Annotated in this window: 52 protein-coding genes and 1 pseudogene (2 of these 53 cut by a window edge); 37 read left to right on the plus strand and 16 right to left on the minus strand. The window is 63.3% G+C overall.

All coding sequences use genetic code 11. The features are described 5' to 3' along the window. The 11 genes from ffh to H7993_RS16835 form a co-directional block, all read left to right on the plus strand. Window positions 1–520 carry the 3' portion of a signal recognition particle protein gene (gene ffh / locus H7993_RS16785; protein WP_185795055.1) on the plus strand. The gene continues 863 nt to the left of window position 1, outside the view, so only the last 520 of its 1,383 coding nucleotides appear in the window; the start codon falls outside the window, past its left edge; the stop codon is at window positions 518–520. Window positions 521–777: 257 nt separating this feature from the next. Next, window positions 778–1,029 (plus strand): 30S ribosomal protein S16, encoded by a 252-nt coding sequence (gene rpsP / locus H7993_RS16790; protein WP_043193034.1) that lies wholly within the window; start codon window positions 778–780, stop codon window positions 1,027–1,029. A gap of 5 nt (window positions 1,030–1,034) precedes the next feature. After that, a complete protein-coding gene (rimM, locus tag H7993_RS16795; protein WP_185795056.1) occupies window positions 1,035–1,571 on the plus strand; it encodes a ribosome maturation factor RimM in 537 nt (178 codons plus the stop codon). A gap of 3 nt (window positions 1,572–1,574) precedes the next feature. After that, window positions 1,575–2,327 (plus strand): tRNA (guanosine(37)-N1)-methyltransferase TrmD, encoded by a 753-nt coding sequence (trmD, locus tag H7993_RS16800; RefSeq protein WP_185795057.1) that lies wholly within the window; start codon window positions 1,575–1,577, stop codon window positions 2,325–2,327. A gap of 42 nt (window positions 2,328–2,369) precedes the next feature. Next, window positions 2,370–2,720, plus strand: a complete 351-nt coding sequence (rplS, locus tag H7993_RS16805; RefSeq protein ID WP_043193039.1) for a 50S ribosomal protein L19 — start codon at window positions 2,370–2,372, stop codon at window positions 2,718–2,720. A gap of 197 nt (window positions 2,721–2,917) precedes the next feature. Further along, window positions 2,918–3,814 (plus strand): site-specific tyrosine recombinase XerD, encoded by an 897-nt coding sequence (gene xerD, locus H7993_RS16810; RefSeq protein ID WP_122475089.1) that lies wholly within the window; start codon window positions 2,918–2,920, stop codon window positions 3,812–3,814. 142 nt (window positions 3,815–3,956) lie between these two features. Further along, window positions 3,957–4,691, plus strand: coding sequence for a DsbC family protein (locus tag H7993_RS16815; RefSeq protein ID WP_122475087.1), 735 nt, complete (start codon window positions 3,957–3,959; stop codon window positions 4,689–4,691). Between the two features lie 93 nt (window positions 4,692–4,784). Next, window positions 4,785–6,089 carry a homoserine dehydrogenase gene (locus H7993_RS16820; protein WP_122475085.1) on the plus strand — a complete coding sequence of 435 codons (1,305 nt, stop codon included), beginning with the start codon at window positions 4,785–4,787 and terminating at the stop codon, window positions 6,087–6,089. Window positions 6,090–6,114: 25 nt separating this feature from the next. Next, window positions 6,115–7,524, plus strand: a complete 1,410-nt coding sequence (gene thrC / locus H7993_RS16825; RefSeq protein ID WP_185795058.1) for a threonine synthase — start codon at window positions 6,115–6,117, stop codon at window positions 7,522–7,524. A 134-nt stretch (window positions 7,525–7,658) separates the two neighbouring features. Then, the gene (locus H7993_RS16830) at window positions 7,659–11,258 is read left to right on the plus strand and encodes an ATP-binding protein (protein ID WP_244647075.1); all 3,600 of its coding nucleotides are present in this window, start codon (window positions 7,659–7,661) and stop codon (window positions 11,256–11,258) included. 105 nt (window positions 11,259–11,363) lie between these two features. Next, complete coding sequence (locus H7993_RS16835; protein WP_185795059.1) at window positions 11,364–11,831, plus strand: response regulator; 468 nt, start codon at window positions 11,364–11,366, stop codon at window positions 11,829–11,831. Between the two features lie 40 nt (window positions 11,832–11,871). Here the strand turns inward: H7993_RS16835 and H7993_RS16840 are convergent, their stop codons facing one another. Further along, a complete protein-coding gene (locus H7993_RS16840) occupies window positions 11,872–12,510 on the minus strand; it encodes a response regulator (protein ID WP_244647082.1) in 639 nt (212 codons plus the stop codon). Between the two features lie 275 nt (window positions 12,511–12,785). Here H7993_RS16840 and H7993_RS16845 point away from each other — a divergent pair, with 275 nt between their 5' ends. Beyond that, window positions 12,786–13,076, plus strand: a complete 291-nt coding sequence (locus H7993_RS16845; protein ID WP_122475077.1) for a DUF3509 domain-containing protein — start codon at window positions 12,786–12,788, stop codon at window positions 13,074–13,076. Window positions 13,077–13,108: 32 nt separating this feature from the next. Here the strand turns inward: H7993_RS16845 and H7993_RS16850 are convergent, their stop codons facing one another. Further along, window positions 13,109–14,020, minus strand: coding sequence for a TIGR02285 family protein (locus H7993_RS16850; RefSeq protein ID WP_244647076.1), 912 nt, complete (start codon window positions 14,018–14,020; stop codon window positions 13,109–13,111). A 180-nt stretch (window positions 14,021–14,200) separates the two neighbouring features. On the opposite strand from H7993_RS16850, the gene H7993_RS16855 reads away from it, so the two are divergent. The 3 genes from H7993_RS16855 to H7993_RS16865 all read left to right on the plus strand — a co-directional run bounded on the left by H7993_RS16855 (window position 14,201) and on the right by H7993_RS16865 (window position 17,754). Beyond that, a complete protein-coding gene (locus H7993_RS16855; protein ID WP_122475075.1) occupies window positions 14,201–14,740 on the plus strand; it encodes a YaeQ family protein in 540 nt (179 codons plus the stop codon). 57 nt (window positions 14,741–14,797) lie between these two features. Next, window positions 14,798–16,507 carry a single-stranded-DNA-specific exonuclease RecJ gene (gene recJ / locus H7993_RS16860; RefSeq protein ID WP_185795061.1) on the plus strand — a complete coding sequence of 570 codons (1,710 nt, stop codon included), beginning with the start codon at window positions 14,798–14,800 and terminating at the stop codon, window positions 16,505–16,507. 140 nt (window positions 16,508–16,647) lie between these two features. Beyond that, window positions 16,648–17,754 (plus strand): NADH:flavin oxidoreductase/NADH oxidase, encoded by a 1,107-nt coding sequence (locus H7993_RS16865; protein WP_185795062.1) that lies wholly within the window; start codon window positions 16,648–16,650, stop codon window positions 17,752–17,754. A 77-nt stretch (window positions 17,755–17,831) separates the two neighbouring features. Here the strand turns inward: H7993_RS16865 and H7993_RS16870 are convergent, their stop codons facing one another. After that, window positions 17,832–19,445, minus strand: a complete 1,614-nt coding sequence (locus H7993_RS16870) for a glucan biosynthesis protein D (protein WP_185795063.1) — start codon at window positions 19,443–19,445, stop codon at window positions 17,832–17,834. 303 nt (window positions 19,446–19,748) lie between these two features. Here H7993_RS16870 and H7993_RS16875 point away from each other — a divergent pair, with 303 nt between their 5' ends. The 13 genes from H7993_RS16875 to H7993_RS16935 all read left to right on the plus strand — a co-directional run bounded on the left by H7993_RS16875 (window position 19,749) and on the right by H7993_RS16935 (window position 35,315). Continuing rightward, window positions 19,749–20,501, plus strand: coding sequence for a tellurite resistance TerB family protein (locus H7993_RS16875; RefSeq protein WP_185795064.1), 753 nt, complete (start codon window positions 19,749–19,751; stop codon window positions 20,499–20,501). A gap of 205 nt (window positions 20,502–20,706) precedes the next feature. Next, window positions 20,707–22,329, plus strand: a complete 1,623-nt coding sequence (locus H7993_RS16880; protein WP_185795065.1) for a methyl-accepting chemotaxis protein — start codon at window positions 20,707–20,709, stop codon at window positions 22,327–22,329. Further along, on the plus strand, window positions 22,329–22,844 hold the full coding sequence (locus H7993_RS16885) for a chemotaxis protein CheW (RefSeq protein WP_185795066.1): 516 nt from the start codon (window positions 22,329–22,331) through the stop codon (window positions 22,842–22,844). Before H7993_RS16880 ends, H7993_RS16885 begins: the two co-directional genes overlap by 1 nt. A gap of 16 nt (window positions 22,845–22,860) precedes the next feature. Next, window positions 22,861–24,129, plus strand: a complete 1,269-nt coding sequence (locus H7993_RS16890) for a CheR family methyltransferase (RefSeq protein ID WP_122475064.1) — start codon at window positions 22,861–22,863, stop codon at window positions 24,127–24,129. After that, window positions 24,126–24,803, plus strand: coding sequence for a chemotaxis protein CheW (locus tag H7993_RS16895; protein WP_122795255.1), 678 nt, complete (start codon window positions 24,126–24,128; stop codon window positions 24,801–24,803). The genes H7993_RS16890 and H7993_RS16895 overlap by 4 nt, the downstream gene beginning before the upstream one ends. Further along, window positions 24,800–27,124, plus strand: coding sequence for a hybrid sensor histidine kinase/response regulator (locus H7993_RS16900; RefSeq protein WP_185795067.1), 2,325 nt, complete (start codon window positions 24,800–24,802; stop codon window positions 27,122–27,124). The genes H7993_RS16895 and H7993_RS16900 overlap by 4 nt, the downstream gene beginning before the upstream one ends. Beyond that, window positions 27,121–28,131 (plus strand): chemotaxis response regulator protein-glutamate methylesterase, encoded by a 1,011-nt coding sequence (gene cheB, locus H7993_RS16905; RefSeq protein WP_185795068.1) that lies wholly within the window; start codon window positions 27,121–27,123, stop codon window positions 28,129–28,131. The genes H7993_RS16900 and cheB overlap by 4 nt, the downstream gene beginning before the upstream one ends. Window positions 28,132–28,170: 39 nt before the next feature. Further along, on the plus strand, window positions 28,171–29,184 hold the full coding sequence (locus H7993_RS16910) for a diguanylate cyclase (protein WP_122475057.1): 1,014 nt from the start codon (window positions 28,171–28,173) through the stop codon (window positions 29,182–29,184). A gap of 113 nt (window positions 29,185–29,297) precedes the next feature. After that, window positions 29,298–30,393 (plus strand): peptide chain release factor 2 gene (gene prfB / locus H7993_RS16915; protein WP_122475055.1). Its coding sequence is split into 2 segments (ribosomal slippage): window positions 29,298–29,369 and window positions 29,371–30,393, totalling 1,095 coding nucleotides; the frame shifts between segments, so codons are not numbered across the junction. 110 nt (window positions 30,394–30,503) lie between these two features. Next, window positions 30,504–32,006 carry a lysine--tRNA ligase gene (gene lysS, locus H7993_RS16920; protein ID WP_185795069.1) on the plus strand — a complete coding sequence of 501 codons (1,503 nt, stop codon included), beginning with the start codon at window positions 30,504–30,506 and terminating at the stop codon, window positions 32,004–32,006. A gap of 204 nt (window positions 32,007–32,210) precedes the next feature. Further along, on the plus strand, window positions 32,211–32,921 hold the full coding sequence (locus H7993_RS16925) for a TetR/AcrR family transcriptional regulator (protein ID WP_185795070.1): 711 nt from the start codon (window positions 32,211–32,213) through the stop codon (window positions 32,919–32,921). Between the two features lie 58 nt (window positions 32,922–32,979). Then, entirely contained in the window at window positions 32,980–34,257 is a 1,278-nt protein-coding gene (locus tag H7993_RS16930) for a flavohemoglobin expression-modulating QEGLA motif protein (protein ID WP_122475052.1), read from the plus strand. Window positions 34,258–34,406: 149 nt separating this feature from the next. Next, window positions 34,407–35,315: an alpha/beta hydrolase gene (locus H7993_RS16935; RefSeq protein WP_185795071.1), complete on the plus strand. Its 909-nt coding sequence runs from the start codon at window positions 34,407–34,409 to the stop codon at window positions 35,313–35,315. Window positions 35,316–35,363: 48 nt separating this feature from the next. On the opposite strand, the gene lptF is transcribed toward H7993_RS16935, so the two are convergent. The 7 genes and pseudogenes from lptF to H7993_RS16965 all read right to left on the minus strand — a co-directional run bounded on the left by lptF (window position 35,364) and on the right by H7993_RS16965 (window position 40,175). Beyond that, window positions 35,364–36,146, minus strand: coding sequence for a lipotoxin F family OmpA-related lipoprotein LptF (gene lptF, locus H7993_RS16940; RefSeq protein ID WP_122475048.1), 783 nt, complete (start codon window positions 36,144–36,146; stop codon window positions 35,364–35,366). A gap of 41 nt (window positions 36,147–36,187) precedes the next feature. Then, the gene (locus H7993_RS16945) at window positions 36,188–36,601 is read right to left on the minus strand and encodes a DUF4398 domain-containing protein (protein ID WP_185795072.1); all 414 of its coding nucleotides are present in this window, start codon (window positions 36,599–36,601) and stop codon (window positions 36,188–36,190) included. Window positions 36,602–36,847: 246 nt separating this feature from the next. After that, complete coding sequence (locus H7993_RS21005; protein ID WP_425312026.1) at window positions 36,848–37,402, minus strand: methyl-accepting chemotaxis protein; 555 nt, start codon at window positions 37,400–37,402, stop codon at window positions 36,848–36,850. Continuing rightward, window positions 37,400–38,173, minus strand: a pseudogene (locus H7993_RS21010) (PAS domain-containing protein); the annotation flags it as partial. The pseudogene H7993_RS21010 and the gene H7993_RS21005, both read right to left, overlap by 3 nt. A gap of 157 nt (window positions 38,174–38,330) precedes the next feature. After that, window positions 38,331–39,143 carry an OmpA family protein gene (locus tag H7993_RS16955; RefSeq protein WP_185795074.1) on the minus strand — a complete coding sequence of 271 codons (813 nt, stop codon included), beginning with the start codon at window positions 39,141–39,143 and terminating at the stop codon, window positions 38,331–38,333. A 42-nt stretch (window positions 39,144–39,185) separates the two neighbouring features. Then, a complete protein-coding gene (locus tag H7993_RS16960) occupies window positions 39,186–39,590 on the minus strand; it encodes a DUF4398 domain-containing protein (protein ID WP_185795075.1) in 405 nt (134 codons plus the stop codon). A 240-nt stretch (window positions 39,591–39,830) separates the two neighbouring features. Continuing rightward, complete coding sequence (locus tag H7993_RS16965) at window positions 39,831–40,175, minus strand: pilin assembly protein (RefSeq protein ID WP_185795076.1); 345 nt, start codon at window positions 40,173–40,175, stop codon at window positions 39,831–39,833. Window positions 40,176–40,407: 232 nt separating this feature from the next. Between H7993_RS16965 and ppc the strand changes: the two genes are divergently transcribed. The 6 genes from ppc to H7993_RS16995 all read left to right on the plus strand — a co-directional run bounded on the left by ppc (window position 40,408) and on the right by H7993_RS16995 (window position 46,823). Further along, window positions 40,408–43,053: a phosphoenolpyruvate carboxylase gene (gene ppc, locus H7993_RS16970; protein ID WP_185795077.1), complete on the plus strand. Its 2,646-nt coding sequence runs from the start codon at window positions 40,408–40,410 to the stop codon at window positions 43,051–43,053. A 265-nt stretch (window positions 43,054–43,318) separates the two neighbouring features. Continuing rightward, a complete protein-coding gene (gene adk, locus H7993_RS16975; RefSeq protein WP_122475034.1) occupies window positions 43,319–43,966 on the plus strand; it encodes an adenylate kinase in 648 nt (215 codons plus the stop codon). 123 nt (window positions 43,967–44,089) lie between these two features. Then, complete coding sequence (gene tsaB, locus H7993_RS16980; RefSeq protein WP_185795078.1) at window positions 44,090–44,770, plus strand: tRNA (adenosine(37)-N6)-threonylcarbamoyltransferase complex dimerization subunit type 1 TsaB; 681 nt, start codon at window positions 44,090–44,092, stop codon at window positions 44,768–44,770. 155 nt (window positions 44,771–44,925) lie between these two features. After that, window positions 44,926–45,219, plus strand: coding sequence for a hypothetical protein (locus H7993_RS16985; protein ID WP_122475684.1), 294 nt, complete (start codon window positions 44,926–44,928; stop codon window positions 45,217–45,219). Continuing rightward, on the plus strand, window positions 45,216–46,085 hold the full coding sequence (locus tag H7993_RS16990; protein WP_122475030.1) for a DUF72 domain-containing protein: 870 nt from the start codon (window positions 45,216–45,218) through the stop codon (window positions 46,083–46,085). The genes H7993_RS16985 and H7993_RS16990 overlap by 4 nt, the downstream gene beginning before the upstream one ends. A gap of 48 nt (window positions 46,086–46,133) precedes the next feature. Further along, window positions 46,134–46,823 carry an extensin family protein gene (locus H7993_RS16995; protein ID WP_185795079.1) on the plus strand — a complete coding sequence of 230 codons (690 nt, stop codon included), beginning with the start codon at window positions 46,134–46,136 and terminating at the stop codon, window positions 46,821–46,823. Between the two features lie 465 nt (window positions 46,824–47,288). Here the strand turns inward: H7993_RS16995 and H7993_RS17000 are convergent, their stop codons facing one another. Beyond that, window positions 47,289–47,903 (minus strand): energy transducer TonB, encoded by a 615-nt coding sequence (locus H7993_RS17000; RefSeq protein WP_185795080.1) that lies wholly within the window; start codon window positions 47,901–47,903, stop codon window positions 47,289–47,291. Between the two features lie 95 nt (window positions 47,904–47,998). On the opposite strand from H7993_RS17000, the gene H7993_RS17005 reads away from it, so the two are divergent. Together H7993_RS17005 and H7993_RS17010 are read left to right on the plus strand one after the other, a co-directional pair. Further along, on the plus strand, window positions 47,999–48,781 hold the full coding sequence (locus H7993_RS17005) for a class I SAM-dependent methyltransferase (protein ID WP_342345055.1): 783 nt from the start codon (window positions 47,999–48,001) through the stop codon (window positions 48,779–48,781). A 137-nt stretch (window positions 48,782–48,918) separates the two neighbouring features. Beyond that, window positions 48,919–51,108: a TonB-dependent receptor gene (locus H7993_RS17010; protein ID WP_185795082.1), complete on the plus strand. Its 2,190-nt coding sequence runs from the start codon at window positions 48,919–48,921 to the stop codon at window positions 51,106–51,108. A gap of 18 nt (window positions 51,109–51,126) precedes the next feature. Here the strand turns inward: H7993_RS17010 and H7993_RS17015 are convergent, their stop codons facing one another. From H7993_RS17015 to dapE, 5 genes are all read right to left on the minus strand, one after another. Then, window positions 51,127–51,528 carry a YbaY family lipoprotein gene (locus H7993_RS17015; RefSeq protein WP_122475020.1) on the minus strand — a complete coding sequence of 134 codons (402 nt, stop codon included), beginning with the start codon at window positions 51,526–51,528 and terminating at the stop codon, window positions 51,127–51,129. Between the two features lie 60 nt (window positions 51,529–51,588). Further along, complete coding sequence (gene plsB / locus H7993_RS17020; protein WP_122475018.1) at window positions 51,589–54,072, minus strand: glycerol-3-phosphate 1-O-acyltransferase PlsB; 2,484 nt, start codon at window positions 54,070–54,072, stop codon at window positions 51,589–51,591. A 205-nt stretch (window positions 54,073–54,277) separates the two neighbouring features. Continuing rightward, complete coding sequence (locus tag H7993_RS17025) at window positions 54,278–54,655, minus strand: hypothetical protein (protein ID WP_122475016.1); 378 nt, start codon at window positions 54,653–54,655, stop codon at window positions 54,278–54,280. 12 nt (window positions 54,656–54,667) lie between these two features. Continuing rightward, entirely contained in the window at window positions 54,668–55,480 is an 813-nt protein-coding gene (locus H7993_RS17030; protein ID WP_122475015.1) for a putative RNA methyltransferase, read from the minus strand. Further along, window positions 55,480–56,631 (minus strand): succinyl-diaminopimelate desuccinylase, encoded by a 1,152-nt coding sequence (dapE, locus tag H7993_RS17035; protein ID WP_185795083.1) that lies wholly within the window; start codon window positions 56,629–56,631, stop codon window positions 55,480–55,482. Before dapE ends, H7993_RS17030 begins: the two co-directional genes overlap by 1 nt. Before the next feature lie 205 nt (window positions 56,632–56,836). On the opposite strand from dapE, the gene H7993_RS17040 reads away from it, so the two are divergent. Continuing rightward, window positions 56,837–57,197: the 5' portion of a DUF1120 domain-containing protein gene (locus H7993_RS17040; protein ID WP_185795084.1), read on the plus strand. It continues 290 nt past the right edge of the window; 361 of the gene's 651 nt are visible here — the first part of the coding sequence; its start codon is at window positions 56,837–56,839; its stop codon lies beyond the right edge, outside the window.

Here is a 57,197-nt window from a genome sequence, read left to right on the forward strand (position 1 = left end):
CCGCATCGCCTCGCGCATCCTGGGCATGGGCGACGTGCTCAGCCTGATCGAGCAGGCCGAGCAGTCGCTGGACAAGGACAAGGCCGACAAGCTGGCCAAGAAGCTGAAGAAGGGCAAGGGCTTCGACCTCGAAGACTTCCGCGACCAGCTCGTACAGATGAAGACCATGGGCGGCCTGGGCGGCCTGATGGACAAGCTGCCGAGCATCGGCGGTGTGAACCTCTCGCAGATGGGCAACGCTCAGAACGTTGCCGAGAAGCAGTTCAAGCAGATGGAAGCCATCATCAACTCCATGACCCCGGCCGAGCGCCGCGACCCTGACGTGATCAGCGGCTCGCGCAAGCGTCGCATCGCCATGGGCTCGGGTACCCAGGTGCAGGACATCGGTCGCTTGATCAAGCAGCACAAGCAGATGCAGAAGATGATGAAGAAGTTCTCGACCAAGGGCGGCATGGCCAAGATGATGCGCGGTATGGGCGGCATGCTGCCCGGCGGCGGTGGCGGCATGCCCAAGATGTAACCCATTGCGTCGGCACGAGAACCCCGTGGGAGCCCGCTCCTACAAACACATCCCTCTTGCCGATGAATACCCTGGCCATGTGGCCAAACTCCGTTGCTTGCAACGGCTCATAGGCAAATCCTCGCTGCAAGCCTCGACCTATCGGAAAAAGGCATTTGCAAATGTCCGTGTATTCCTTGAGAATATGCGGCCTTTCGGGCACCCGTGTGCCCGCTGTGCATTATGATTTGCAGCACCGACTACAGGAACGATGTTCAATGCTAACCATCCGTCTTGCCCGTGGCGGCTCCAAAAAGCGCCCGTTTTACCAACTGACCGTAACCGACTCGCGCAACCCGCGTGACGGTTCCCACAAAGAGCACGTGGGTTTCTTTAACCCTGTTGCCCGTGGTCAGGAAATCCGTCTGTCCGTGAACCAAGAGCGCGTCAACCACTGGTTGAGCGTTGGTGCACAGCCTTCTGAGCGCGTTGCTCAGTTGCTGAAGGAAAATGCCAAGGCCGCGGCCTGAGCAATATGAACGCGACGCCAGATTCCGCTGATGACTTGATCGTCGTCGGCAAGATTTTCTCGGTACACGGCGTTCGCGGCGAGGTGAAGGTCTTTTCCTTTACCGATCCGATTGAAAACCTGCTGCAGTACACCTCCTGGACGCTCCGGCGCGAAGGCGTGACCAGGCAGGTAGAGCTGGTCAGCGGCCGATCCACGCAAAAGGATCTGGTTGCCAAGTTGAAAGGCCTGGACGATCGCGACGAAGCACGTCTTCTGTCCGGTTACGAGATTTGCATCTCGCGCAGCCTTTTGCCCGACCTGGCCGAAGATGACTACTACTGGTATCAGCTTCAGGGCCTGAAAGTCATCGACCTGCAAGAGCAATTGCTCGGCACCGTCGATCACCTGTTGGAGACCGGCGCCAACGATGTAATGGTGGTGAAGCCCTGCGCGGGCAGCCTGGATGATCGTGAACGCCTGTTGCCCTATACGGCGCAATGCGTGTTGAAGGTCGACCTGGCCGCTGGCGAGATGAGGGTGGATTGGGACGCGGACTTCTAGGCGATGGCAACCTTTCGCGTGGAAGTGATCACCCTGTTCCCCGAGATGTTCTCGGCCATCAGCGAGTACGGCATTACCAGCCGCGCGGTGAAACAGGGGTTGTTGCAATTGACCTGCTGGAATCCGCGGGACTACACCACGGACCGTCACCACACAGTGGATGACCGGCCCTTCGGCGGTGGTCCGGGAATGGTGATGAAGATCAAGCCCCTGGAAGACGCTCTGGTTCAGGCCAAGGCTGCGGCAGGGGAAGCGGCGAAGGTGATCTACCTTTCGCCCCAGGGCCGGCCGCTGGTACAGGGTGCGGTGAAACAACTGGCGACGTCCGAATCCTTGATTCTGATCGCCGGGCGGTACGAAGGCATCGACGAGCGTTTCATTGAAGCTCATGTCGATGAAGAGTGGTCTGTTGGCGACTATGTGCTGTCGGGCGGTGAATTGCCTGCCATGGTCCTGATCGATGCGGTTACACGGCTGCTGCCCGGAGCTTTGGGGCATGCGGACTCCGCGGAGGAAGATTCCTTCACCGACGGTCTGCTGGATTGCCCGCACTACACCCGACCGGAGGTGTATGCGGATCAGCGTGTTCCCGACATATTGCTTAGCGGCAATCATGCACACATCCGGCGCTGGCGTTTGCAGCAGTCCCTTGGGCGGACCTACGAACGACGTGCCGATCTTCTGGAAAGACGCTCGCTTTCTGGAGAAGAGAACAAGCTGCTGGCGGAGTACCTCCGCGAGCGGGACGATAGTTAACGTATCGATGGTAAGTCAGACGATTTACCTTAGGAGCACAGCATGACCAACAAAATCATCCTTGCACTCGAAGCAGAGCAGATGACCAAAGAAATCCCTCCCTTTGCCCCGGGCGACACCATTGTCGTTCAGGTGAAAGTGAAGGAAGGCGATCGCTCGCGCCTGCAGGCGTTCGAAGGCGTTGTTATCGCCAAGCGCAACCGCGGCGTGAACAGTGCTTTCACCGTTCGTAAAATCTCCAACGGTGTAGGTGTAGAGCGTACTTTCCAGACCTACAGCCCGCAGATCGACAGCATGGCCGTGAAACGTCGTGGTGACGTGCGCAAAGCCAAGCTGTACTACCTGCGCGACCTGTCTGGTAAAGCAGCACGTATCAAGGAAAAACTGTCCTGAGTACAGTTTGTTTCTGATGCAGGAAAAGGCAGCCTTCGGGCTGCCTTTTTTGTGGGCGAAAGTGTGTAGGCGAGCGTGAACGGGTGGGTAAGGTTCATGTGGGAGGGGGGCGGGCGGCGAGCCCTCTGCCCGCGAAGGCGTCGCCCTGACGCTGCGCCCTGTTATCATCCCCGCACCCCCACAGCCCTGCGATTGCGATGCCTGCCCTCGACCACCCCCTGATCGACCAATTTCTCGATGCCTTGTGGCTGGAAAAAGGCCTATCGGAAAACAGCCGCAACAGTTACCGCAGCGACCTTGCATTGTTCAATGGTTGGTTGCACGAGCGCGGCATCGCGCTGGAGGCGGCGGGCCGCGATGTACTGCTCGATCACCTGGCCTGGCGGGTCGAGCAGGGTTACAAGGCGCGCTCCACGGCACGCCTGCTGTCGGGCGCGCGCGGCTTCTATCGCTACCTGCTGCGCGAAAAGCTGATCGGTGCCGACCCGACGCTGCAGATCGACATGCCGCAACTGGGCAAACCGTTGCCGAAATCGTTGTCCGAAGCCGACGTCGAAGCGTTATTGCAGGCGCCCGATCTGAGCGAGCCGATCGGCCAGCGGGATCGCGCCATGCTCGAGGTGCTGTATGCCTGCGGCCTGCGCGTGACCGAGTTGATCAGCCTGACCCTGGACCAGGTCAATCTGCGCCAGGGTGTATTGCGCGTGGTGGGCAAGGGCAACAAGGAGCGCCTGGTGCCGATGGGTGAGGAAGCGGTGGTCTGGGTCGAGCGGTACCTGCGCGACGGACGTCACGAACTGCTCGGCGGCAGGCCCAGCGACGTGGTCTTCCCCAGCCAGCGCGGCGAGCAGATGACGCGACAGACCTTCTGGCATCGGATCAAGCATCAGGCCCAGGTCGCCGGCATCGCCAAGTCGCTGTCGCCGCACACGCTGCGCCACGCCTTCGCGACGCATCTGCTCAATCACGGTGCGGATCTGCGCGTGGTGCAGATGCTGCTCGGCCACAGCGATCTGTCGACCACGCAGATCTACACCCACGTGGCACGCGCGCGTCTGCAGGAGCTTCATGCCAGGCATCATCCGCGCGGATGAAACAACGTGCTCCAAGGCTGTGTCGAGGGTTGTCCAGAGTCGGTCTTGGCCAATGAATGTGGTAGGCTTGCCCGGTTTATGCAGCGGGCTGTGACGAGCTGATCGTCCACCGCCCCTCAAGTCCGTCGCTCCAGGAGTTCCCATGCGCGTGACCCGCCTTTTCGCCGCCGCAGCCCTTGCGCTGGCCAGCACCTTTGCCGTTGCCGACCCGGCTGCGGAACAAGCGATTCGCAAGACCCTGCAGACCCTGCAACTGGAAGTGCCGATCGAAAGCGTCGCCGCCAGTCCGCTCAACGGCTTGTACGAGGTCAAGCTCAAGGGCGGTCGCGTGCTTTACGCCAGCGCCGACGGTCAGTTCGTCATGCAGGGCTACCTGTTCCAGATCCAGGACGGCAAGCCGGTCAACCTCACCGAGAAAACCGAGCGACTGGCCATTGCCAAGACCGTCAACGCGATCCCGGTAGCCGATACCGTTGTGTACCCCGCGGTGGGCGAAACCAAGTCGCACATCACGGTCTTCACCGATACCACCTGTCCGTACTGCCACAAGCTGCACGCCGAAGTCCCCGAGCTGAACCGCATGGGTGTCGAGGTCCGCTACGTGGCGTTCCCGCGCCAGGGCTTGAAGTCGGCCGGTGACGAACAGCTGCAGGCTGTCTGGTGCTCCAAGGACCGCAAGGCAGCGATGGACAAGATGGTATCGGGCGACACCATCAAGGCGCCTTCATGCGCCAACCCGGTGGCCAGGCAGTTCGAGCTGGGCCAGTCGATCGGCGTCACCGGCACGCCAGCCATCGTGCTGGAGAACGGTCAGGTCATTCCGGGTTACCAGCCGGCCGCCAACGTCGCCAAGCTGGCCCTCGACGCGAAAGGCTGAGTGGCACTCGCACGTCATCAATAGCCGAAGGCTCACGGCCTGCGGCCAGTATCACGACCGTCATCGAGGCGGTCGTTTCATGGGGAGTTCAGAGTGAAACCGGTCAAAGTAGGCATCTGTGGGTTAGGTACCGTCGGTGGCGGCACCTTCAACGTACTTCAGCGCAACGCCGAGGAGATTGCCCGCCGTGCCGGGCGCGGTATTGAAGTGGCGCAGATTGCGATGCGCTCGCAGAACCCCAATTGCCAGATCGCCGGTACCCCCATTACCAACGATGTCTTCGCCGTGGCCTGCAACCCGGATATCGATGTCGTCATCGAACTGATCGGTGGCTACGGCATCGCGCGCGAGCTGGTACTCAAGGCCATCGAAAACGGCAAGCACGTGGTCACCGCCAACAAGGCGCTGATTGCAGTGCACGGCAACGAGATCTTCGCCAAGGCACGCGAGAAGGGCGTGATCGTTGCGTTCGAAGCCGCCGTGGCGGGTGGCATCCCGGTGATCAAGGCCATTCGCGAAGGCCTGTCGGCCAACCGCATCAACTGGGTCGCGGGCATCATCAACGGTACTGGCAACTTCATCCTGACCGAAATGCGCGAGAAGGGTCGTACCTTCGAGGACGTCCTGGCCGAAGCGCAGGCCCTGGGTTATGCCGAGGCCGACCCCACCTTCGACGTCGAAGGTATCGACGCGGCGCACAAATTGACCATCCTGGCGTCCATCGCCTTCGGCATTCCGCTGCAGTTCGACAAGGCCTACACCGAAGGCATCACCCGCCTGACCACGGCCGACGTCAACTACGCCGAAGCCCTGGGCTACCGCATCAAGCATCTGGGTGTGGCGCGCAGCACCGAGCGTGGTATCGAGCTGCGGGTGCACCCGACGCTGATCCCGGCCGACCGTCTGATCGCCAACGTCAATGGCGTGATGAACGCAGTGATGGTGAACGGCGACGCGGCCGGTTCAACCCTGTTCTACGGTGCCGGTGCGGGCATGGAGCCGACTGCCTCGAGCGTGGTCGCCGACCTGGTCGACGTGGTCCGCGCCATGACCTCGGACCCGGAGAATCGCGTGCCTCACCTGGCCTTCCAGCCGGATTCGCTTTCCGCTCACCCGATCCTGCCCATCGAGGCCTGCGAAAGCGCCTACTACCTGCGCATTCAGGCCAAGGATCATCCGGGCGTGCTGGCGCAGGTGGCGAGCATCCTCTCCGAGCGTGGCATCAACATCGAGTCGATCATGCAGAAAGAGGTCGAGGAACACGATGGCCTGGTGCCGATGATCCTGCTGACCCACCGCGTCGTCGAACAGCACATCAATGATGCCATCAAGGCGCTGGAAGCCTTGCAGGGCGTGGTTGGCCCGGTCGTGCGCATCCGTGTCGAGCACTTGAACTAAGCGGCAGCTGCCAGAGGAATTCGCAATGCGTTATATCAGTACTCGCGGTCAGGCCCCGGCCCTGAACTTCGAAGAGGTTCTGCTCGCCGGTCTGGCCAGTGACGGTGGCCTCTATGTCCCGGAAAACCTGCCGCGCTTCACCCAGGAAGAAATCGCCTCGTGGGCGGGGCTGCCTTATCACGAGCTGGCATTTCGGGTCATGCGCCCGTTCGTCACCGGCAGCATTCCGGATGCCGATTTCAAGAAGATTCTCGAAGAAACCTACGCGGTATTCGCCCATGCATCCGTCGCACCTTTGCGCCAGCTGGGTGGTAACGAGTGGGTGATGGAGCTGTTCCACGGGCCAACGCTGGCGTTCAAGGACTTTGCCCTGCAGCTGCTGGGGCGGCTGCTCGACTACGTACTGGCCAAACGCAGCCAGCGTGTGGTGATCGTCGGCGCCACCAGTGGCGATACCGGTTCGGCCGCAATCGAAGGCTGCAAGCACTGCGAGAACGTCGATATTTTCATCCTGCATCCGCATGAGCGCGTGTCTGCGGTTCAGCGTCGGCAAATGACCACGATTACCGGCGACAACGTGCACAACATCGCCATCGAAGGCAATTTCGACGACTGCCAGGAAATGGTCAAGAACAGCTTCGCCGACCAGAGTTTCCTCAAGGGCACGCCGTTGGTTGCAGTGAACTCGATCAACTGGGCGCGGATCATGGCCCAGATCGTCTACTACTTCCACGCGGCCCTGCAACTGGGCGGCCCGGCACGTTCGGTGGCGTTCTCGGTGCCCACCGGCAACTTTGGCGATATCTTCGCCGGCTATCTGGCGCGCAACATGGGCCTGCCGATCAACCAGTTGGTGGTGGCCACCAACCGCAACGACATCCTCCACCGCTTCATGAGCGGCAATCAGTACGTCAAGCAAACCCTGCACGCGACGTTGTCGCCGTCGATGGACATCATGGTGTCGTCGAACTTCGAACGCCTGCTGTTCGACCTGCACGGTCGCAACGGCGCGGCCATTGCAGGCCTGATGGACAACTTCCGCCAGGGCGGCGGTTTCAGCGTCGATGAGGAACGCTGGACCGAGGCGCGCAAGCTGTTCGACTCGCTGGCGGTCTCCGACGAGCAAACCTGCGAGACCATCGCCCAGGTGTTCGCCGAGTGCGGCGAGGTCCTCGATCCACACACGGCCATTGGCGTACGCGCGGCGCGCGAGTGTCGTCGCAGCCTCGACACGCCAATGGTGGTGCTGGGAACGGCGCACCCGGTCAAGTTCCCCGAAGCCGTGCAAAAGGCCGGCGTAGGCAAGGCCCTGGAGTTGCCTGCGCACCTGGTCGATCTGTTCGAGCGCGAAGAGAAGTGCACCGTGTTGCCCAACGACCTGTCGGCCGTACAAGCCTTCGTCAGCCAACATGGCAATCGCGGCAAACCGCTGTGATGGCATGCAGCCTCGCGTCTGACGCGATCTGAAACACATAAAGCCCGCCCGATGCGGGCTTTATGCTTTTTACAGTGCCAAGCTTATGCAACTTTTTCCTGGGCCCCTTTGGCCCGCAGGCAAGGATGCATGGCATGAAACCCACACTGACCTCGTTTCTCACGCTCGCAGGGGTGACGGCGTGGATGGCGGGGTTGTTCATGGCGGTTGCCATCCTTTCGCCCGGCCTGGCGTTCGCTGCCCAAAGCCTGCCCTTCGCCTTGGTTGCACCGTTCGCGCAGCTTTCTCCACTGCCTCTTTCCAGCACCGAACAGCAGTGGCTGCAACGCCACGGCACGCTCAGGGTGGGTGTTTCCCTGGCCGATCACGAACCCATCGACATCACCAGCGATCGCAACCGCTATCAAGGTGTGAGTGCCGACTACCTGAGCCTGATCGGCAGCCGCCTGGGGGTCGATCTGCGGGTGTCGGGGTTTGCCCAGCGCAGCGAGGCGGTGCAGGCGCTCAAGGATGGCGAAATCGATCTGCTGACCAGCGCCAATGCCTTCGAACAGGCCATCGATGGCCTGGCCTTTTCCAAGGAGTACATGCCTGACCGCGGCGTCATCGTACGGCGCGCGGGCAGCAAGCACAGCAGCGGCCTGGCCGGGGAGAAGGTCGCGCTGGTGGATGGCTATGCCGACGATGCCACGGTGCAACGCGTGTATCCCGACAGCCGCATCGTGGTCGCACCCAGCCTGAGCAGTGGCTTGCAGGCGCTGCACCAGGGCGATGTCGACGCCATGATCAGCAACGAGGTGATCGTGCGCGCCTACAACGCACTGCGACCCTACCTGGCTCTGGATATCGTCGGCCCCAGCGGTCTGCCACCCGTGGGTTACACCATCGCCAGTCGCCAGGCCGATCCGATATTGGGGCAGATGGTCGAGCGGGCCCTGGCCAGCCTCGACGATGGTTTGCGCCGCGAGATCCTGACCCGCTGGACCACCGGGCTGGGGTCGGAAATCGGCCACCATCGGGTACCGCTGGAGCCTGCCGAACAAGCCTGGATCGCCCGGCACCGCCAGGTGCGTGTGGTCGCGACGCAGTATCCTCCCTACCTGTACCGGGACCGCCAGGGAAACTGGGTAGGGCTCAACAGTGAAGTGCTGGCAACGCTGTCGCACATGACGGGACTGCAGTTCGTCTACCTGCCTTCCAACTCGATGGCCCAGAGCCTGGAAATGCTGAAGCTTGGCAAGGCCGATATGAATACCACTCTCTCGGAAACGCCGGACCGCAAGGCCTTCCTGAGTTTCAGCCACTCGTTCGGTGGCCAGGGCTGGGTGTTCATCGTGCGCGCCGAGGACCTGCCCATCGGTCATCTGGACGAGCTGGCCGGCAAGGTCCTGGCGATTCCGGCCGAGCACGCCCTGGAAAGCGCGATCCGCAGCCAGTACCCGCACATCAAGCTGCGCCTGGTCAGCACCTACGACAAGGCACGCGAGATGGTGGCGAGCGGCGAAGCGGATGCCACCATCGACAGTGAAGTCGGCGCCTATCGTGCGGTCGGCCGTTATCCGCCCGGCGTGCTCAAGGTCGGACGCAACGTCGCCGGCGAATGGTCGCCCGACCGTTTTGCCATTCGTGCCTCGGAACCCGAGCTCACGTCCATCATCAACAAGGCGCTGGAGGCCTATCCGGTCGCGGAACTGCGTGCAGCGCGCCTGAAGTGGCTGGGTGCGGTAGTGCCTCCAGAGCCCATGTGGCAACGCATTGCCACCTGGGTCTATTGGCTGCTGGCAGCAGCGCTGGTGCTGGGCGCGGTGTCGCTGTTGTGGAGTGGTCGACTCAAGGCGCAGATTCGTCAGCGGCTCAAGGCCGAGCAGGCACTCAACGATCAGCTGGCATTCCAGCACGCGCTGCTCGATGGCATTCCCGGGCCCATCTATGTCCGCGACCTGCAGGCGCGGCTGTTGTCCTGCAACAAGAGTTACGAGCAGAGCTTTGCCACCCGTCTGCAGGACATCAAGGGTCGTACATTGCTGGAAGTCGCCGTGGTCAATGCCGACGAAGCGCAGCAGATGCACCGTGACTACCTCAGGCTGCTGGACGATCAGCAGCCGGTGTCGACCGATCGGCAGATCCAGATGCGCGGCCGCAAGGTTCACGCCTGGCAATGGATCGTGCCGTTCTATAACGCCGAGGGGCAGTTGCAGGGCCTGCTCGGTGGTTGGATCGACATTTCCGAACGCAAGCGCCTGGAAGACCAACTGGTCGAAGCGCGGCACATTGCCGAACAGGCCAACCAGGCCAAAAGCGCTTTTCTGGCGACCATGAGCCATGAGATCCGTACGCCCATGGCAGCCATCATCGGTCTGCTCGAGCTCGAGCGTGAACGCCGCAAGCGTGACGACCAGCCAGTGTCGCAGGCGCTGGAAGTGGCCTGGCGTTCGGCGCGGGACCTCATCGCCCTGATCGGCGACAGCCTGGACCTGGCGAAGATCGAATCGGGCAGCATGTTGCTGGCCGAGCAGCTAACCGAAGTGAGGCCGTTCTTCGAGGGCATGCTCAGCCTGTTCTCGGCCCAGGCTCAGCGCAAAGGCGTAGCGCTGCACCTCGATATTGCGCCGGGCGTGGCCAGCGCGTTCTGGTTCGATCCGCTGCGATTGCGGCAAGTGGTGCACAACCTGCTCGGCAACGCCTTGAAGTTCACCCGCCAGGGCAGCGTCAACCTGGCGGTCGCGGCGCAGCCACTCAGTTCAGGCCAGTGGCACATGACCATTACCGTCAGCGACACAGGTGCGGGCATCACGCCCGCTCAACAGGCCAGACTGTTCAGGCCGTTCGTCCAGGGTAACGTGGATGTGCAACAGGAATCGGTCGGCACCGGCCTGGGCCTGAGCATCTGCAAGCAGCTGGTCCAACTGATGGGTGGCACGATCAGCCTGCACAGCACCGAAGGCGAGGGGACACGGGTGGAAGTGCAGATCGAGGTGCGGCATCAGGCTGAACAGGACGCGATGCCGACCGTGCACGCTCGGCCCGACAGCGCCGCACTGGACATACTGGTCGTGGACGATCTGTCGGCTAACCGGATGGTACTGACCCAGCAGTTGCAGTTCCTCGGGCACCGGGTGCAGGACGCCAGCGACGGTGTGAGTGCGCTGGCGGCCTGGCAGGCCGGGCATTTCGATCTGGTGCTGACCGACTGCAATATGCCGGGCATGAACGGCCATGCCTTGTGCAAAGCCATCCGCCTGCAGGAGGCCGCGTCCGCCGCGCCTCCGGTCAGGCTCATCGGTTGCACCGCCAATGCCATGCAGGACGAGCGGTTGCGCTGCGCCGAAGCGGGCATGGACGAACTGCTGGTCAAGCCGATAGCGTTGGACAAGCTGGCGCAGATCATCGCCGACATGCAGCAAGGCCCGGCATTCTCCATGCAGACGCTGCATCACCTGACCCAGGCGGATAACGCGGTCATCAAGCGAATGCTCGATGAGCTCTCGCGCAACCTTGAGGCTGAAAGCCAGACGTTGGCGGAAAGCGTCGAGACGCTCGATCGTGTGCGGCTGCACGAAGTGCTTCATCGGCTCCACGGCATCGCTTGTTTGATCGATGCCGCACCTCTGGCACGCGTGCTGGCCAAGGTGAACGCATGCTGCCGGTCGGGCAGCGATGAACAGTTGACCGTTCACGCTGCCGAGCTGAATCGCGAGATCGCCAGGCTGGCGACGGCGATAGCACGCTGCTAGGAAAATTCTCGGAAACTTTCGGACTTGTCCTATCCCAAGCGTGCCGCTTGCCCTTTAGAGTGCCCGTCAATGCGCAGCTCGATGCGCTCACTCGAGGTTTCATTCATGCGTTCGCTCAGAGTTCTGGTGCTTGAAGACATTCCGTACCAGCTGATCGCCATGCATCAGGTGCTCAATGCGTGTGGCGTGTTCGATGTCCTGACCGCGCAAAGTTTCAACGCGGCATGCCTCTCGCTGGAGAAGCGCCAGGGCGTTGACATTGTCATCTGCGAAATGACCGTGGCCGGCCTGGACATGGGCGAGCTGATCGGCCATCTGGCCGCAACCGGGTTGGCACGGGCGCTGGTCATCTACAGCAATGGGTCACAGCCGGTGGAACCGTTCACGGCATTGGCGCGGCAGCATCGGCTACCGCTGCTGGGCGTACTGCACACACCGGTGTCGGCCGCAGCAGTGCATGGCCTGTTGCAGGATTACCAGCGAAGCATGAGCGCACGGGCCTTGTTGCCCCTGCCGGAAGTGCACGAAATCAGTCACTTCGAGGGCGCCTGGTCATTGCCTTTGGGTCGTTAGAACGGCCCGCCTACCCTGCGCACACCTGCCGCGGCCAGGTTCATTTCAGCCCGTGAGCCTGCAGGTAGATATACAGCGCAGCATCGTTGCCGATGCCCAGCTTGCGCATGGCGCTCACTTTCTGTGCACTGATAGTCTGCTTGCTGCGGTTGAGCTGCGCGGCGATTTCGTTGACCGAGAGCCCCTGCGCCAGCAGTCGCGTTATCTCGAGCTCGCGAGGCGACAGGTCGACATGGCCGGTGATCCGTCTTGCGGGGGTATCGCTGGGCAGTGCCAGGATGCTCTTCACCGATTGCGCCACGTAGGGTTTGTTGCGCTTGAGGCTGGCAATCGCCGTGGGCAGCTCGTTCACCAGGCTCGCCTTGCCCAGCAAACCAGCTACCCCCAGGTTGAGGATCGAACGCAACAGACCCGGATTGGTCAGCATGGTCACCACCAGCACGGGCAGCTTTGGCCAATGCCGGCGAACGTAGGCGATCAGCCGCAGGCCATCGCCCTGTTCCGTGGAGGGCATCATGAAGTCGGTGATCAACAGGCCACATTCGGTTTCGCCCAGGCAGCGTGTCAGCTCCTCCGGCGAGGAGGCTTCGGCCACCACGCGCAAACCGGGGTCTCGTTCCAGTACGGCGCGCAGGCCAACGCGAAAGATCGGATGGTCATCGGCCAGCACGATCCGCAGCGGGGCGATCAGTGGGTCGGTCAAGGCAGGCTCCGGTGACGGGCAAATCAGGCGATGAATTCTGGCACACCTGTGGTCCATTCCTGATCTGTTTTGTAGTCCATTTCTAAGCATGCAGGCGCCAAATCTAATAATCAGAAATGTCCTACATTCGCGCTGTCATATTCTATCGGCAACCTCGGTAATAGTCTGACACGGCTTGCTCAGAACTTTTTTCGCAGGGCAGGGGTCAGTGTCATGCACCTTAAGAATTCGAACAGACGAGTGGTGATGCGATGAAGAATATCAGCCTGTTGCTCAATGAAGCCCTGACGCCGTATCGCGTGACGCTCGAAGGGCAGGATAGCCTTGGCAATTGCCAGGTAGTGGTGATGAGCGCGGCTGGGAGCGTGGTGACCAAGCGTTTGGTCAACCGCAGTCAGTTCGAGGATCTACGTTCGTTTACCGACGTGGTCGATGGTCTGCACCGCGATCTTCTGGTGGCAGAAGGGCGGCTGGAGCCGTCGATGATCGCGGCGCTGCGCAACGTTTCGCAAAATGCCGCTTTCAGCCACGCGCTGGTCTGACATTCATTGATGGCCGCCTGTGTAATTCTCACTCAGCGCTGGCTGCTCATGGCCTCTTTGCGCTGGGCATCGAACAGCGCGGCGGTTTCCCGCAAGTACGCCGGCCGTTCGGCGGGCGCCAGCCATTGGGCGTAGAAATCTGCCAACTGACCGTTCCTGAGTTCCAGCAACACCGAATTCAGTGCTGTCAGTACGCGCCGGCTTGCAGGGCTGTCGGAGCAGCCGACATGAATGAACTGCGAGCGCGCTGAGCCCTCGATGGGGACTTGCACCAACTGTTCCGGATCCAGACCTTCCTGACGTGCCTGGTAGCGCGCTTCGTGCCAGTAGCCGAGCAGCGCCTTGATCCGGCCGAGTCTTTCCATGCGCAGCAGGCTGCCCATGGCGTCGTTGCCATGATGGGCCAGAAGCTGATAGCTGTCGGTGTCGGCGAGAATCCGGTCCACCACAGGGCCATAGCTGCGCTCGGCAATGATGCCCAGGGCCAGGGTTCTGCTGCTTAGAAGCGCGCCCAGGTCGACCTTGCCGTCTTGCATGAACTCGGCAATCAGCGGCAGGTCGCCGCGCTGCATGATCAGCACATTGCTCAGCACATTCATGCTGGGCACGGAATAAAGAATGCTGCGCGCCCGCTGTGCGGTCCAGAGCAGCGCAGGGTCGCAGTTGAGGCCGGGTTCGCCAAGCATCTGCGAGGCACGCGCCCGATTGACCCTGAGGACATTGTGGTCGTACTCGGGCAAGGCTGCGCGCAACAACGGCAGGGCCAGGTCGACGGCGCCCAGATTACGCGCCGGGCCGCTGGCGATGGTCAGCGGCGCCAGGTCGCGTAGCAGCCATGTAATGGTCTCGCGACCATGGGCGAGCGGTGAAGTGAGCAGGCACGAGCACACCGCCAGTGCCAGGAGAAGGCTGCTGGGCGGCAGAGTTCTGGAACACGAGTCCATGGCATTCCTTGCGCGGGGTGTGGGGCGTGGGTGTCCGTTTTTGAAACACTGCGCCATCTTTACCACACCCGGACCCATGATCAAAACGTGCCGCAGGGTCGCACTGTCCCGTGGTGGTCGTTGATCGGGCACGCATCGGGTAGACTGTCGGCCTTTTCCTGTCCCCAAGAAGCCTGCCTAATGGCCCAGCCGTCGACCACCTACAAATTCGAACTCAACCTCACCGATCTTGACCGCAGCGTTTACCAGACCGTCAAGCAGACCATCGCGCGTCACCCCTCGGAAACCGAAGAGCGGATGACCGTGCGCTTGCTTGCCTACGCGCTGTGGTACAACGAGCAGGTGTCTTTCGGCCGTGGTCTGTCGGATGTCGACGAGGCTGCCTTGTGGGAAAAGAGCCTGGATGGCCGGATCCTGCATTGGATCGAAGTTGGCCTGCCCGATGCCGATCGCCTGACCTGGTGTTCGCGGCGTACCGAACGCACCAGCCTGTTGGCCTACGGCAGTTTGCGCGTATGGCAGACCAAGGTGGTCGATGCGGTGAAGAACCTGAAAAACGTCAACATCGCCGCGGTGCCCCAGGAGGTGCTCGAGACCCTGGCCAAGGACATGCCGCGGGTCATCAAATGGGACGTCATGATCAGCGAGGGCACGGTGTTCGTCACCGATGACCGCGGTCAGCACGAAGTCCAGCTCGAGTGGCTGCTGGGCGAGCGCTAGGCCGCCCAGGTTTCAACCTTCTTCCTTTGTCTTGCAGTGAGAACCGCCCCAGGCCCCATGCGCATCGAACCCCGTCAGCTGCCCCAGACCCTGCCTTTCCTCGGCGACATGCCGCCCTTGCTGAATCGTCTTTATGCGGCGCGTGGCGTGTCGAGCGCAGAGGAGCTGGACAAGAGCCTGGCGCGCCTGATTCCCTTTCAGCGGCTCAAGGGCATCGAGGCCGCCGTCGAGCTGCTGGTGACGGCGATCGACCTGCGCCAGCGCATCCTGATCGTCGGTGATTTCGATGCCGACGGTGCCACGGCCAGCGCGGTCGGTGTGCTCGGCCTGCGCCTGCTGGGCGCCGCTCACGTCGACTACCTGGTGCCCAATCGCTTCGAGTACGGCTATGGCCTGACCCCGGAAATCGTCGCAGTCGCCCTGCAGCGCGAGCCGCAATTGCTGGTTACGGTCGACAACGGCATTTCCAGCGTCGAAGGTGTGGCTGCGGCCAAGGCTGCCGGGCTGCAGGTGCTGGTCACCGACCACCACTTGCCGGGGCACGAGTTGCCGGCTGCAGATGCCATCGTCAACCCCAACCAGCCAGGCTGCGAGTTCCCCAGCAAGAATCTGGCGGGCGTCGGGGTGATTTTCTACGTGCTGATGGCACTGCGGGCGCGGCTGCGCCAGCTGGGCCGCTATGCACAGGTGCCGCAGCCCAATATCGGCGAGCTGCTGGACCTGGTGGCACTGGGCAGCGTGGCGGACGTCGTGCCGCTGGACGCCAACAACCGCATCTTGGTGCACCAGGGCCTGGAGCGCATTCGTGCGGGCCGTGCGCGACCAGGCATCACGGCAATCCTTGAAGTGGCACGCCGTGAGCATGCGCGTATCACCTCGACCGACCTGGGGTTCATTCTCGGGCCGCGACTCAACGCAGCCGGCCGCCTGGACGATATGAGCCTGGGCATCGAGTGCCTGCTGAGCACCGATCTGCCCAGCGCCCAGACCATCGCGGCGCAGCTCGATGGCTTGAATCAGGACCGCAAGTCGATCGAGCAAGGCATGCAGCGCGAGGCCCTGGCTCAGCTCAAGGACCTGGCGCTGGAGTCGATGCCGTTTGGCCTGTGCCTGTTCGATGCGCAATGGCATCAGGGTGTGATCGGCATCCTCGCTTCGCGTCTCAAGGAGCGCTACCACCGTCCAACGATTGCCTTCGCCGACGCCGGTGACGGGCTGCTCAAAGGCTCGGCACGCTCGGTCCAGGGCTTCCATATCCGTGACGCGCTGGATGCGGTGGCGGCCAGGCATCCGCAATTGATCAGCAAGTTCGGTGGGCATGCGATGGCCGCCGGGCTGACCCTGCCGCAGGAGAATTTCCCGGCGTTCTGCGAGGCATTCGACGCGCAGGTGCGCACCCAGCTGTGCGAGGAAGACCTGACCGGACGCCTGCTGTCGGACGGTACCCTGGGCGTCGAGGAATTCCATCTGGAGCTGGCGCGCGCCCTGCGCAATGCCGGCCCGTGGGGGCAACATTTCCCGGAGCCGATGTTCCATGGGGTGTTCCAGTTGGTGGAGCAGCGGGTGGTTGGCGAGCGACACCTGAAGGTGACGCTCAAGACCGAGTGCGGCAGCGTCAGCCTGGACGGCATCGCGTTCGGCGTCGACCGCGAGGTGTGGCCCGATCCATCGGTACGCTGGGTGCAGTTGGCCTACAAGCTGGATCTCAACGAGTTCCGCGGGCGGGAAACGGTGCAGTTGCTGATTACCCACATCGAGCCGCGCTGAGCCGTACGACCCTGCTCGGCCGCGGAACCACGCTCGCGGCTCGGTTGTCGACTAGTCTTCGAGAACGAGACAGGTACGTCCGCAGTCGTGTTCGAGCGGATGCTTCTCGTCCCATCTGAAACTGCCAACCGAGGTGCCCGATGAGCATGTTGCTCGAACCCTATACCCTGCGCCAGTTGACCCTGCGCAACCGCATCGCCGTATCGCCGATGTGCCAGTACTCCAGTGTCGATGGCCTTGCCAACGACTGGCACCTGGTGCATCTGGGCAGTCGCGCCAGTGGCGGTGCCGGTCTGGTCTTCACCGAGGCCACTGCAGTGACGGCAGAGGGTCGCATCACGCCTGAAGACCTGGGCCTGTGGAACGACGAGCAGATCGAACCGCTGCAGCGCATCACCCGCTTCATTACCTCGCAAGGCGCGGTGCCGGCCATCCAACTGGCCCACGCCGGGCGCAAGGCCAGCACTTGGCGGCCTTGGCTGGGCAAGCATGGCAGCGTGCCTGTCAATGAAGGCGGCTGGGTGCCGGTGGGCCCGTCGCGTATCGCCTTCGACCCGCAGCACACCGCGCCGACCGCACTGGATGAAGCAGCGATCAAGGACATCGTCCAGGCGTTCGTCGACGCGACCCGTCGCGCGCTGACCGCCAACTTCAAGGTAGTCGAGGTGCATGCGGCGCACGGCTATCTGCTGCACCAGTTCCTGTCGCCGATCAGTAACCAGCGTCAGGACAGTTACGGCGGCAGCTTTGAAAATCGCATCCGTCTGACTCTGGAAGTCACCCAGGCGATTCGCGACATCTGGCCTGAAGAATTGCCCGTGTTCGTGCGTGTGTCGGCCACCGACTGGGTCGAAGACGGCTGGAACCCGGACGAGACCGTCGAGCTGGCCAAGCGCCTGAAAGCGCTGGGCGTGGATCTGATCGACGTGTCGTCGGGCGGTACCTCGGCCAATGCCGAGATCCCGACCGGGCCTGGTTATCAGACGCGCTTTGCCGAGCGAGTCCGCAAAGAGGCGGATCTTGCCACGGGCACCGTCGGGATGATCACCGACCCGGCGCAGGCCGAACACATCCTGCGCACTGGCCAGGCTGACGTCATCCTGCTGGCGCGTGAGCTGTTGCGTGATCCGTACTGGCCGCTGCACGCCGACGAAGACCTGGGCGGTCGTCTGGCCACATGGCCAGCCCAGTACCAGCGCGCCACCCACCGCGACCAGCCGATTGTGGAATCGGACCTTCGCGACTGAGTGGCGCTGCGGCGTTTCGGTGATGTCATCCTCGCCCGCAGAAAGGGCGGGCGAGGATGCTGGCTGAGGTCAGCGCATCACACGTACTTGCGTTTCTCCGCCGCGGGCGGCAGGTACTGATAAAGCCAGGTTTCGCTGAGGGTGCGCCCCTGGGTCTTGATGAACAGACGCATGTCCACCGGATCGACGCTGTCGCTGGTCGGGTACCAGTCGAACAGCACGCGGAAGCCCTTGATGTCGGGCAGCTCGAGTACCTGAACGTCCTGCACCTTGCCACCCGAAGCCGTGATGATGGGCTCGATCGGCGTTTTCAGCGATTCGAGCCCGCCGCCGGCGAAGTCCACGGCAAAACGCCGCGCCCAGACATTCGGATAGTGTTCACCCGGTGCCCAGCCTTCGGTGAAACCGCCCATCCCCGAGCGCGTCGCCGCGACGCGGGCCAGCGGTGTACCGATCGGCGCCAGGGCGCTCCAGTACAGTTTGTAACCGAAATTCAGGACCTCGCCGGCCTTGACCGGTGACTTGGGTGTCCAGAAGGCAACGATGTTGTCCATGGTTTCACCGGTGGTCGGCAGTTCCACCAGGTCGATGGAGCCTTCGCCCCAGGCGGTGGTGGGCTCGACCCACAGGCTGGGGCGCTTGTGGTACCAGTCGACCGTGTCTTGGTAGTTGCTGAAGTCGTGGTCGGTCTGGATCAGGCCGAAGCCTTTTGGATCGACATCGGCGAAGGCGTTGAAGCGCACCCGGTCCGGGTTGTTCAACGGCCGGCAGATCCATTCGCCGTTGCCGCGCCACATGGCCAGCCGGTCGGAGTCGTGGATTTGCGGGTGGATGGTGTCGCACATGCGCCGCTCGTGGTTGCCGCAGCTGAACATGCTGGTCATCGGCGCCACGCCCAGTTGCTCGATGTCCTGGCGCGCATGGATGTGCGCGTCGATGTCCATCACCACGCGCTCGGCCTGGCAGTCAATGTCGAAACGGTAGGCGCCGGTGGCACTGGGCGAGTCGAGCAGGGCGTAGACCACGAAGCGGGTACTGTCCTTGCCAGGCGTCTCGAACCAGAACTTGGTGAAATCGGGGAATTCTTCCTGCTTCTTGGCATAGGTGTCGATGGCCAGGCCGCGCGCAGACAGACCGTACTGCCCGGTGGCATCGACGGCGCGGAAGTAGCTGGCGCCGAGGAAGGACACCACGTCATGGCGGTCGAGCTTGGGTGCCTTGAACAGCTTGAAGCCGGCAAAGCCCAGGTCGCCCTTGAGCTGCGAGGTATCCACCGTGGTGTTCTTGTAGTCGAACAGCGGCGGATGGAAATGCACTTCACGCGCTTGTTTGCGCCCGGCGTCGACGCTGTACATGCGCACCGGCGTGCGGAAGCCCATGCCCACATGGAAGAACTGCACGTCCAGTTGGCCCTTGAGGTCATTCCACAACGAATGATTGGCGTCGTAGGCAATCGCATTGAATTGCTGCGGGGTCATGTTTGCAAGGGTCGGCGGCAAGGTCTGCTTGTTGCTGACATAAGCCTGCGCGGCGAGACTCTTGGCCTGGGCCTTGAGCATGTCGAAAGTGAACGGTTCGGCTTCGCCGTCGGCGGTGGCGGCCAGGGCCTGGGCAGCGAACAATCCGGTGCCGGACAGTCCGGTATAGGCCGCGAGGGCCATCGACGCTTTCAGAAGGTGCCTGCGGTGCATAGATAACCTGTTCTGAATCAACCTCGGTCGCTCCAAGCGACCGGCGAGGCTCAAGTAGGAAGGTTTGGGCCTGCCTTGTCCAAACGCAGAGAACTGTACACAGATACCGTAATGACCGATGTGTTCGCAAACTCCTGTAAAAATTTTTTCCCGTGCACTTTGTATCGACAGCGAGATCGGTGGTCGAGGCGCAGTGTTGAGAGCAAGCATTTGCGCAACATCCCGAAGCAAATCACCGTTCGAGCCAGGCAACGGAATGCCCTTACTCTCGTCAAACGTATCTCCCATTGACGAGACCAAAAAATGAACACGCGTGGCTTGCTCGACCAGTTGTTCAAATCCGGCCAGGAACTGCTCAAGAACAAGGGCGGCGGTTCTTCCCCCCTGGGTGGTGCCGGTAGCACCGGTGGTGTTGCCGGCGCGCTCGGCGGCCTGCTCTCGGGCAAGGGCGGTGCGGGCGGCGCGCTGGGTGGCCTGCTGTCCGGCGGCAAGGGCGCACTGACCGGCGGCGCCATGGGCTTGCTGCTCGGCAACAAGAGCGCACGCAAGTACGGTGGCAAGGCCTTGGCCTACGGTGGGTTGGCGGCACTGGGCGTGATTGCCTACAAGGCCTACGGCAATTGGCAGGCCCAGCAGCAGAACGCCCCTAGAGGCGAACCGCAGACGGTCGACCGAGTGCCACCCCAGCAGGTAGAGGAACACAGCCAGGCTATCCTCAAGGCGCTGGTAGCAGCAGCCAAGTCCGATGGCCATGTGGATGATCGCGAGCGCGAGCTCATCGAAGGCGAATTCACCCGCCTGGATTCGGACAACGAACTGCAGCAGTGGCTGCACGCCGAACTGAACAAGCCGCTGGACCCGGCAGACGTGGCGCGGGCAGCCAAGACTCCGGAGATCGCTGCCGAAATGTACATTGCCAGCGTCATGATGGTGGATCAGGAACACTTCATGGAGCGCGCCTATCTGGACGAGCTGGCCAAGCAGTTGGCCCTCGACCCTGCGCTCAAGCTCGAACTGGAGAAGCAGGTGCGTCAGGCCGAGGTCGAAGCCGTCTGACCCCGGACGTCAGGTCCGAAGGCTGACGCCGCCACTCATCTGCCGGAACTTACGTTGGTCGGCAATAGTGGCGCATTGATCTGCCAGTAACTGGCAATACCCTCGCGGATGAAGGAAAGTCAGGTACCAGCGCGAAATCGTCTGAGGTAGGGCTATACTCAGGCGATTTTTCGTTTGTAGCTGCAGGAATTTTCGAGGGTTGACTGTGAAGAACTGGTCCTTGCGCCACCGCATTCTGGCGAGTTTCGCCGTTGTCATTGCAATCATGCTGTTGATGGTCGTGGTCTCCTATTCACGTCTGCAGACCATCGAGACGAACGAAACCAAGGTACGCACCGACAGCGTTCCGGGCGTGGTCTTCAGTTCCATGATCCGCAGCGCCTGGGTAGACAGCTACGTGTACACCCAACAACTGGTGGGCTTGAGCTATCAGCGCGAGCTGCTCACGGCCGACGTGGACCAGTACAAGAGCTTCGCCGAGCGCCTGACCCAGCAGATGGCCAACTACCGCAGCACCGTCCAGGACAGCGACGACCAGGCGGCCTTCGAAGAATTCGCGCGGATGCGCGTGACCTATGAAAAGACCTTGGCCGATGTGCTGGAGGCCTATCGACTGCGCAAGTTCAGCGAAGCCCAGCAGATGGCCATCGACGACCTCACGCCCGCCTGGGTGGCAGGTCGCAAGCAGCTCAATACCTTGATCGACCGTAATCGTGAAGCGGCCGAGAAGGCCACCAGCGCCATTGACGCTTCGGTCGCGGCGGCCAAGGTCAGCCTGGTGATTTCCCTGTTGGTGGCAATCATCGTTGCCGGTATCTGCGGGCTCTGGCTGCTGCGCACCATCATGGCGCCCATGCAGAAGATCGTGCGGATTCTCGAAGTGATGCGCACCGGGGACCTGAGCACGCGCCTGAGCCTTGCGCGCAAGGACGAGTTCAACGAGGTCGAACTGGGCTTCAACGACATGATGACCGAGCTCACCGCGCTGGTCGCCCAGGCGCAACGCTCCTCGGTGCAGGTCACCACCTCGGTGACCGAAATCGCGGCCACCTCTAAGCAGCAACAGGCCACGGCGACCGAGACTGCCGCGACCACCACCGAGATCGGCGCGACCTCCCGGGAAATCGCTGCCACGTCCCGTGATCTGGTGCGAACCATGGGTGAAGTCACCTCGGCGGCCGATCAGGCTTCCTCCCTGGCCGGCTTCGGGCAGCAGGGTCTGGCGCGCATGGAAGAAACCATGCACCAGGTGATGGGTGCCGCCGAATTGGTCAACGCCAAGCTGGCAATCCTCAACGAGAAGGCCGGCAACATCAATCAGGTAGTCGTGACCATCGTCAAGGTCGCCGACCAGACCAACCTGCTGTCGCTCAACGCGGCCATCGAAGCCGAGAAGGCCGGTGAATATGGTCGCGGTTTCGCCGTGGTCGCCACCGAAGTGCGCCGCCTCGCCGACCAGACCGCCGTGGCCACCTACGACATCGAGCAGATGGTGCGAGAGATCCAGTCGGCAGTGTCGGCCGGCGTCATGGGCATGGACAAGTTCTCCGAGGAAGTGCGCCGCGGCATGTTCGAAGTGCAGCAGGTCGGCGATCAGCTGTCGCAGATCATTGGCCAGGTCCAGGCCTTGGCGCCGCGCGTGCTCATGGTCAACGAAGGCATGCAGGCCCAGGCGACCGGTGCCGAACAGATCAACCACGCCCTGTCGCAGTTGGGCGATGCCAGCAGCCAGACGGTCGAATCCTTGCGTCAGGCCAGCTTTGCCATCGACGAGCTCAGCCAGGTCGCTACCGGCCTGCGCGGCGGCGTCTCGCGCTTCAAAGTCTGATGAACGCATTGCCGGTCACATCGCGCAGCAAGTTGTTCCTGTTGTTTCGCATTGCGCAGGAACGCTTCGCCCTGGATGCGCTGGAAGTCGCAGAGGTGCTGCCGCTGCTGCCGCTCAAGCCGGTCGCGCATGCCCCGGCCTGGGTGGCCGGTGTGTTCGCCCATCGTGGCCGGGTGGTGCCGGTGCTGGACGTCAGCGCGCTGAGCTTCGGCGTGGCTGCCGTGCGGCGCACCAGCACGCGTCTGGTGCTGGTGCATTATCCGCACGAGCAGGCCGGCCCCGAGGCGCGCCTGGGGCTGATCGTCGAACACGCCAGCGAAACCCTTCGCTGTGACCCCAACGGTTTCAAACCCATGGGAGTGCATAACCGTGCCACGCCCTATCTGGGGCCGGTGCTCGAAGACAGCCAGGGGCTGTTGCAGTGGTTGCGGGTACAGGATCTGCTCGAACCGTCGGTGCGCGACTTGCTTTTCGCACCGCAGTTGGCGGCCTCCGTATTGGGTGAAACAGGGTGATGGGTGATGCATCGTGATGGGTGAAGAGCAGCGCTTCGTACGTTTTCTGCGTGAGCGCATCGGCCTGGACGTGGCCTCGGTAGGCCCGGCGCTGATCGAGCGCGCGGTCGCGCAGCGCAGCCAGGCTGCGCATGTCCGCGACCTGGATGCCTACTGGAAGCTGCTGCAGGGTTCGGCGGCGGAACAGCAGGCGCTGATCGAGGCGGTGATCGTCCCGGAAACCTGGTTCATGCGTTATCCCGAGTCCTTTGCCGCGCTGTGCAAGGTCGCCAAGGCGCGGCTCGCCGAACGGCCTGGCGTGGCGCTGCGCATCCTCAGCCTGCCGTGTTCCACTGGCGAGGAGCCGTACTCGATCGCCATGGCCTTGCTCGACGCCGGGCTGGCGCCGCAGCAATTCAGTGTGGACGGCGTGGACATCAGCCCCCTGTCGGTGGCCCGGGCAACGCGAGGGATCTATGGCCGCAATTCGTTTCGCGGCGCACCACTGACCTTTCGCGACCGCCATTTCGTGCCTGCGGACGAGGGGTATCTGCTCGACGCTCAGGTTCGGGCCCAGGTTCGCTTGCAGGTCGGTAACATTCTCGATCCGTTGCTGCTGGGCGGTGAACTGCCCTATGACTTCGTGTTCTGCCGCAACCTGCTCATCTATTTCGACCTGCCGACCCAGCAGCAGGTGTTCGAAGTGCTGAAGAAATTCACCCGTGAAGACGGCGCGTTGTTCATCGGTCCTGCCGAAGGCAGCCTGCTGGCACGGTTGGGCATGCGCCCGATCGGTATTGCCCAGTCCTTCGCGTTCGTCCGCGATCGCCACGTCGCACCAACGCCCACGCCGCTGCCCCCGGCAACGGCGCGCCTGCAGATGCCGATCAAGTTGTTGCCCGAGCCGGGCAGGTTGCCCGTGCGAACGCGAACCCGTGCGCTGCCGGTGGCGAATGCCGCCGAGGCAGTGGCAAGCGATGGCGCCGGTCTGCTCGCGCAAATCGCCCGCTTGGCCAACGAAGGCAAGAGTGCCGAGGCGCAGGCCGCGTGCGACGCGTTCCTGCGCAGCCACGGTCCAGATCCCCAGGTGTTCTACTGGCTGGGCCTGCTCAGTGATGTCGGCGGCCAGGTGCTGCAGGCGCAGGGTTATTACCGCAAGGCGCTGTACCTCGACCCGCAGCACGCCGAGGCCCTGGCCCACCTGGCCATGCTGCTCACCGCCCAGGGCGACATTGCCGGGGCGCGGCGACTGCAGGAGCGCGCCGCACGCAACGACCGCCCGCATGTCCAGGAGCATAAGCGATGACCGCCCTGGACCTGATCGACAGCGACGCCCAGCAGATCGACGACTGCTGGAACCGTATTGGCATTCATGGCGACAAATCCTGCCCGCTGCTCGCCGAGCATATCCACTGCCGCAATTGCGCGGTGTATGCCTCGGCGGCCGTGCGCCTGCTGGACCGTTACGCGCTGGACCGCCAGCACGCGCCGATGCACTACAGCGAAACCCTGGGCCGGGTCGAAAGCAGGTCGCTGGTGCTGTTTCGCCTGGGCGATGAGTGGCTGGCGCTGGCCACCCGCTGCCTGGTCGAAGTGGCCCCGGTGCAGGCAGTGCATTCGCTGCCGCACCAGCGTTCGCGCGCCTTGCGCGGGGTCGCCAACGTGCGCGGCGCACTGGTGCCATGCCTGGCGTTGGAGGAACTGCTGGGCATCGACACCCAGCACGTCGCACCGGCCGCTTCGGCGCGGGTCATGCCGCGCATGCTGATCATCGCCATAGACGGCGGCTCGGTGGTGGTACCGGTGGAGGAGGTGGATGGCATTCATCGGATCGACCTGGTCGAGCTCGAACAGGCGTCTACCGCCACCACCCAGGCGGGCGCCCGTTTCACTCAAGGGGTTCTGCCGTTTCGCCAGCGCAGTGTGCGCCTGCTCGATGACAAGGCGCTGCTGATCGCCATGAACCGGAGCCTGACATGACCCCGGAACAGATGCGCGACGCCTCGTTGCTGGAGCTGTTCAGCCTGGAAGCCGAGGCCCAGACCCAGGTGCTCAATGCCGGGCTGCTGGCCCTGGAACGCAATCCGACCCAGGCCGATCAACTGGAAGCGTGCATGCGCGCGGCCCACTCGCTCAAGGGTGCGGCCCGCATCGTCGGCCTGGATGCCGGGGTGCGTGTGGCTCACGTGATGGAAGACTGCCTGGTCGCGGCGCAGGAGCGGCGTGTCTACCTGATGCCCGAACACATCGATGCGCTGCTGTTGGGCACCGACCTGCTGATGCGCGTCGGCACGCCCGGCCCTGGCGCACCGGGTACCCTCGATATCGATGCCTACGAGGCGCAGATGGCCGCGGTGATGGACCCGTTGGCGGCCGCGGCGGCGCAGGTACAGGTCAGCGTGCCCGTATCGGCCGTCCCGCTCGCGCCTGCCGAGCCGCCCATCGAGGTCGCGCCCGAGCCGCCTCGGGACATCGATCCATCGCAAGCGATGCCCGGCCAGGACGACTCGGCCGCCGAACTACCTGCCAGCCGGGCGCGCCGGGTCAGCGATACCGGCGAGCGCGTGCTGCGGGTCACGGCGGAGCGCCTGAACAGCCTGCTGGACCTGTCGAGCAAGTCGCTGGTCGAAACCCAGCGCCTCAAGCCCTATCTGCTGACCATGCAGCGCCTCAAGCGCATGCAGGCGCAAAGCATCCGCGCGCTTGGCGGGCTTGGCGAACAATTGCAGCTCGAGGGTCACAGCGCAGAGGTACGCGACGCCCTGGCGCAGGCGCAGTCGCTGCTGGATCAGACCCAGCAGATGCTGCTGCAGCAGACCGCCGAACTGGACGATTTCGGCTGGCAGGCCAGCCAGCGCGCGCAGTTGCTGTACGACACGGCGCTGGCCTGCCGCATGCGCCCATTCGCCGACATGCTCGGTGGTCAGGAACGCATGGTCCGCGACCTCGGTCGTTCATTGGGCAAGCAGGTGCGCCTGGATATCGAAGGCGAGAAGACCCAGGTCGATCGCGACGTGCTGGAAAAGCTCGAAGCGCCCCTGACCCACTTGCTGCGCAACGCCGTCGACCACGGCATCGAAACCGCCGAGCAGCGATTGCTGGCCGGCAAGCCCGCCGAAGGTCGCGTGGTGCTGCGCGCTTCGCACCAGGCGGGCTTGCTGGTGGTGGAACTGAGCGACGACGGGGCGGGTGTCGACCTTGCCGCGCTGCGGCGCAGTATCGTCCAGCGCGGTTTGTCGGCCGCCGATACGGTGGAGCAGCTCAGTGAAGAAGAGCTGCTGAGCTTTCTGTTCCTGCCCGGCTTCAGCATGCGCGACACGGTAACCGAGGTCTCGGGCCGCGGCGTTGGCCTGGATGCGGTATTGCACCTGATTCGCCAGCTGCGCGGCTCGGTCGAACTGATTCAAGTGCCAGGGCAGGGCAGTCGCTTCCATATCGAGGTGCCGCTGACCCTGTCGGTGGTGCGCAGCCTGGCAGTGGAAGTGGGGGGCGAGGCCTATGCGTTTCCGCTGGCCCACATCGAACACACCATGGACCTGCCGGCCGAAGACATCATCCAGCTCGAGGGGCGCCAGCACTTCTGGTTCCAGAACCGCCATGTGGGGCTGGTTGCGGCCAGCCAGCTGCTGCAGAGGCCGGCCAGCCAGGGCGACGAAGCGAGCCTCAAGGTGGTGGTGATTCGCGACCGTGAAGCGATCTACGGCGTGGCCGTGGAACGCTTCATCGGCGAGCGCACGCTGGTGGTGCTGCCGCTGGACGCCCGCTTGGGCAAGGTCCAGGATATTTCCGCCGGTGCCTTGCTCGACAATGGTTCGGTGGTGCTGATCATCGACGTCGAAGACATGTTCCGCTCGGTGGAAAAGCTGCTCAATACCGGCCGCCTGGAGCGTATCGACAAGCGCAGCCAACAGGCCGAATCGGCTCGCAAGCGGGTACTGGTGGTGGATGATTCGCTCACCGTCCGCGAGCTGCAGCGCAAGCTGCTCAGCCATCGTGGCTATGACGTTGCGGTGGCCGTCGACGGCATGGATGGCTGGAACGCGTTGCGCAGCGAGGACTTCGACCTGCTGATCACCGACATCGACATGCCGCGCATGGACGGTATTGAATTGGTGACTCTGCTGCGCCGCGACACCCGCCTGCAATCGCTGCCGGTCATGGTGGTGTCCTACAAGGACCGGGAAGAGGACCGCCGCCGCGGCCTCGACGCCGGGGCCGATTATTATCTGGCCAAGGCCAGTTTTCACGACGATGCCTTGCTCGATGCGGTGGTTGAATTGATCGGAGGAGCGCGGGGATGAGGATCGCCATCGTCAATGACATGCCCATGGCCGTGGAGGCGCTGCGTCGCGCGATCGCCTTCGAACCGTCCCATGACGTGGTATGGGTGGCCGCCAACGGTCGTGAGGCGGTCGAGCGCTGTCAGGCCGTGACTCCGGACCTGATCCTCATGGACCTGATCATGCCGGTCATGGACGGCGTGGAAGCCACCCGGCAGATCATGGCCAATACGCCCTGCGCCATCGTCATCGTCACCGTCGACCGCCAGCAGAACGTCCACCGCGTATTCGAGGCCATGGGCCATGGCGCCCTGGATGTGGTCGACACCCCTACACTGGGGGTGGGCGACGCTCGCGAAGCTGCAGCGCCGCTGCTGCGCAAGATCTTCAATATCGGCTGGCTGGTGGGCCAGCGCAGCCCGGCGGTGCGCAGCGAGTTGCCGCTGCCGCGCTCGGGCGGCGTGCGGCAGAAACTGGTGGCCATCGGTTCGTCGGCCGGCGGCCCGGCCGCGCTGGAAATCCTGCTCAAGGGGCTGCCACGCGATTACCCGGCGGCGATCGTGCTGGTCCAGCACGTGGACCAGGTGTTCGCCGCCGGAATGGCCGAGTGGCTGAGCAGCGCAGCCGGCTTGCCGGTGCGTCTGGCCCGCGACGGAGAAACGCCGTTGGCTGGCACTGTGCTACTGGCAGGCACCAATCATCATATTCGTCTGCTGAAAAATGGTACCTTAACCTACACGGCAGAACCGGTGGACGAGATCTACCGGCCCTCCATAGATGTTTTTTTCCGAAGCGTGGCGCAATTCTGGAATGGCGATGCAGTGGGCGTACTGCTCACCGGCATGGGCCGCGACGGCGCACAGGGCTTGAAGTCGATGCGTCAGCGCGGCTTCCTGACCATCGCGCAGGACCAGCAGAGCAGCGCTGTCTACGGAATGCCCAAAGCGGCGGCGGCCATTGACGCAGCTGTTGAAATTCGTCCGCTGGAGCGGATCGCACCCCGACTGATGGACGTATTTTCACGATGAACTCGAGCCACCGCGTAGGCAGTATCCAGGTGACAACGCATGATTGATCTTCAGATCGAAGCCTTCAGGTCCAACGACAACAACAAGTCGATGGTACTTCTGGTGGACGACCAGGCCATGATTGGTGAAGCCATCCGTCGCAGTCTCAGCGACGAGGCCAACATCGACTTCCACTTTTGCGCCGATCCGCAGCAGGCCATCAACCAGGCCATGCGAATCAAGCCGACGGTGATCCTCCAGGACTTGATCATGCCGGGGCTCGACGGCCTGTCGCTGGTGCGTGACTATCGCAACCATCCGGCCACCCAGGACATCCCGATCATCGTGCTGTCGACCAAGGAAGACCCGCTGATCAAGAGCGCTGCCTTCGCCGCCGGTGCCAACGATTACCTGGTCAAGCTGCCCGACACCATCGAGCTGGTGGCGCGCATACGCTACCACTCCAAGTCGTACCTGACGCTGCTGCAGCGCGACGAAGCCTACCGTGCGCTGCGCGTGAGCCAGCAGCAGCTGCTCGACACCAACCTGGTGCTGCAGCGGCTGATGAACTCCGATGGCCTGACCGCGCTGTCCAATCGTCGTCATTTCGACGAGTACCTGGAACTGGAATGGCGTCGCGCGATGCGTGACAAGACCCAGCTGTCGCTGTTGATGATCGACGTCGACTATTTCAAGTCCTATAACGACAACTTCGGCCACCTGGCAGGCGACGAAGCCTTGCGCCGCGTCGCCGACGCCATTCGCCATTCCAGCAACCGCTCCAGCGACCTGCCGGCGCGTTATGGCGGCGAAGAGTTCGCCCTGGTGCTGCCGGGTACCTCGCCTGGCGGCGCGCGGCTGGTTGCCGAGAAGCTGCGGCAGACCATTGCCGCCCTGAACATCCCCCACATCGCGCCCCAGGCCGATGCCTGCCTGACGGTGAGCATCGGCCTGTCGACCATGACTCCGCAGCAGGGCAGTCATTGCCGCGAGCTGATCCTGGCCGCCGACAAGGGCCTGTATACGGCCAAGCATGCCGGGCGCAATCAGGTAGTGGTCGGGGATCAGGGCTAGGCCGCCCGATCTTCCAAAAAAAAAGCCCGTCCCCTGCTCGGCGGGCTGCTGTCATTGGCCGGCTGCGGTATACTCTCCGGCTTTTGACACGTTACGCACGAGAGCTGCCCGCCATGGAAATCAACCCGATCCTTAACAGCATCAAGGACCTGTCCGAGCGCTCCGAAACCATTCGGGGGTATCTTTGACTACGATCAAAAGCATGAGCGTCTGACCGAAGTCAATCGCGAGCTTGAAGATCCCGCTGTCTGGAACAACCCTGCCTACGCCCAGGAACTGGGCCGCGAGCGTTCGCTGCTGGCGCAGATCGTCGACACCCTCGATGAAATGAACGCCGGCCTCGGCGATGCCCGCGACCTGCTGCAAATGGCGGCCGAAGAAGAAGACCAGAGCGCCGTCGACGACGTCTCCGCCGAAGTCGAGCGCCTGCGTGCCCAGCTCGAGAAGCTGGAATTCCGCCGCATGTTCAGCGGCGAGATGGACGCCAACAACGCCTACCTGGACATCCAGGCCGGTTCCGGCGGCACCGAAGCCCAGGACTGGGCCAACATCCTGCTGCGCATGTACCTGCGCTGGGCCGACAAGCGCGGTTTCGACACCACCATCATGGAGCTGTCGGCCGGTGAAGTCGCCGGTATCAAGGGCGCCACCCTGCACATCAAGGGCGAGTACGCCTTTGGCTGGCTGCGCACCGAAATCGGTGTCCACCGCCTGGTGCGCAAAAGCCCGTTCGACTCCGGCAACCGTCGCCACACCTCGTTCTCGGCCGTGTTCGTCTCGCCGGAAATCGATGACAACATCGAAATCGACATCAACCCGGCCGACCTGCGCATCGACACCTACCGCTCCTCCGGTGCCGGCGGCCAGCACGTCAACACCACCGACTCGGCGGTGCGTATCACCCACGTGCCGACCAACACCGTGGTCAGCTGCCAGAACGAACGTTCGCAGCATGCCAACAAAGACACGGCGATGAAGATGTTGCGTGCGCGTCTGTACGAACAGGAAGTACAGAAGCGCAATGCCGCCTCGCAGGCGATGGAAGACAGCAAGTCGGACATCGGCTGGGGTCACCAGATTCGCTCTTATGTGCTCGACGCTTCGCGGATCAAGGATCTGCGTACCAACATCGAACGCAGCGACTGCGACAAGGTGCTCGACGGCGACATCGACGAATACCTCGAAGCCAGCTTGAAACAAGGGCTGTAACACCGCCTGGCAGGCTGGCGCAGCCATTGCGTCGGCCTGCCACGGCTGGCCTGCCCGCGATCCCGGCGCCGTAGTCGGGAGCAACGAACCCGTGATGGAAAATCCAAGACATGAGCGACCAACAACCCGACCCGCAAGACCTGCAACAGGAAGAGAACAGCCTGATCGCCCTGCGCAAGGAAAAGCTTGCTGCCGTGCGTGCCCAGGGCCAGGCCTTCCCCAACGATTTTCGTCGCGACAACTATGCAGGCGACTTGCAGAAGCAGTACGCCGACAAGACCAAGGAAGCGCTCGCCGAAGCGGCGATTCCGGTCAAGGTCGCCGGTCGCATCATGCTCAACCGTGGCTCGTTCATGGTGATCCAGGACATGACCGGGCGCATTCAGGTCTACGTCAATCGCAAGACCCTGCCCGAAGAAACCCTGGCTCAGGTGAAAACCTGGGACATGGGCGACATCATCGCGGCTGAAGGCACCCTGGCCCGTTCCGGCAAGGGCGACCTGTACGTCGAAATGACCAGCGTACGCCTGCTGACCAAGTCGCTGCGCCCGCTGCCCGACAAGCACCATGGCCTGGTCGATACCGAGCAGCGCTACCGTCAGCGCTATGTCGACCTGATCGTCAACGAGGAGGTGCGCGACACCTTCCGTGTGCGCTCCCAGGTCATCGCCCACATTCGCAGCTTCCTGGCCAAGCGCGACTTCCTCGAAGTCGAAACGCCGATGCTGCAGACCATTCCCGGCGGCGCTGCGGCCAAGCCGTTCGAAACCCACCACAATGCCCTGGACATGGAAATGTTCCTGCGCATCGCCCCGGAGCTGTACCTCAAGCGCCTGGTGGTCGGTGGCTTCGAAAAGGTCTTCGAGATCAATCGCAACTTCCGTAACGAAGGCGTTTCGACCCGGCACAACCCCGAGTTCACCATGCTCGAGTTCTACCAGGCCTACGCCGACTACGAAGACAACATGGATCTCACCGAAGAGCTGTTCCGTGAGCTGGCCCAGTTGGTACTGGGCAGCACCGACGTGCCCTACGGCGACAAGGTGTTCCATTTCGGCGAGCCGTTCGTACGCCTGTCGGTGTTCGACTCGATCCTCAAGTACAACCCCGAGCTGACGGCAGACGACCTCAACGATGTCGACAAGGCGCGTGCCATTGCCAAGAAGGCCGGCGCCAAGGTGCTGGGGTTCGAAGGCCTGGGCAAGCTGCAGGTGATGATTTTCGAAGAACTGGTCGAGCACAAGCTCGAGCAGCCGCACTTCATCACCCAGTATCCGTTCGAGGTGTCGCCACTGGCGCGCCGCAACGACGACAACCCCAACGTCACCGATCGCTTCGAGTTGTTCATCGGTGGCCGCGAGATCGCCAACGCCTATTCCGAGCTCAATGACGCCGAGGACCAGGCCGCACGCTTCATGGCCCAGGTGGCGGACAAGGATGCCGGCGACGACGAAGCCATGCACTACGACGCCGATTTCGTTCGGGCGCTCGAATACGGCATGCCGCCGACGGCCGGCGAGGGTATCGGTATCGATCGCCTGGTCATGCTGCTGACCGATTCGCCTTCGATCCGCGATGTGATCCTGTTCCCGCACATGCGACCACAAGCCTGACGGTCGTTGATCAGCCGCCCCATGGGGCGGCTTTTTTATGAGCGCAGATCAGCGGTGTCATTGCCGGCCCCGACGCGGCTTGCGCCGCTGCTACAGGGATTGCGATCTCACGCCGTCGTTACAGGCGATTACGCTATCGTGTAGCAGCGGCGCAAGCCGCGTCGGCACCCACTCCCACTCCCACTCACTCAAAGGATACGAGCAGTGATCCCAGCCACACCCAGACAGGGAGCCGCCAGCGTTGCCTCGACGCTCGCCCGCAACGTCCAGTATCAAGGCCGCAAGGCCAGCCGACAGGGCAGCGAACTGCGCCGCCAGGAAATCCTCGACGCAGCCATGCGCATCGTCGTGCGCGATGGGGTGCGGGGTGTGCGCCATCGCGCCGTGGCCACCGAAGCCGGGGTGCCGCTGTCGGCTACTACCTACTACTTCAAGGACATCGATGACCTGCTCAACGATGCCTTCGCCCAGTACGTCGAGCGCAGCGCCGTGTTCATGGCCAAGCTGTGGAGCAACACCGAAGAGCTGCTGCGCGCCCTGATCGCCCGCGGCGACGGCAGCCCCCAGGCCCGCGCTGCCCTGGCCGACGAAATCGCCCGCCTGACCGCCGACTACGTCATGCATCAGCTGCAGACCCGTCGCGACCAATTGATTGCCGAGCAGGCTTTCCGCCAGGAAGCGTTGCTCAACCCGCGCCTGGCCGAACTGGTGCTGGCGCATCAGGACATTCTGCTGCAGGGCGGGCGGCAGATGCTCGAGGTGCTTGGCTCGCGCGAACCGTCGCAGGACGCACAGGTGTTGACGGCGATTATCGGCCGGATGGAATATCAGGGTCTGCTGGCCAGTGCCCCTGCCGATGCCGACCGTGAAATGCTCGGCATCCTTACCCGTTTCATGCAGTGGGTACTGAGCTGAGCCCCATGCAGTGAGAGGTCCGCTGCCGGCGGGCCGAGCCAGAACGAGGAGCAGTACGGTGGACGAGTATCAGCAGACGATTCGAGACCTGTCCGACCGCATCGTGCACGCGCAGACGCCGATCCGCGTGCTTGATGCGGTGAAATGGGACGACTCCATTCGTCACGGCTTTCTGCAGGCGGGCGGCAAGCAGATGCCTGCGGTCGACCGCGACTATTACCAGAACCGCGCACTGGGCTTCGACTCCAGTGCGGTCAAACTGGAATTCCAGAACATCGAGCGCGACATCACCCGTCAGCTCGGCCAGTTCAACCCGGTCGGGCAGATCATGCGGCGCATGTGCAAGGAGTACCGCATGGTGGTGCGCATGCTCGAGGCGCGTGGCACCGAGGACTTCGGCCTGATCTCGCAGGAGCTGTACGGCGCCGCGTCGGATGCGTTTCATGCCGGCGATCCGACCCTGGCCGACCTCGGCCTGATGCTCTCCGATTACCTGAACAACATTGCCGGGCGTGGCGATCTCAAGGACGAAGCCAAGACCCTGACCGCCAAGGATGCAGTGAACATGCTGCAAGGACGCCTGAACCGTGTGTTCGGCGAAACCGAGGGCACCATCCGCGTGTTCGAATCCGATGGCATCGTCGCCGATGCTGCCGCAGGCGCGGACTACATCAAGATCCGCAGCGATGCCATGTTCAACGAGCGCGATGTGCGCGCCCTCGAGGTGCACGAGGGCCTGGTCCATGTTGCCACCACCCTCAATGGCCAGAACCAGCCGATCTGCACCTTCCTGTCCAAGGGTCCGCCGTCGTCCACCGTGACCCAGGAAGGCTTGGCGATCCTGATGGAAGTGATCGCCTTCGCTTCCTACCCCAGCCGCCTGCGCAAGCTGACCAATCGCACGCGCGCGATCCACATGGTCGAGGAGGGCGCCGACTTCCTGCAGGTGTTCGAATTCTTTCGCGAAGAAGGCTTCGAGATGCCCGAGGCCTACGGCAACGCCAGCCGCGTGTTCCGCGGCTCGACTCCGACCGGGCTGCCGTTCACCAAGGATTTGTCGTACCTCAAAGGCTTCATCATGGTCTACAACTACATTCAGCTGGCCGTGCGCAAGGGCAAGCTGGAACAGGTGCCGCTGCTGTTCTGTGGCAAGACCACCCTGGAGGACATGCGCACGTTGCGCCAGTTGGTCGACGAAGGATTGGTGACGCCGCCCAAGTACCTGCCCGAACAGTTCCGTGACATGAACGCACTGTCCGCCTGGATGTGCTTCTCGAACTTCCTCAATCACCTGAGCCTGGACCGAATTGAAGCCGACTACTCGAACATCCTCTGACCTGCCGACGCAGCTGCATCGCCCCCCTGTAGCAGCGGCGCGAGCCGCGTCCGGGCGTTGCACATGAAGGCCTGCCTATCGCGACGCTCGCCGACATTGCTGCATCGCCCCCCTGTAGCAGCGGCGCGAGCCGCGTCCGGGCGTTGCACATGAAGGCCTGCCTATCGCGACGCCTGCCAGCGCTGCTGCTACTGACCGCACTACTGACTGGCTGCAGCTCATTATTGTTCTACCCCGAGCGGGGGTTGCCGTTCACCCCGGAAAAAGCCGGGCTGGGCTTCGAGGACGTCAACCTCACGGCCGCCGACGGTACCCGATTGCACGGTTGGTGGCTGCTTGCCAAGCCCGGTGTCGAGGTCAAGGGCACGGTGCTGCACCTACACGGCAACGGCGGCAACCTCGCCTGGCACCTGGGCGGCAGCTGGTGGTTGCCCGAGCAGGGCTATCAGGTGCTGATGCTCGACTACCGTGGCTACGGCATTTCCGAGGGGTCGCCCAGCCTGCCGGCGATCTACCAGGACATCGACGCCGCATTCGCCTGGCTGGCGAGCAAGCCGGAGGTGCAGGCCAAGCCGTTGGTCCTGCTGGGGCAAAGCCTGGGCGGCGCAATGGCCGTACACTACCTGGCCGAACACCCCAAGCAACGCCAGCGCCTGCAGGCGCTGGTGCTCGATGGCGTCCCTGCCAGTTACCGCGCCGTTGGCCAGTACGCACTGAGCACGTCGTGGCTGACCTGGCCACTGCAGGTGCCGCTGTCCTGGCTGGTGCCCGACAGCGACAGCGCGATCCGCTCCATCGCCCAGCTCGAGGGCACACCGGCGCTGCTCTTCCAGAGCATGGACGACTCTATCGTGCCGTTGGCCAACGGTATCGCGCTGTACCAGCAGGCACCGCTGCCGCGAGTCCTGCAACTGACCCGTGGGGGACACGTGCAGACGTTCGCCGACCCTACCTGGCGCCAGGTCATGCTGCGCTACCTGGACGACCCGCAGCATTTCAATGGCCTGCGCCGTCTGGGCGAGATTCCCAACTACCCAGCGCCCGCTGCGGACAAATGAAAACGCCCCGGTGATCACTCACCGGGGCGTTCGATTACAGCGCGAGGATCAACGCATCGACGAGCGTGGAGCCACTGGCTGGTTGTCGTTGGAAATGGTCACTTCCACGCGACGGTTCTGGGCGCGGCCCGAGTTGCTGGTGTTGTCGGCAACCGGGTATTCCTTGCCATAGCCCTGAGCGACGACGCGCGAAGGCTCGACGCCAGCACGAACCAGTGCGGCCATTACCGAAGTAGCGCGACGCTCGGACAGGCTCTGGTTGTAGGCAGCCGAACCGGTGCTGTCGGTGTAGCCTTCGACGATGACCTTGCGATCGGGGTTTTCCTGAAGGAACTGGGCCAGCTTGGCCACGTTGACGAACGCGGACGATTTCAGCTCGGCCTTGTTCAGGTCGAACAGCACGTCACCGAAGGTCACCAGGGTACCGCGGTCAGTCTGCTTGGCGTTCAGGCTTTCCTGAAGCTTCTTGATCTGAGCGTCGCGGGCATCCAGGCGAGCCTGAGCGCGCTGGGCAGCTGCGCCTTTGAGGTTTTCCTCGGCGCTGCGCAGGGCGATGGTCTGCTTGGCCACTTCAACGCGCTGGTTGGTCAGGTAGGCCAGTTGGTCGACTTTCTTCGCGTCGGCGTCGTCGCGGAAGGCTTTGTCAGCCTTGTCCAGCCACTCCGACGCGTCCTTGGTTTCCAGAGCCGCCAGTTGCACCGACTTGGGGTTGGTCTGCAGGGAGGAGAAATTGGTCCGCGCCTGTTCCAGGTTAGGGTTCGGCGGAGTGGAGCAAGCTGCCAGGCCAACGCTGAGAGCCAACAGAGCAGGAACCATCAATTGTTTACGCATAATCTTCATCCTTTATTCGAGTTCAAGTCGCGATGGGCAGCTTACTGAACGCTGCGCTCGGCTTCTTCGCGCAGGTCCTGTACACCCTGCTTGGAGTCTTGCACGGCCTTGGCGGCTTTGCCGGCCTGGGCCTTGCGCTCGGCCAGACGTGCGTCCCACTCGGCCTGTTCGGCCAGCATCTTGGCTTTCTCGTAGTTCTTGTCATGCATGGCGATTTCCGCCTGCTTGAACTTGTCCTGCGCCGCTTTCATTTCGACGGCAGCGTATTCGGTACCGCCAGCGCTAACGGCGCTGTTCACGGCCGACTGGGTCACAGCGTACTGTTCGGTCGGTGGCTTGCCAGCGCAGCCAGCCAGAACGAAGGTAGTGCCCAGCGCCAGGGCAGCCAGCTTCAGCCCGCGCAGAGGGGTGGACGAGGTTTTGGTAGTACGGGTATTCATGGCTTTCAACTCCATTGGATAGCTCCTGAAAAACATCAAAATCCATGACAGTCGAACGTTTCGCGCGCCTGGGTCAAGCCCGGCGACTCACTGACGCCGCTGGCTGTAATGGTTAAACGTTGGGACACAAGAGAATTTTGAATAGTTCAGAAATTTGTCCGAATGGGTGGTTTTTTTCTGACGCCGTGGGTTTGGCGCCATGAAAAAGCCCGTGATACGGATGTCGACTACATACCGTGTCGACAGCTGCCTTGAACTCGACTAGGACTCGGCGCTCAGTTGGGTAGCAAAGCTCTCGACCGCGCCCAGCACGCGCTTCGCACCGTCCTGAATTTCGGTAATCACCGTGCCTGCCTGGTTCGCCAGTTGCAGGCCAGACTCGGCTTTGTGTTTGCCGGCGCCGATGGTGGCTACTGCACCGGTGGCCAGTTTCTGGTTCTGCTGCACCACGCTCTCGATCTCTGCAGTGGCTTGGGTCGTACGCGATGCCAGCTGCCGGACTTCATCGGCGACGACTGCAAAACCGCGACCCTGTTCACCGGCTCGCGCAGCTTCGATAGCGGCATTCAACGCCAGCAGATTGGTTTGCGCGGCGATTCCGCTGATCGTCTTGATGATGTTGGAAATGACCTGGCTCTGCTCGTCCAGCGCTTCGATGCCTTCGGCGGCGCTTTGCATGTGATGAGCCAGATCTTTCATCACTTCGACCGTCTCACGCACGACTTGCGCCCCGCGCAGTGCAGTTTCATCCGTGCGCACCGACGTGTCGTACGCCACCGTGGCGGCTTCGGCGATGGCTATTTCACGCTCTACCATCTCGGTAATGACGGTAGCGACCTTCACCACCTTGTAGACTTTGGCATTGCCATCGCGGACCGGGTTGTAGGACGCTTCGAGCCACACATCCCGGCCCTTGCTGTCGATGCGTTTGAAGCGCTGGGCAACGAACTCCCCCCGGCGCAGCCGATCCCAGAACGCCTGGTACTCGCTGGAGTCGGCGATGTCGCTGCTGCAGAACAGCCGGTGGTGCTTGCCCTTTACCTGCTCCAGGCGATAGCCCATCGCCTGCAGAAACAGGTCGTTGGCGGTGAGCACGTGCCCGCTGAGGTCGAACTCGATCACCGCAGTAGAGCGCAACAGTGCCTGGATGAAGTTCTCGTGGGCGCGAGAGGTTTCGATGGTATTGGTCAGGTCGCTTGCGTAGCAGGAGAATTTGAGCAACGTGCCGTCGGTGGCGCGTACAGGGTGCATGATGACGCGCAGCCAGGTTTCGCCGCCGTCCTTGCGCAATAGCCGCCAGGCGCCACAGAAATGTTCGCCCTGCCGGATCGCGGTCCGCACCCGCGCATAGTGCGGGTCGCTGCGCACCTGTTCGGCAACGAGGCTTTCCAGCGGTTTGCCCGCCAGCTCGTCATTGCGGTATTGCAGCACTTCCTCGAAGTTGGCGTTCACGCCGAGAATGCACCCGCGAGGGTCGAGCCTCAGGTGGATGGTTTCTTCGTCCAGGCCCTGACGGATCTGCCTGACCATTGCCACTTCCTCACGCAAGGCGGCCATTTCGTTTTTCATGCGTTTGAAAGAGAACATGTCGCAGGCCTCGGGTAGGGGAAGGGCACCTAGATTATCGACCGCGCAGAACCATACTTAAGGCCAAGGCTCGCGAGCCTACCGCGCGTTCGTCGCTATGAAACGCCCGGGCATGAAAAACCCGGCGCGCAGGCCGGGCTTTCCGAGGCATCGTGGATCAATGCAGCGAAGCGCGGCTCCTGACCGGCTGGTTGTCGTTGGAAATGGTCACCTCTACCCGGCGATTCTGTGTCCGACCCGAAGCGTCGCCGTTGCTGGCAACCGGGTAGGCCATACCCAGCCCCTGAGCCACGATACGTTCGGCACCCACGCCCGTACGCACCAGCTGCACCATGACGGCATTGGCGCGTCGCTGTGAAAGGGCCTGGTTGAAGGAAGCCGAACCCGTGCTGTCGGTATGCCCTTCGACGATGACCTTGCGGTCCGGGTTGTCGCGCAGGAACTGCGCCAGGCGGCCTATGTTGTCGTAGGCATTGGCGCGCAGCTCGGCTTGGCCCACTTCGAACAGTACGTCGCCGAAGGTCACCAGGCTGCCGCGCTCAGTCTGTGCCACGGCCATCACTTCGGCTGCGGGCTGCTTGGCATTGAGGCTTTCCTGCAGTTTCTTGATCTGCGCATCGCGAGCTTCCAGGCGGGCCTGCGCACGTAGCGCGGCGACACCCTGGATCGCGTGCTCGGCCGTGCGCAGTTCGATGGTGTGCTTGGCGACTTCGACACGCTGATTGCTCAGGTAGGCCAGATGACCCACGTGCTCATCGGCCTCGTTGGTGCGAGCGGCCGCTTCGGCGCGCTCCAGCCAGTCGGCGGCGTCCTTGGTCTCCAGGGCGGCCAACTGTACCGACTTGGGGTTGCCCTGCAGGCCGGCGAAGTTGGCCTGGGCCTGCACCAGTTGCGGGTTGGGGGTCTTGGAGCAGGCAGCCAGCAGTACGACCAGCGCCGACAGGGCGGGCAACTTGAATGTGTTGTTCACGGTATTTTCCTGAATCTTGAAAGAAGAACGCGAAGGCCAGGCTCAAGAAGCAGCGCGCAGGCCTTCCTCGCGCAGGTCCTGAACGCCCTGGCGGGCATCGTCGACGGCGCGGCGAGCCTTGGCGGCCTGAGCCTTGCGCTCGGCCACACGGGCATCCCACTCAGCCTGCTCGGCGAGGCGCCGGGCTTCATCGTGGTGCTTGCGGTGCAGGGCGATTTCAGCGTTCTTGAGTTTGTCCTGGGCGGACTTCATTTCGATGGCGGCGAACTCGGTACCACCGGCGCTCACCGCCGCATTGACGGCCGACCGGCTCAGCGCATATTGCTCGACCGGTGCGTTGCTGGCACAGCCTGTCAGCACGACACCGGCAGCAAGGCACACAAGGGCTGTTTTCAGAGGGCCGAAAGACGACCGGACGCTGGATGTATTCACGCGATAGTGCTCCATTGGACAGCGATTGATTGCTTCGTCCGCTATCCGCGGCACGCCGAATCGGGCTTGCCGCCGCGATGCGCAGCGGACGGATCGATGGCCATTTCCTGGCTCTTTTTTCCGAGTCTACAATCGCTATGGAACACTATCCTATTGATTTATATGGTTTTATGCGTAGGGGCTGGCTTTTTTTTCTGGCTATTTGACCAAGCGTTTTATAAGTGTAGGAATCTTCCTGAAGTTGCCAGTCCATGTTCAGTTCGCGGTGTCGTCCGCATCGTTTTTCAAGCGCCTAAGGTGTTCGCGCGACAGCGCCAGGAAACGCGGTGTTGCGCCGATGTCTTCGTACATGGGGTCGCCTTCTTCATCGGTAGCGATGACCTTGGTCCCCTTGACGTAGGGAAAGCTGCCTTCGAGCTCTTCGAGTGCCGCACCGATCAGCTCGCCCAACAGTTCCTGAGCGTGATGCTTGGGGTACATCTGGGTCAGCGCCGCCAGGCGTGCGGCCGACTCCATGTCCAGATGTATGTTGATACCCGTGTCGGTCAGTCGGCCCTTGGCGTTCTGTTCCCAATGCTCGGCCAGTTCATGAATCTTCATAAATACCTCTTGCCCAGGTTGTTCACGCCCCCGTCCACCACGCTTGTCAGCCTCGGCTCGGCTGGGGCACTCTTTACTGTACAGCCGTCGTTGCATGGCAGTAGTTGTTGCGTACCAGTAGTTTGTAGAGCCATTTTTCCCGTGCTTGTTCAGTGGCCATGGCGATCGAATCACCGGTCGCGCCGCGCGGGCTGGAAGGGCACACCGTTTCCAAGCAATGGAGAAAATGCCGATGTCCGATATCGATCTGCGCCTGCGCGAAGACGTGCACCTGCTGGGTGAATTGCTGGGCAATACCATCCGCGAGCAGTACGGCGACGCCTTTCTGGAAAAGATCGAGCGCATACGGCGTGGCGCCAAGGCAGACCGTCGGGCTGATCCGGCCGGTGATGCGGTCAGCGCCGAACTGCGCTCCAGCCTGGACGACCTCGGTGAGCAAGAGCTGCTACCCGTGGCCCGCGCCTTCAATCAATTCCTCAACCTGGCCAACATCTGCGAGCAATACCAACTGATCCGCCGTCGCGACGAGGGCCAGCCCGAACCTTTCGAAAACCTTGCTCTGGGTGAGCTGCTGGGGCGGTTGAAAAGCGCCGGGCACAGCCCTGAAGCCTTGGCGCAGCAGTTGCTGGCGCTGGATATCGAGCTGGTGTTGACCGCGCACCCCACCGAAGTGGCTCGCCGCACGCTGATCCAAAAGTACGACGCCATCGCTGCGCAGTTGGCCTTGCATGACCACCGCGATCTCACCACCGCCGAGCGCAACGCGGTGCGCGAGCGCCTGCAGCGGTTGATCGCCGAGGCCTGGCACACCGAGGAAATCCGTCGTACCCGACCCACGCCTGTGGATGAGGCCAAGTGGGGTTTCGCGGTCATCGAAAATTCGCTGTGGCAGGCGGTGCCCACCCACCTGCGCAAGGTCGACGCGGCATTGCAGGCTGCTACCGGCCAACGCCTGCCGTTGGGCGCTGCACCCATACGCTTCGCTTCGTGGATGGGCGGCGACCGCGACGGCAATCCGAACGTGACAGCCAAGGTTACTCGCGAAGTGCTGCTGCTGGCGCGCTGGATGGCGGCGGATCTGTTTCTGCGCGATGTCGACCAATTGGCCGCCGATCTGTCCATGCAGCAGGCCAGTGCGCCGCTCATGGCCCAGGCGTCCGACAGCCGCGAACCCTATCGCGCCGTGCTCAAGCAACTGCGCGAACGCCTGCGGGCCACGCGCAACTGGGCCCATGCCTCGCTGCCGGGCGATCAGCCCGGCGATGACCAGGTGCTGCAGGACAATCGCGAGCTGATCGAGCCGTTGCAGTTGTGCTTCGATTCACTGCACGCCTGCGGCATGGGCGTGATCGCCGATGGACCGCTGCTGGACTGCCTGCGCCGCGCCGTGACCTTCGGCCTGTTCCTGGTGCGCCTCGACGTGCGTCAGGATTCGACCCGCCATCGCGCAGCGTTGAGCGAGATCACCGAGTACCTGGGGTTGGGTCGCTATGCCGACTGGGACGAAGAGGCGCGGGTCGAATTCCTCGTGCGCGAGCTCGCCAATCGCCGGCCCTTGCTGCCGACCTGCTTCGAACCCAGCGAAGACACCGCCGAAGTGCTGGCTACCTGCCGCGAGGTAGCGGCCGCGCCGGCTGCGTCGCTGGGCTCCTACGTGATCTCCATGGCGGGCGCCGCCTCTGACGTGCTGGCGGTGCAGCTTCTGCTCAAGGAGTCCGGGCTGCGTCGATCGATGCGCGTGGTGCCGCTGTTCGAAACCCTGGCCGACCTCGACAATGCCGGCCCGGTGCTCGAGCGCCTGCTGCAGCTGCCCGACTACCGCAGCTCGCTGCAGGGTCCGCAGGAGGTGATGATCGGCTACTCCGATTCGGCCAAGGATGCCGGGACCACCGCGGCCGCGTGGGCGCAGTACCGGGCCCAGGAAACCCTGGTGAACATTTGCCAGGCGCACGGCGTCGAGCTGTTGCTGTTCCATGGTCGCGGCGGCACCGTCGGCCGCGGCGGCGGTCCGGCCCATGCGGCCATTCTGTCGCAGCCACCAGGCTCGGTGGCGGGGCGCTTCCGCACCACCGAGCAGGGCGAAATGATCCGCTTCAAGTTCGGCCTGCCGGACATCGCCGAGCAAAATCTCAACCTGTATGTCGCCGCCGTGCTGGAAGCCACCGTGCTGCCGCCGCCGCTGCCCGAGCCTGCCTGGCGCACCGTGATGGACGAGTTGGCGGAGCAGGGCGTCAAGGCCTATCGGCAGGTGGTGCGCGAGAACCCGCACTTCGTCGAGTACTTCCGCCAGGCCACGCCCGAACAGGAGCTCGGTCGTTTGCCACTGGGCAGCCGTCCGGCCAAGCGCCGGCAGGGCGGCATCGAAAGCCTGCGCGCCATTCCGTGGATCTTCGGCTGGACCCAGACGCGGCTGATGCTGCCCGCCTGGCTGGGCTGGGAGGCGGCCCTGGGCGCAGCGCTGGCGCGTGGCCAGGCTGCACAACTGGCTTCGATGCGCGCCCACTGGCCGTTCTTCCGCACGCGCATCGACATGCTCGAGATGGTGCTGGCCAAGGCCGATGCCGAGATTGCGGCGCTGTATGACGTGCGGCTGGTCGAACCCGAGCTGCAGCCATTGGGCGCGCAACTGCGCGACCTATTGTCGCAGTGTTGCGCGGCCGTGCTGGGCCTGACCGGGCAGACTCACCTGCTTGCGCACAGCCCGACGACCCTGGAGTTCTTCAGCCTGCGCAACACCTACCTGGATCCGTTGCATCAGTTGCAGGCCGAACTGCTGAAACGCTCGCGCGCCCGCGAAGCGGCGCTGGACAGCCCTCTGGAACAGGCCCTGCTGGTCACCGTGGCAGGCATCGCCGCCGGGTTGCGCAATACTGGTTGAGACTGGTGGTCGATCGGTGCAGCCGGGCAGCTGTCAGCTCGGGTGCAACCGATTGGCGGTGATACCCGGTACAACCCCTGCAGGATGCCGTCCTCGGGGGCAGGTGCCTGCGACTTTCGGTGGCTTGTGTGCCCCGTGCCCGCTGTGTATCTTGATCAGCCTTTGGCCATCTTGCGGCCATCATTTTTCTTGGGAAGGGCTTCTGCCGTCAGCGCGGCGGAAGCAGATTCGACGACTATCTATAAAAATCGAGAGGAGCACATCGATGCGCGTGATTCTGCTGGGAGCTCCCGGGGCCGGTAAAGGTACTCAGGCAAAATTCATCACCGAAAAATTCGGTATCCCGCAAATTTCCACGGGCGACATGCTCCGTGCTGCCGTCAAGGCCGGTAGCGAACTGGGCGTGCTGGCCAAGAGCGTCATGGACAGCGGTGGCCTGGTGTCCGACGACCTGATCATTGCCCTGGTCAAGGAGCGCATTGCCCAGCCCGACTGTGCCAACGGCTTCCTCTTCGATGGCTTCCCGCGCACCATTCCGCAGGCCGAAGCGCTGGTCACCAATGGTGTGGAGCTCGATCACGTTCTGGAAATCGCCGTCGACGACGAAGAGATCGTTCAGCGTATCGCCGGCCGTCGGGTCCATGAGGCATCGGGCCGGGTCTATCACACCGTCTACAATCCACCGCGCGAAGCGGGCAAGGATGACGTGACCGGTGAGGCGTTGGTGCAGCGCAAGGACGACACCGAGGAAACCGTGCGTCATCGCCTCTCGGTCTACCACTCGCAGACCAAGCCCTTGGTGGCCTTCTACAACGAACTGGCGGCTGCCCATGGCAAGCCCAAGTGCAGCCACGTCGAAGGCGTCGGTTCGGTCGCCGACATCACCGCCAAGGTGCTTGCCGCACTGAGCTGAGTGCTGGCATCCAGACGCCTGGCATCCACACACTGGGTGTCGGCCACTGCCTTGCCATGAACGGCCCGCTTGCGGGCCGTAGTTGTCTATAATCGCCTATTCCCCCTTGCTTGGACCCTTTCGATGACCACCCTGCTGGCCCTGGACACTGCCACTGAAGCCTGTTCCGTTGCTTTGCTGCACGATGGCAAGGTGTCGAGCCACTATGAAGTGATCCCGCGCCTTCACGCGCAGAAGCTGCTGCCGATGATCAAGACCTTGCTGGCCGACGCGGGGGTAGCGCTGACGACCGTCGATGCAATTGCCTTCGGACGCGGCCCGGGCGCGTTCACCGGGGTGCGCATCGCGGTAGGGGTGGTCCAGGGCCTGGCGTTCGGTCTGGATCGTCCCGTGTTGCCAGTGTCCAACCTGGCCCTGCTGGCCCAGCGCGCTTGGCGCGAGCATGGCGTCGGCCAGGTAGCGGCCGCGATCGACGCGCGCATGGACGAGGTGTACTGGGGTTGCTATCAAGAGCGCGCCGGGGAAATGCGCCTGCAGGGCGAGGAAGGCGTATTCGCGCCCGAACGCGCCCAGCTACCGGCTCAGGCTTCTGGCGAATGGTTCGGCGCGGGCACCGGCTGGACCTATGCCGAGCGGATCGCTGTGGCCACTGTGGGGCGTGACGCCAATCTGCTGCCCCACGCACAGGACCTGCTCGAACTTGCGCGGTTTGCCTGGGCGCGTGGCGAAGGCTTGCCCGCCGATGGTGCCCAACCGGTGTATCTGCGTGACAACGTTGCCACACCGAAAAAGCCGCCGTTGTAGTACGCTTCGTCGGCGTTCAAGCCTGTAGTGCGCATTTCATCGGCATAATCTGCCCTTGAGATAAAACTTTGCCGCAATGTGTGGTCTAGTGATCACTTGGGTCGCTGCACAATGCTGACGCGGCGGCGGCTTCTTTCGACGATCGAGTGAATCTGATGCGTATCGATGGTGTTTCCTCCCAGCCTTATCCAATCAAGCGCAAGCCGCTTGCGGACAAGGCGCGGGTGCAGGAAACCGCCGACGATATCGAAGGCGAGTTCGAGGTTCCTGCGCAACCTACGCCCCAGCGCTCCCGCGCGCGTGGCACCAGCGTGCCGGCCCGCCAGCAGGATATGATCTTTCCCCGCTCGATGAGCCGGCGTGCGGCCGACGCGCTGGGCATGTACCTGAGCACCCAGGGTTTCGTCGAATGGGACAATGAAGTCCTGGGCCTGGATGTGCATATCTGACTGTGCCCAGCCTGCCCTATTTCATCGGCTGTCCGTCGTGGAGCGAAAACGCCTGGCGCGGGGATTTCTATCCGCAAGACGCGCGTCCGCCGGATTTCCTGGCTCTCTATGCCCAGCAGTTCAACGCTGTGGAAGGCAACACCACGTTCTACGCACGGCCGGCGCCCAATACCGTGGAACGCTGGGCTGCAAGCATGCCGTCCGATTTTCGCTTCACGGCCAAACTGCCGCGCGACATCAGCCATGGTGGCGATCTGCGCGAGCAACTGGGAGTGGCTGAGGATTTTTGTCGGCTGCTTGCGCCGCTCGGCGATCGGGTGGCGCCCTTGTGGTTGCAGCTGCCTGCATCGTTCGCGCCCTGGCGGCTGCCGGAATTGATCGGCTTCATCGACGTCCTGCAGCGGCCCATCGCTGTGGAGGTACGCCACGGCGCATTCTTCGCCCGCGGTGACGAGGAACGACTGCTCAACAATCTGCTGCGCGAACGCAATGTCGAACGCATCTGTCTGGATCCGCGTGCGCTGTTCAGTTGTGTTTCCGACGCGCCCGCCGTGCTCCATGCCCAGTCCAAGAAGCCGCGGGTGCCACCCCGCCCAGCGGCGTTCAGCCACAGCCCGCAGGTGCGTTTCATCGGCCACCCGCAGCTGCAGGCGAATGAGCCTTTTCTGACCCCCTGGGTGGAGAAGATTGCCGCCTGGATCGAAGAGGGCCGCACCCCCTACATTTTCCTGCACACGGCCGACAACTTGCTCGCGCCCGCCCTGGCCCGGCGTTTCCACGAGCGTTTGATGGAACGTTTGCCAGGCTTGCCGGCCTTAATGGAACTGCCTCGGGAGCCACAGACGGCGCAACTCGGCCTGCTCTGACGCGGTTTTTCCGCAGGTACCGTTCAGCCACGCCAAGCAGGAGCCTGTGTGCCGAGATTGCTGATCATTCTGCTGCTCCTGGCCGCCGCGCCCGTTGCCGTGTGGCGAGGCTGGGTCGAGGTGCCCGATCGCTGGAATCCCTGGGCGCCGCTGGATATCGCCGAACCGGTGAATTTCCTTACCCGCTACAAGCTCGGCAAATTACAGAATGATCCACAGCTGTGTGTGCAGGCTCTGGCAACTTCCACCGTGCGCTATAGCGTTCAGGCCGACAGCCCGGCCGATGCCAAGTGCCCGTTGGTGAACGTGTTGCGCGTGCAGGGCAGCGAGGTCAGGTTGAGCAGCAGTTTCCTCGCCACCTGCCCAGTGGTGGTGGCGTTCGCCATGTTCGAGCGCCAGGCCCTGCAGCCGGCAGCGCAGGCGACGTTCGGTCAGGCAGTAACGCAGGTGGATCACCTGGGCAGTTTTGCCTGCCGCAATGTCTATGGTCGCAGTGAAGGACGTCTGAGCCAGCACGCCAGCGCCAACGCGCTGGACATCGCCGGGTTTCGTCTGGCCGACGGACGTCGTATCAACGTGCTCAAGGATTGGCCTGGCGACAGCGCCAACGCGCGCTTCCTGCGGCAGGTACGCGACGGCGCCTGCAAGCATTTCAATACCGTGCTGGGCCCCGAGTACAACGCCGCCCACCGCAACCATTTTCACCTCGACATGGGCCGCTGGAGCGTGTGTCGCTGATTCATTTCCGGCCACCGCGGTGAACCCGGACGCGGCTTGCGCCGCTGCTACAGGGCCTGGGTTGGCTGAACGCCGGACGCGGCTTGCGCCGCTGCTACAGGGCCTGTGTTGGCTGAACGCCGGACGCGGCTTGCGCGGCTGCTACAGGGCATGGGCTGGCTGAACGCCGGACGCGGCTTGCGCTGCTGCTACAGGGCATTGGCTGGCTGAACGCCGGACGCGTCTTGCGCGGCTGCTACAGGGCATGGGCTGGCTGAACGCCGGACGCGGCTTGCGCTGCTGCTACAGGGCATTGGCTGGCTGAACGCCGGACGCGGCTTGCGCGGCTGCTACAGGGCATGGGCTGGCTGAACGCCGGACGCGGCTTGCGCCGCTGCCATATGGCTGCCGGTGCGGGCCTCTGTAGCAGCGGCGCGAGCCGCGTCGGCGGTGCACGCGAGGTATCTGGATGGATGCGATCGGCGCTCAGGCAGCCAGACGGATGTTGTTCAACACGGCGGGGCGCATCCAGCTCAGGTCCAGGTCCAACGCATGGCATTGCTCACTGATAGTTTCCTGCGCCAGCGGTACCGGCGTCTGCGCCAACTGCCAGTCGAGCTCGGCAATCGGCAGGCGCATTGCCCGAGGCAGAGGCGCGGGGGCAGGTTGCGTGCTCTGGCCACCCTGGTTCAGCACCAGTGGACGAACCCAGCGGCTGTCGAACGCCAACTGCGCCTGTTGGGCCATCACGTCTTGCTCGGGCAGCGGCGCCGAGGGTTTGTCCAGCAACGTCAGCTCCAGTTCGGCCTTTGGCAGAAACAGCGGCTCGGGAGGCTTCACTTCGGTGTCGCGAACATCGCACAGGCGCTGCAGAAGAATGTGCGCCAGGATCTCGCTGCCGGCGCTGGTCTCGGCCGCCGCTGCATTGTCCGCCGCTGCACGAGCCTGCCCTGGCAGCTGTCCGTCGCAGTGCTCGGTCAATGCCTGGGCAAAGAAGTCCTGCCACAGCGCACTTGCAGCACCCAGGGTCTGGATGTTGTGCTGGCTGAAGTCGCCGATGGGCGAAATGTAACCTGGCGCTGTGGAATTGATGACGGACATGGCACTCGGCACGCTTGGGCTCTGGCAAAATGCCTGGCAAAGTTCTTATCGGCGGCGTGCGCCGATCTTTTAGCCTTTCGATACAGGAATCTTCAGTGGAGCAGCAAGCCGGTGGTCGCATCCAGGTTCAGGCGCAGAACGACGCCTGCGAACCGCAAGCCGAACGATGGGCGCAACGTCTGCATCTGCCTCGCCAGTTGCCCGACGCCGATTTCGTGCTGCAGGTCGACGAAACCGGCCTGCAGTTGCAACAACTGGGCGCGGACGCGCCGGGGCCCGTGCGTGTGGATTTCGTCGAGGGCGCCGTCGCTCACCGACGACTGTACGGCGGTGGCAGCGGTCAGATGATCGCCAAGGCCGTTGGCGTGCAGCCTGGCGTGCGCCCGCGGGTACTGGATGCCACGGCCGGCTTGGGCAAGGACGCGTTCGTGTTGGCCAGCCTGGGCTGCGAGATGAGCCTGGTAGAGCGTCAGCCGATCATCGCCGCGCTGCTCGAGGACGGACTGGCCCGTGCCCAGGGTGACCTGGAGGTAGGCGCCATCGTTGCACGCATGCATCTGCTTCAGGGCAACTCGATCGAGGTCATGCAGCAGTGGCAGGGCGAAGCGCCCCAGGTGATCTACCTGGATCCGATGTTTCCCCATCGCGAAAAAAGTGCGTTGGTGAAGAAGGAAATGCGCCTGTTCCGGCCGCTGGTGGGCGATGACATGGACGCGCCGGCCCTGCTGGCCGCCGCCCTGGCCCTGGCCAGCCACCGGGTAGTGGTCAAACGACCGCGCAAGGCGCCGTGCATTGAGGGCTGCAAACCGAGCCATGCGCTGGAAGGCAAGTCCAGCCGCTACGATATCTATCCGAAGAAAGCGCTGAAGCCGACGTGATGAATGGACGCAGGTTGTAGGCCAGGACGACCCCCGGCGCCCGGGGGTACGTAGGATCGGTCCTGATTTTTTCCCAGCCGGTTTTAGCCCGATGCGCTCAAATAGAATCAAGTCTCATTTGTAGTGAGGCTGTATACATGTACCGTTCTACAGGAGTTTGCACATTGCCCCGCCGTTCGGCGCTGGGCCTGGCGTTGATCGGTTGCGCCGCAGGTGCCAATGCCCACGAAGGGCCCGAATCGCTGGTGCTCGACAAGCTGAGCGTGATCGGCAAGCAGGCCGCGCCACCCTACCAGGTCGAGCGTTCGGCTTCCGCCAAGTACGCCGTGCCACTGCTTGACGTGCCGCAAACGGTTACCGTTGTCCCGCGCCAGATCATGCGCGAGCAGAATGCCCTGAGCCTGCGCCGGGCACTGTCCAACGTCTCCGGCATCTCCTTCAATGCGGGCGAGGGCGGCGGCGGGTCGGGAGACAGCATCAACATCCGCGGTTTCAGCGCCAATGCCAACCTGCAGATCGACGGCCTGCGCGACTCTGCGCAGACCAGCCGCAGCGACCTGTTCAACCTGGAGCAGGTCGAGGTCATCAAGGGGCCCAGTTCGGTGTTCGGTGGCGCGAGCGCCACCGGCGGCTCCATCAACCTGATCACCAAGCTGCCGGTTGCCGACAGCTTCACCGAGCTGGGCGCCGGCGTTGGTACCGATCGCTATCGCCGCCTGACCCTGGACACCAATCAGCAGTTGCACGACCTGGGTGACGGCACCCTGTTTCGTCTCAATCTGATGGCTCACGAGAACCACGTGCCGGGGCGCGATCGCATCGAACAGCAGCGCTGGGGCCTGGCGCCGTCGCTGATGTTCGGGCACGGCAGCGACACGCGCCTGACCCTCAGCTATTTCCACCAGAGCGATGACAACCTGCCCGACTACGGCGTGCCTGCACGCGATGGCAAGCGCTTGCCGGGCGTCAAGACCAGTCACTACTACGGCTGGCGCAACCTGGACCAGGACCGCACCGACACCGACAGCCTGACGGTCAAGTACGAGCACGACCTGAACCCGGACTGGAGCGTGCAGAACCTTGCCCGGCTCAGCCAGGTTGACCGCGATGCCACCGTGTCCGCTTCCCATGTCAGGCTGGCCAAGCTTCCGGCGCTACGCTACCTGCCGGCAGGGCCGCAAGCCTATCGGCGCGACGTGCAGACCCGCCTGGCGATGAACCAGACCAGCCTGACCGGTCATTTCGATACCTTCGGCCTGGGCCATACCCTGGTGGTCGGCGCGGAACTGTCGCGCGAAACCTACGACCGCAAGGCCTCGGGCTATGCCGTGGAGTCCTTCTACCCAGCCAACGGCTACGATCTGGCCAACCCGCCGGGTTACTGGAGCGGGCCGAAGGTCAAATCGCCTACCAGCGTGGCGCACAACAGCATGGAAGATCGCGCCCTGTACGTGTTCGATACCCTGGCCCTGGACGAGCAGTGGGACCTCAGCCTGGGCCTGCGCTACGACCACATGCGGGCCCAGGCCAGTAATCGCTCGGCCAGCGGCGTTCGGACCCAGGCCGGCTCAACCGACGGCGTGTTCAGCCAACGTGCCGGCCTGGTCTACAAGCCCGCCGAGAACGGCCGCTTCTACGTCGCCTACGGCACCTCGTTCAACCCTTCGGCCGAGAACCTGCTGACCTACGGCGGTGGTCTTTCCGACAGCACCCAGAGCCTGGAACCCGAGAAGGGCAAGACTTGGGAACTGGGTACCAAGTGGCAATTGCTCGATGAGCGGCTGCAGCTGGAAGGCGCGCTGTTCCGGGTGGTCAAGGACAACGTGCGCGAGCGCTTGAGCGACGGCAGCAACTTGCTTGCCGGCAAGCAGCGCGTGCAGGGGTTGGAATTGGCAGCCACGGGCGCATTGAGCGAGAAGTGGCACGTGTTCGCCAACTACACCCTGCAAAGCAGCGAGACACTGAAGTCGGTGGCCAATCCCGAACGCATAGGTCAGGCACTGAAAAACACGGCGCCCCGATCTTTCAATCTATGGACCGCCTACCAGCTTCCCAGCGACATTACCCTGGCCTACGGCATCCGCCACGTCGGCAAACGCAACCTGACGTCCCAGGATCAAATCAAGCTCGATGCCTACTGGGTACACGACGCGATGCTGGGCTACCGGGCATCCGACAACCTCGAGCTGCAGCTGAACCTGAGCAACCTGACCGACACGAAGTACGTCGAGCGGGTGCGCACGGTCATCGGCAGCGATACCCGTTCTTCGGCCGTGGAGTTCGGTGATGGTCGTGCGGCGGTATTGAGCAGCGTCTATCGGTTCTGAACACCGCCGTAGCCCTGGCTACCGCGAAGCGGCATCCATGCGGATACGCAGCGGCTGCTCATCCTTGCCATCCAGCGTCACGCCGTGATGCTGGGTGCTGACGAACAGCAGGTGCCCGTCGGCTTCAACGCGGGCACTCACCGAATAGCGATGCCCCGGCTTGACCTGGGCCGGGTCGTATTCAAGTTTGAACGGCAGCGGCACCTGGCCAGTGATCGGGCCACTCTGCCGGGCCAGGGCCACCGCAGGGGCGTCAGCCAGGGATACGTCCTGCAGGCTCACGGTCAATACGGCCGAAGGCGGCAAGGCGATGCGCTGCAGATAGAACGCCTCCCCCTCGAGCGTGGCCTTGGGTGCGGGCTGCATGCTGCTGCAGGCGCCGATGAGGGCGCTGAATACGATCAGTGAAAGGCGCTTCATGGTTATCTCCATTTACAAATTCGGCCGTCAGGCAAAAGCATAGGCAAAGACCGTCGTCGATCACAGCCCATCGGCGGCCTCATCGCTGCGGTGCAGCGCAACCTGGCGGATCGACAGGCGTATTTCAGCGGGCAATACCCGTTTGGCAGCGCCTTCGGCCAGCTCATCGAGCATGGGGTGGTGGCTCAACTTGCCTTGGGCATCGCGGCGCAGTACCCCTTGATCGAGAAGGGTCTGAATGAAGTGACGGAACAGGCTCTTGTCGAAGAACTCCGGGGCGTTCAGGCCATGCAGGATCGACAGGCGCTGGGCCATGGTGGTGCACAGGTTTTCCAGTTCTTCGGCGCTGAGGGTGTTCTGCCCGGCATTGAGCAACAGGGCGATGGCCATGTAGAAACGCTGCAGGGTCTGCGCGATGGCACGCGACAACAAGGTCAGCAGCACGAATTGCCGCGAACTCGGCGCGGGGCGCAGGTACACACCGTTTTCCAGGCGCAGCAGGCCTTGTTCGACCAGCGCTTGCAGCCACTGGTCAATCACCTCGTCGAGCTGCCCGGCGTTCCAGCGGATGAACAGTTCGGCCTGCAGATAGGGGTACAGCGCATGGGCGTAGCGCAGGATCTGCTCGCGGGTCATGCGCGAAGTGCTCTGGAAGAAGCTGGCAAGCAGCGCGGGCAGGGCGAAGATGTGCAACACGTTATTGCGGTAATAGGTCATCAGCACCGCGTGCTGTTCGTCCAGATACAGGATTTTGCCCAGGGCATCGCTCTGTTCGGACAGCAGCTGCATGCCCTGGACATGAGCGATCAGGCTGCGGGCATCGCCAGTGGGAACGGTGGTATGAGGCGAGTAGGGCACCTGGCGCAGCAGGGTCAGGTACAGGTCGAGTACCCGTTCCATTGCCCGTTCGTCCAGAGCCAGCTTGCTGGTCGACAGCAGTGCCAGTGCCACCAGGTTTACCGGGTTGATGGCTGCGGCCTCGTTCATGTGGCGAGCCACGCGGATACTCAGGCGGTGCGTGGTTTCGTTCAGCCAGTCGGGCTTGAACTGCGGCGCCAGGTCTTGCTCGCGCCAGCCAGGCTGCTGTTCATCGAGAAAAGCCTGCAGCTTGATCGGCTCGCCGAAGTTGACCGCCACTTGGCCAAAGCGCTGCTTGAGTGCGCCGATGACCTTGAAGACGTCCAGAATCGACTCTTTCTTCTTCGCCGCGCCGCGCAGCTCGCCCAGGTAGGTACGGCCTTCCAGCACGCGTTCGTAGCCGATGTACACCGGTACGAAGACGATGGGCGTACGCGAGGAGCGCAGATAGCTACGCAGGGTGATGGCCAGCATGCCTGTCTTGGGTTGCAGCATGCGTCCGGTGCGCGAGCGCCCGCCTTCGACGAAGTACTCCACCGGAAAACCCTTGGTGAACAGGGTGTGCAGGTATTCGTTGAACACGGCGCTGTACAGCGGATTGCCCTTGAAAGTGCGGCGCATGAAAAACGCCCCGCCTCGGCGCAGCAGGCTGCCGATCACAGGCATATTGAGGTTGATGCCGGCAGCAACATGGGGTGGCGTCAGGCCGTTCTTGAACAGCAGGTAAGACAGCAGCAGGTAGTCGATGTGGCTGCGATGGCATGGCACATAGATGATCTCGTTGCCACGGGCAACGTCCTTCACACCGTCGATGTTGTTGACCTTGATGCCGTCGTAGATCTTGTTCCAGAACCAGCTGAGCACCACTTCCATGAAGCGGATGGCGGTGTAGGTGTAGTCCGAGGCGATTTCGTTGCCGTAGTGCAACGCTCGGGCCTCGGCCTTTTCCAGGGTGATGTGCTCGCGTTCGGCTTCTTCGGCAATGGCCTGGCGCACCAGTGGGTCGCGCACCAGACCCTTGACCAGATGGCGGCGGTGGGAAATGTCGGGGCCGATGACTGCCGTCTTCAGGTTGCGAAAATGCACACGCAGGATGCGCTGGGCCATGCGCACCGTTCGCTCGTGACCCTTGTTCTGCTGCACCAGCTCGGCCAGGTGGATTGGCTCGGAAAACTGTACGCGGGTCTTGCGTCCCAGGATCAGAATGCTGACCAGCTTGCGCAAGCGCCCGGTAACCGCCCAGCTGTCGGCGAACAGCAGCTTCCAGGGGCTGGATTCGCTCGCTGGCGACTGGCCCCAGAACACGCTTACCGGAATGATCTGCGCATCTTCGCCGGCGTTCTGTGCCAGTGCCGTGACCAGCCGCGCCAGGGTGGGCGGGGCGCCGCGCTTGTCTTGCCGGCCCAGCCAGTCAGGGTCCGGGGTCAGGTAGAACACCGCCGTGGGCTCCATGAGATCGCCGATGGCCACGGGCAGCACCGGGCGTGGCAGGCCGGCTTTGCTGCATTCGCGGTCGACCACGGCAAGGTCGGCCAGCGAAGGTGATTGCAAGGCGTACAGCACGGGCCTGCTGCGATCCAGGTTCAAGGTGAACGAGGACTGGTTGATGGTTTCAGACCGAACCCACAGGTACAACAAGCGGCGCAAGGTGCCGAACACGAGGCGGTGCAGAGGTGAGCGGGTCATAGGCCAGGGCTTGGGGGGAAAACGCTATTTTACCGGCTTTTGCCGAGGTAAGTGATGCAGGGTGTCGGCGAATATCTTCGCGCGGCTACGGGCTCTTTCGCGGCCACTGGCCGCTCCTGCAGGGGTTTTGCATGGCCTGCCCGCAGCGGTCCCGAATGGTTCCGCAGGAGCGGCCACTGGCCGCGAACCGTCGCGCTGCGGTGTATCAACTGGTACGCCAGGTAATTTCCTCTTCGCCATCGTCGCTGATACGGATCCAGCGGTCGGCATTCTCTTCGCCTTCTTCTTCCACCCAGCTGCCAGGCGCACAGCGCACCTCTACATTCAGGGCCTTGAAAGCTGCACGGGCGCAGGCCACGTCGTCGTCCCACGGCGTGGCGTCGCTCTCCAGGTACAGGCTGTTCCACTTGCCGACCGCTTTGGGCAGCCAGGTGACCGGCACGTCGCCCGCCTGGCACTTCCAGGTCTGGCCTTTCTGCTGCCAGTCGCTGCAGGGGCCCAGGGCCTGGCCGAGCCATGCGGCGATGGCCTTGTGATCGACGTCGGCGTCCTTGAGGTAAATCTCGATATCGGGTTGGCGCATGGGTAGGCTCGCTCAGTCTTGACGCACAAAGTAATCGTAGCGCATGGATACCGTGACCACGAACGGCCGCGGCTGTTCGATCACCGCGGTCCGTCGCTCGGCGCTGGCGCGCCAGCCATGCGGCGTCATCGCCAGCAGGTTGGCGCGCGATTGCGCGTCGATCAGCTTGAGCTTGAAGGTCAGGGTTTCATGGTGGGCATGCTGCATGCCCTCGGGCACCTGCAACAGGTGTTTGTCGTCGACGTAGTCGCGCACCTCGTCATACAGCTGTTCGCGCAGCTCCATCAGGTGGCCGCTGGTGGGTCCCACACGCATCAGGCCACCCCCCGGCGCCAGCAGGCGCTTGGCTTCGTCCCAGTCCAGCGGGCTGAAGACGCTGGTCAGGAACTGGCAGCTGGCATCGGCAAGCGGTACACGCGCCATGCTGGCCACCAGCCAATGCACCGACGGCGCTCGCTTGCAGGCGCGTTTGACCGCCTCGCGGGAGATGTCCAGGGCATACCCGTCGGCGCGCGGCAGCGCCTGGGCGATCTGTTCGGTGTAGTACCCTTCGCCACAGCCGATGTCCAGCCAGCGCCGAGGCCAGCGCTCGGCTGCAAGCTCGGCCAGGCGCTGGGCCACCGGCGCATAGTGGCCTTCGTTGAGGAAGTCCCGGCGAGCCTCGACCATGGCCTGGTTGTCGCCGGGGTCGCGGCTGTTCTTGTGCTGCACCGGCAGCAGATTCAGGTAGCCCTGGCGCGCGCGGTCGAAACGGTGACCGCTGGGGCAGACCATGCCGTTGTCGGCGTTGGCCAGCATGGCAGTGCAGAGGGGGCAGGTGAGCATCAGGCGAGTAACTCGACGAGGGTCTGGTAGTAGATTTCGGTCAGCACATCGAGGTCGCTGGCCAGGATTCGTTCGTTGACCTGGTGGATCGTGGCGTTGACCGGGCCCAACTCGACCACCTGGGTGCCGAGGGTGGCGATGAAGCGCCCGTCGGAGGTGCCGCCGCTGGTGGAGGCCTGGGTGTCGCGCCCAGTGACGTTCTTGATGCTCGCGGCCACCGCGTCCAGCAGCGCACCGGGCTCGGTCAGGAACGGCAGGCCGGACAGCGCCCAGTCCACGTGCCAGTCCAGGCCATGCTTGTCGAGAATCGCGGCCACGCGCTGCTGCAGGCCTTCGACCGTGGACTCGGTGGAGAAACGGAAGTTGAACACCGCCGTCAGTTCACCGGGAATGACGTTGGTGGCGCCCGTGCCGCTGTTGAGGTTGGACACCTGGAAACTGGTTGGCGGGAAGAAGGCGTTGCCGTCGTCCCAGTGCTCGGCGGCGAGCTCGGCCAGGGCTGGGGCGACCAGGTGGATCGGGTTGCGGGCCAGGTGCGGATACGCCACATGGCCCTGCACGCCGCGCACGGTCAGAGTCGCACCGAGCGAGCCGCGTCGGCCGTTCTTGACTACGTCGCCGACCAGGGTGGTGCTCGACGGCTCGCCGACGATGCACCAGTCCAGGCGCTCGTTGCGTGCAGCCAGGCGCTCGACCACCGCTTTGGTGCCGTGATGGGCCGGGCCTTCTTCGTCGCTGGTGATCAGGAAGGCCACCGAGCCCCTGTGGTTGGGATGGTCGCCGACGAAGCGCTCGGCGGCCACCAGCATGGCCGCCAGGCTGCCCTTCATGTCGGCCGCGCCGCGCCCGTGGAGTATGCCCTGCTCGTCGATCACCGCCTCGAATGGGGCGATCTGCCAGGCCTGGGTGGGGCCGGTGGGCACCACGTCGGTATGCCCGGCGAAGCACAGCACCGGACCGTCCTGGGTACCGTGGGTGGCCCAGAAGTTATCCACCTCTTCGATGCGCATCGGCTCCAGCGCGAAGCCAGCCTGCCCCAGGCGTTGCATCATCAGCTTTTGGCAATCGGCGTCCAGAGGCGTGACCGAAGGGCGGCGGATCAGGTCGCAGGCAAGCTGCAGCGTGGGCGAAAGGTCGGCGGCGGCCGTCATGAAAACTCCAAAAGCAGGGGCGGCAAAGGGGCGACAGTCTAAAGCAAAAACCGGGGCGCGGCGGCAAGAAGAGCTCGAAGCGATCCGGGAACGATCGCGCTTTGCTTGGGAAATTTCCTCTGGCGTGGACGACAGCCGGTGGTCTAGGGTTTCAGTGAAGCCGGTCGTTCGCCGGTTCCTTCACCTGCCAGCGAGGATACGAGTCATGCGCAACTTACGTTCTGCATGGGCCGCCAGCCTGGCGCTTGCCGTTGCCATGCCAGCGTTGTCGGCGTCGACGGTAGATGTGCAAGTGACCGGTACACTGGTCCCCAGCGCGTGCACGCCAAGCATCAGTACTGGCAGCCTGCATTTCGGCACCCTCAGCACTGCCGACCTCGATGATGATCGGCACACACCGCTCCTCGAACATGCACCCACGCTGACAGTGCGCTGTGGTTCACCTTCCCTCTATGCACTGCGCCTGATCGACAATCGCGCAGGCTCCGCCTACCCGTCCGGGCTTGCCGGTGGGCTGGGCATGGGCCATACCGCGGCCGGTGAAGCTCTTGGTGCGTATCACCTGG

Source organism: Pseudomonas baltica (genome assembly GCF_014235765.1).
Lineage (GTDB): Bacteria > Pseudomonadota > Gammaproteobacteria > Pseudomonadales > Pseudomonadaceae > Aquipseudomonas > Aquipseudomonas baltica.

What these genes read in the sequence shown, in the direction of transcription:
- dapE (WP_185795083.1), bottom strand. Translation starts at nt 56,631, where the DNA reads ATGACGGCCGCCGCCGACCTTTCGCCCACGCTGCAGCTTGCCTGCGAC.
- cheB (WP_185795068.1), top strand. Translation starts at nt 27,121, where the DNA reads ATGAGGATCGCCATCGTCAATGACATGCCCATGGCCGTGGAGGCGCTG.
- H7993_RS16865 (WP_185795062.1), top strand. Translation starts at nt 16,648, where the DNA reads ATGAGCATGTTGCTCGAACCCTATACCCTGCGCCAGTTGACCCTGCGC.
- H7993_RS16985 (WP_122475684.1), top strand. Translation starts at nt 44,926, where the DNA reads ATGCGTATCGATGGTGTTTCCTCCCAGCCTTATCCAATCAAGCGCAAG.
- ppc (WP_185795077.1), top strand. Translation starts at nt 40,408, where the DNA reads ATGTCCGATATCGATCTGCGCCTGCGCGAAGACGTGCACCTGCTGGGT.
- tsaB (WP_185795078.1), top strand. Translation starts at nt 44,090, where the DNA reads ATGACCACCCTGCTGGCCCTGGACACTGCCACTGAAGCCTGTTCCGTT.
- plsB (WP_122475018.1), bottom strand. Translation starts at nt 54,072, where the DNA reads ATGACCCGCTCACCTCTGCACCGCCTCGTGTTCGGCACCTTGCGCCGC.
- H7993_RS16945 (WP_185795072.1), bottom strand. Translation starts at nt 36,601, where the DNA reads ATGGAGTTGAAAGCCATGAATACCCGTACTACCAAAACCTCGTCCACC.
- xerD (WP_122475089.1), top strand. Translation starts at nt 2,918, where the DNA reads ATGCCTGCCCTCGACCACCCCCTGATCGACCAATTTCTCGATGCCTTG.
- H7993_RS17010 (WP_185795082.1), top strand. Translation starts at nt 48,919, where the DNA reads ATGTACCGTTCTACAGGAGTTTGCACATTGCCCCGCCGTTCGGCGCTG.
- H7993_RS16935 (WP_185795071.1), top strand. Translation starts at nt 34,407, where the DNA reads ATGAAGGCCTGCCTATCGCGACGCCTGCCAGCGCTGCTGCTACTGACC.
- H7993_RS16835 (WP_185795059.1), top strand. Translation starts at nt 11,364, where the DNA reads ATGCGTTCGCTCAGAGTTCTGGTGCTTGAAGACATTCCGTACCAGCTG.
- H7993_RS16960 (WP_185795075.1), bottom strand. Translation starts at nt 39,590, where the DNA reads ATGGAGCACTATCGCGTGAATACATCCAGCGTCCGGTCGTCTTTCGGC.
- H7993_RS21005 (WP_425312026.1), bottom strand. Translation starts at nt 37,402, where the DNA reads ATGGTAGAGCGTGAAATAGCCATCGCCGAAGCCGCCACGGTGGCGTAC.
- H7993_RS16875 (WP_185795064.1), top strand. Translation starts at nt 19,749, where the DNA reads ATGAACACGCGTGGCTTGCTCGACCAGTTGTTCAAATCCGGCCAGGAA.
- rimM (WP_185795056.1), top strand. Translation starts at nt 1,035, where the DNA reads ATGAACGCGACGCCAGATTCCGCTGATGACTTGATCGTCGTCGGCAAG.
- H7993_RS17025 (WP_122475016.1), bottom strand. Translation starts at nt 54,655, where the DNA reads ATGCGCCAACCCGATATCGAGATTTACCTCAAGGACGCCGACGTCGAT.
- rplS (WP_043193039.1), top strand. Translation starts at nt 2,370, where the DNA reads ATGACCAACAAAATCATCCTTGCACTCGAAGCAGAGCAGATGACCAAA.
- H7993_RS16845 (WP_122475077.1), top strand. Translation starts at nt 12,786, where the DNA reads ATGAAGAATATCAGCCTGTTGCTCAATGAAGCCCTGACGCCGTATCGC.
- H7993_RS16890 (WP_122475064.1), top strand. Translation starts at nt 22,861, where the DNA reads ATGGGTGAAGAGCAGCGCTTCGTACGTTTTCTGCGTGAGCGCATCGGC.
- H7993_RS17000 (WP_185795080.1), bottom strand. Translation starts at nt 47,903, where the DNA reads ATGTCCGTCATCAATTCCACAGCGCCAGGTTACATTTCGCCCATCGGC.
- H7993_RS16830 (WP_244647075.1), top strand. Translation starts at nt 7,659, where the DNA reads ATGAAACCCACACTGACCTCGTTTCTCACGCTCGCAGGGGTGACGGCG.
- H7993_RS17015 (WP_122475020.1), bottom strand. Translation starts at nt 51,528, where the DNA reads ATGAAGCGCCTTTCACTGATCGTATTCAGCGCCCTCATCGGCGCCTGC.
- recJ (WP_185795061.1), top strand. Translation starts at nt 14,798, where the DNA reads ATGCGCATCGAACCCCGTCAGCTGCCCCAGACCCTGCCTTTCCTCGGC.
- H7993_RS16815 (WP_122475087.1), top strand. Translation starts at nt 3,957, where the DNA reads ATGCGCGTGACCCGCCTTTTCGCCGCCGCAGCCCTTGCGCTGGCCAGC.
- H7993_RS16910 (WP_122475057.1), top strand. Translation starts at nt 28,171, where the DNA reads ATGATTGATCTTCAGATCGAAGCCTTCAGGTCCAACGACAACAACAAG.
- H7993_RS16870 (WP_185795063.1), bottom strand. Translation starts at nt 19,445, where the DNA reads ATGCACCGCAGGCACCTTCTGAAAGCGTCGATGGCCCTCGCGGCCTAT.
- lysS (WP_185795069.1), top strand. Translation starts at nt 30,504, where the DNA reads ATGAGCGACCAACAACCCGACCCGCAAGACCTGCAACAGGAAGAGAAC.
- trmD (WP_185795057.1), top strand. Translation starts at nt 1,575, where the DNA reads ATGGCAACCTTTCGCGTGGAAGTGATCACCCTGTTCCCCGAGATGTTC.
- thrC (WP_185795058.1), top strand. Translation starts at nt 6,115, where the DNA reads ATGCGTTATATCAGTACTCGCGGTCAGGCCCCGGCCCTGAACTTCGAA.
- H7993_RS16895 (WP_122795255.1), top strand. Translation starts at nt 24,126, where the DNA reads ATGACCGCCCTGGACCTGATCGACAGCGACGCCCAGCAGATCGACGAC.
- H7993_RS16900 (WP_185795067.1), top strand. Translation starts at nt 24,800, where the DNA reads ATGACCCCGGAACAGATGCGCGACGCCTCGTTGCTGGAGCTGTTCAGC.
- H7993_RS16965 (WP_185795076.1), bottom strand. Translation starts at nt 40,175, where the DNA reads ATGAAGATTCATGAACTGGCCGAGCATTGGGAACAGAACGCCAAGGGC.
- H7993_RS16850 (WP_244647076.1), bottom strand. Translation starts at nt 14,020, where the DNA reads ATGGACTCGTGTTCCAGAACTCTGCCGCCCAGCAGCCTTCTCCTGGCA.
- adk (WP_122475034.1), top strand. Translation starts at nt 43,319, where the DNA reads ATGCGCGTGATTCTGCTGGGAGCTCCCGGGGCCGGTAAAGGTACTCAG.
- H7993_RS16885 (WP_185795066.1), top strand. Translation starts at nt 22,329, where the DNA reads ATGAACGCATTGCCGGTCACATCGCGCAGCAAGTTGTTCCTGTTGTTT.
- H7993_RS16855 (WP_122475075.1), top strand. Translation starts at nt 14,201, where the DNA reads ATGGCCCAGCCGTCGACCACCTACAAATTCGAACTCAACCTCACCGAT.
- lptF (WP_122475048.1), bottom strand. Translation starts at nt 36,146, where the DNA reads ATGCGTAAACAATTGATGGTTCCTGCTCTGTTGGCTCTCAGCGTTGGC.
- H7993_RS17030 (WP_122475015.1), bottom strand. Translation starts at nt 55,480, where the DNA reads ATGCTCACCTGCCCCCTCTGCACTGCCATGCTGGCCAACGCCGACAAC.
- rpsP (WP_043193034.1), top strand. Translation starts at nt 778, where the DNA reads ATGCTAACCATCCGTCTTGCCCGTGGCGGCTCCAAAAAGCGCCCGTTT.